Source organism: Bacillus sp. ABR, from assembly GCF_056172715.1.
The window spans coordinates 517,009-574,679 of sequence record NZ_JAOYSL010000003.1 but is presented as its reverse complement, the minus strand read 5'-3'; the positions used below and the strand labels follow the sequence as shown (position 1 = coordinate 574,679).

General features: G+C 41.0%; 59 protein-coding genes and 3 riboswitches (2 of these 62 only partly in view). Of the genes, 42 read left to right on the top strand and 17 right to left on the bottom strand.

Translation table 11 applies throughout. The features are described 5' to 3' along the window. The 3 genes from OIT90_RS13000 to OIT90_RS12990 all read left to right on the top strand — a co-directional run. Positions 1 to 937: the end of a PAS domain-containing sensor histidine kinase gene (locus OIT90_RS13000; RefSeq protein WP_039178058.1), read on the top strand. Its footprint begins 1,274 nt before the window's first position; only the last 937 of its 2,211 coding nucleotides appear in the window; the start codon falls outside the window, past its left edge; it ends in the stop codon at positions 935 to 937. 1 nt (position 938) lies between these two features. Then, a complete protein-coding gene (locus tag OIT90_RS12995; protein WP_126681741.1) occupies positions 939 to 1,430 on the top strand; it encodes a methylated-DNA--[protein]-cysteine S-methyltransferase in 492 nt (163 codons plus the stop codon). Between the two features lie 89 nt (positions 1,431 to 1,519). Beyond that, complete coding sequence (locus tag OIT90_RS12990; protein ID WP_180272401.1) at positions 1,520 to 1,657, top strand: hypothetical protein; 138 nt, start codon at positions 1,520 to 1,522, stop codon at positions 1,655 to 1,657. Positions 1,658 to 1,681: 24 nt separating this feature from the next. On the opposite strand, the gene mtnA is transcribed toward OIT90_RS12990, so the two are convergent. Beyond that, entirely contained in the window at positions 1,682 to 2,743 is a 1,062-nt protein-coding gene (gene mtnA, locus OIT90_RS12985; protein WP_474892604.1) for an S-methyl-5-thioribose-1-phosphate isomerase, read from the bottom strand. A 6-nt stretch (positions 2,744 to 2,749) separates the two neighbouring features. Continuing rightward, the gene (gene mtnK, locus OIT90_RS12980) at positions 2,750 to 3,943 is read right to left on the bottom strand and encodes an S-methyl-5-thioribose kinase (RefSeq protein ID WP_144464777.1); all 1,194 of its coding nucleotides are present in this window, start codon (positions 3,941 to 3,943) and stop codon (positions 2,750 to 2,752) included. Positions 3,944 to 4,023: 80 nt separating this feature from the next. After that, positions 4,024 to 4,181, bottom strand: a riboswitch (SAM riboswitch). A 164-nt stretch (positions 4,182 to 4,345) separates the two neighbouring features. Between mtnK and OIT90_RS12975 the strand changes: the two genes are divergently transcribed. From OIT90_RS12975 to OIT90_RS12950, 6 genes are all read left to right on the top strand, one after another. Beyond that, positions 4,346 to 5,536 carry a pyridoxal phosphate-dependent aminotransferase gene (locus OIT90_RS12975; RefSeq protein WP_039178065.1) on the top strand — a complete coding sequence of 397 codons (1,191 nt, stop codon included), beginning with the start codon at positions 4,346 to 4,348 and terminating at the stop codon, positions 5,534 to 5,536. 44 nt (positions 5,537 to 5,580) lie between these two features. After that, positions 5,581 to 5,682: riboswitch (SAM riboswitch) on the top strand. A gap of 102 nt (positions 5,683 to 5,784) precedes the next feature. Further along, positions 5,785 to 7,005, top strand: a complete 1,221-nt coding sequence (mtnW, locus tag OIT90_RS12970; protein WP_144491163.1) for a 2,3-diketo-5-methylthiopentyl-1-phosphate enolase — start codon at positions 5,785 to 5,787, stop codon at positions 7,003 to 7,005. Further along, complete coding sequence (locus tag OIT90_RS12965) at positions 7,005 to 7,700, top strand: 2-hydroxy-3-keto-5-methylthiopentenyl-1-phosphate phosphatase (protein ID WP_039178068.1); 696 nt, start codon at positions 7,005 to 7,007, stop codon at positions 7,698 to 7,700. The genes mtnW and OIT90_RS12965 overlap by 1 nt, the downstream gene beginning before the upstream one ends. Beyond that, positions 7,664 to 8,302: a methylthioribulose 1-phosphate dehydratase gene (locus tag OIT90_RS12960; RefSeq protein ID WP_474892603.1), complete on the top strand. Its 639-nt coding sequence runs from the start codon at positions 7,664 to 7,666 to the stop codon at positions 8,300 to 8,302. The genes OIT90_RS12965 and OIT90_RS12960 overlap by 37 nt, the downstream gene beginning before the upstream one ends. 16 nt (positions 8,303 to 8,318) lie before the next feature. Next, positions 8,319 to 8,849 carry a 1,2-dihydroxy-3-keto-5-methylthiopentene dioxygenase gene (locus OIT90_RS12955; RefSeq protein ID WP_024426834.1) on the top strand — a complete coding sequence of 177 codons (531 nt, stop codon included), beginning with the start codon at positions 8,319 to 8,321 and terminating at the stop codon, positions 8,847 to 8,849. A 300-nt stretch (positions 8,850 to 9,149) separates the two neighbouring features. Continuing rightward, a complete protein-coding gene (locus OIT90_RS12950; protein WP_039178071.1) occupies positions 9,150 to 9,392 on the top strand; it encodes an aspartyl-phosphate phosphatase Spo0E family protein in 243 nt (80 codons plus the stop codon). A gap of 46 nt (positions 9,393 to 9,438) precedes the next feature. Here the strand turns inward: OIT90_RS12950 and OIT90_RS12945 are convergent, their stop codons facing one another. Then, positions 9,439 to 10,944 carry an ATP-binding protein gene (locus OIT90_RS12945; protein ID WP_212042849.1) on the bottom strand — a complete coding sequence of 502 codons (1,506 nt, stop codon included), beginning with the start codon at positions 10,942 to 10,944 and terminating at the stop codon, positions 9,439 to 9,441. 204 nt (positions 10,945 to 11,148) lie between these two features. Here OIT90_RS12945 and mhqR point away from each other — a divergent pair, with 204 nt between their 5' ends. After that, positions 11,149 to 11,604: a MarR family transcriptional regulator MhqR gene (gene mhqR / locus OIT90_RS12940; RefSeq protein ID WP_034281539.1), complete on the top strand. Its 456-nt coding sequence runs from the start codon at positions 11,149 to 11,151 to the stop codon at positions 11,602 to 11,604. A 28-nt stretch (positions 11,605 to 11,632) separates the two neighbouring features. Here the strand turns inward: mhqR and motB are convergent, their stop codons facing one another. The 3 genes from motB to OIT90_RS12925 all read right to left on the bottom strand — a co-directional run bounded on the left by motB (position 11,633) and on the right by OIT90_RS12925 (position 15,672). Beyond that, entirely contained in the window at positions 11,633 to 12,403 is a 771-nt protein-coding gene (motB, locus tag OIT90_RS12935; RefSeq protein ID WP_039178076.1) for a flagellar motor protein MotB, read from the bottom strand. Next, the gene (gene motA, locus OIT90_RS12930; protein ID WP_024424680.1) at positions 12,396 to 13,190 is read right to left on the bottom strand and encodes a flagellar motor stator protein MotA; all 795 of its coding nucleotides are present in this window, start codon (positions 13,188 to 13,190) and stop codon (positions 12,396 to 12,398) included. Before motA ends, motB begins: the two co-directional genes overlap by 8 nt. A 379-nt stretch (positions 13,191 to 13,569) precedes the next feature. After that, positions 13,570 to 15,672, bottom strand: a complete 2,103-nt coding sequence (locus OIT90_RS12925; RefSeq protein ID WP_058838976.1) for an ATP-dependent Clp protease ATP-binding subunit — start codon at positions 15,670 to 15,672, stop codon at positions 13,570 to 13,572. 244 nt (positions 15,673 to 15,916) lie between these two features. Here OIT90_RS12925 and OIT90_RS12920 point away from each other — a divergent pair, with 244 nt between their 5' ends. From OIT90_RS12920 to OIT90_RS12895, 6 genes are all read left to right on the top strand, one after another. Next, positions 15,917 to 16,960: a YkvI family membrane protein gene (locus OIT90_RS12920; protein ID WP_151284238.1), complete on the top strand. Its 1,044-nt coding sequence runs from the start codon at positions 15,917 to 15,919 to the stop codon at positions 16,958 to 16,960. 71 nt (positions 16,961 to 17,031) lie between these two features. Further along, a riboswitch (PreQ1 riboswitch) is annotated at positions 17,032 to 17,076 on the top strand. Positions 17,077 to 17,235: 159 nt separating this feature from the next. Then, the gene (gene queC, locus OIT90_RS12915) at positions 17,236 to 17,892 is read left to right on the top strand and encodes a 7-cyano-7-deazaguanine synthase QueC (protein WP_126681749.1); all 657 of its coding nucleotides are present in this window, start codon (positions 17,236 to 17,238) and stop codon (positions 17,890 to 17,892) included. After that, positions 17,893 to 18,333, top strand: a complete 441-nt coding sequence (gene queD, locus OIT90_RS12910) for a 6-carboxytetrahydropterin synthase QueD (protein WP_047202222.1) — start codon at positions 17,893 to 17,895, stop codon at positions 18,331 to 18,333. It begins immediately after the preceding gene. Then, on the top strand, positions 18,326 to 19,057 hold the full coding sequence (gene queE / locus OIT90_RS12905) for a 7-carboxy-7-deazaguanine synthase QueE (protein WP_047202223.1): 732 nt from the start codon (positions 18,326 to 18,328) through the stop codon (positions 19,055 to 19,057). Before queD ends, queE begins: the two co-directional genes overlap by 8 nt. Before the next feature lie 15 nt (positions 19,058 to 19,072). After that, a complete protein-coding gene (gene queF, locus OIT90_RS12900; protein WP_003211403.1) occupies positions 19,073 to 19,570 on the top strand; it encodes a preQ(1) synthase in 498 nt (165 codons plus the stop codon). A 260-nt stretch (positions 19,571 to 19,830) separates the two neighbouring features. Then, positions 19,831 to 20,049 (top strand): hypothetical protein, encoded by a 219-nt coding sequence (locus OIT90_RS12895; RefSeq protein WP_268464757.1) that lies wholly within the window; start codon positions 19,831 to 19,833, stop codon positions 20,047 to 20,049. Between the two features lie 123 nt (positions 20,050 to 20,172). Here the strand turns inward: OIT90_RS12895 and OIT90_RS12890 are convergent, their stop codons facing one another. After that, positions 20,173 to 20,361, bottom strand: coding sequence for a YkvS family protein (locus tag OIT90_RS12890; RefSeq protein ID WP_003211747.1), 189 nt, complete (start codon positions 20,359 to 20,361; stop codon positions 20,173 to 20,175). Positions 20,362 to 20,528: 167 nt separating this feature from the next. Between OIT90_RS12890 and OIT90_RS12885 the strand changes: the two genes are divergently transcribed. The 6 genes from OIT90_RS12885 to OIT90_RS12860 all read left to right on the top strand — a co-directional run bounded on the left by OIT90_RS12885 (position 20,529) and on the right by OIT90_RS12860 (position 27,061). Then, the gene (locus tag OIT90_RS12885) at positions 20,529 to 20,723 is read left to right on the top strand and encodes a hypothetical protein (RefSeq protein WP_039178090.1); all 195 of its coding nucleotides are present in this window, start codon (positions 20,529 to 20,531) and stop codon (positions 20,721 to 20,723) included. A 306-nt stretch (positions 20,724 to 21,029) separates the two neighbouring features. Next, positions 21,030 to 21,680 carry a cell wall hydrolase gene (locus tag OIT90_RS12880; RefSeq protein WP_474892602.1) on the top strand — a complete coding sequence of 217 codons (651 nt, stop codon included), beginning with the start codon at positions 21,030 to 21,032 and terminating at the stop codon, positions 21,678 to 21,680. Positions 21,681 to 21,793: 113 nt separating this feature from the next. After that, positions 21,794 to 23,110, top strand: a complete 1,317-nt coding sequence (locus OIT90_RS12875; RefSeq protein ID WP_039178095.1) for a polysaccharide biosynthesis protein — start codon at positions 21,794 to 21,796, stop codon at positions 23,108 to 23,110. A 54-nt stretch (positions 23,111 to 23,164) separates the two neighbouring features. Beyond that, positions 23,165 to 23,653: an endospore biogenesis thiol-disulfide oxidoreductase StoA gene (gene stoA / locus OIT90_RS12870; protein ID WP_039178098.1), complete on the top strand. Its 489-nt coding sequence runs from the start codon at positions 23,165 to 23,167 to the stop codon at positions 23,651 to 23,653. Between the two features lie 290 nt (positions 23,654 to 23,943). After that, on the top strand, positions 23,944 to 25,863 hold the full coding sequence (locus tag OIT90_RS12865) for a heavy metal translocating P-type ATPase (RefSeq protein WP_366206607.1): 1,920 nt from the start codon (positions 23,944 to 23,946) through the stop codon (positions 25,861 to 25,863). Between the two features lie 103 nt (positions 25,864 to 25,966). Beyond that, positions 25,967 to 27,061, top strand: coding sequence for a M24 family metallopeptidase (locus OIT90_RS12860; protein ID WP_474892601.1), 1,095 nt, complete (start codon positions 25,967 to 25,969; stop codon positions 27,059 to 27,061). Between the two features lie 54 nt (positions 27,062 to 27,115). Here OIT90_RS12860 and OIT90_RS12855 read toward each other — a convergent pair whose 3' ends face one another. Beyond that, the gene (locus tag OIT90_RS12855; RefSeq protein ID WP_162842493.1) at positions 27,116 to 27,259 is read right to left on the bottom strand and encodes a hypothetical protein; all 144 of its coding nucleotides are present in this window, start codon (positions 27,257 to 27,259) and stop codon (positions 27,116 to 27,118) included. A 93-nt stretch (positions 27,260 to 27,352) separates the two neighbouring features. On the opposite strand from OIT90_RS12855, the gene OIT90_RS12850 reads away from it, so the two are divergent. The 10 genes from OIT90_RS12850 (at position 27,353) to OIT90_RS12805 (ending at position 38,908) form a co-directional block, all read left to right on the top strand. Continuing rightward, positions 27,353 to 28,342, top strand: a complete 990-nt coding sequence (locus OIT90_RS12850) for a LacI family DNA-binding transcriptional regulator (protein ID WP_058837790.1) — start codon at positions 27,353 to 27,355, stop codon at positions 28,340 to 28,342. A 55-nt stretch (positions 28,343 to 28,397) separates the two neighbouring features. Then, positions 28,398 to 29,252, top strand: coding sequence for a glucose PTS transporter transcription antiterminator GlcT (glcT, locus tag OIT90_RS12845; RefSeq protein WP_039178106.1), 855 nt, complete (start codon positions 28,398 to 28,400; stop codon positions 29,250 to 29,252). Between the two features lie 201 nt (positions 29,253 to 29,453). Then, positions 29,454 to 31,553 carry a glucose-specific PTS transporter subunit IIBC gene (gene ptsG, locus OIT90_RS12840; protein WP_039178107.1) on the top strand — a complete coding sequence of 700 codons (2,100 nt, stop codon included), beginning with the start codon at positions 29,454 to 29,456 and terminating at the stop codon, positions 31,551 to 31,553. A 93-nt stretch (positions 31,554 to 31,646) separates the two neighbouring features. Further along, the gene (locus OIT90_RS12835; RefSeq protein ID WP_003211078.1) at positions 31,647 to 31,913 is read left to right on the top strand and encodes a phosphocarrier protein HPr; all 267 of its coding nucleotides are present in this window, start codon (positions 31,647 to 31,649) and stop codon (positions 31,911 to 31,913) included. After that, a complete protein-coding gene (gene ptsP / locus OIT90_RS12830; protein ID WP_039178109.1) occupies positions 31,913 to 33,631 on the top strand; it encodes a phosphoenolpyruvate--protein phosphotransferase in 1,719 nt (572 codons plus the stop codon). Before OIT90_RS12835 ends, ptsP begins: the two co-directional genes overlap by 1 nt. A gap of 115 nt (positions 33,632 to 33,746) precedes the next feature. Further along, the gene (locus OIT90_RS12825) at positions 33,747 to 33,974 is read left to right on the top strand and encodes a transcriptional regulator SplA domain-containing protein (protein ID WP_003211490.1); all 228 of its coding nucleotides are present in this window, start codon (positions 33,747 to 33,749) and stop codon (positions 33,972 to 33,974) included. 82 nt (positions 33,975 to 34,056) lie between these two features. Next, on the top strand, positions 34,057 to 35,085 hold the full coding sequence (splB, locus tag OIT90_RS12820; RefSeq protein ID WP_047203061.1) for a spore photoproduct lyase: 1,029 nt from the start codon (positions 34,057 to 34,059) through the stop codon (positions 35,083 to 35,085). Between the two features lie 116 nt (positions 35,086 to 35,201). After that, complete coding sequence (locus OIT90_RS12815; protein ID WP_039178114.1) at positions 35,202 to 37,163, top strand: methyl-accepting chemotaxis protein; 1,962 nt, start codon at positions 35,202 to 35,204, stop codon at positions 37,161 to 37,163. Positions 37,164 to 37,236: 73 nt separating this feature from the next. Continuing rightward, the gene (locus tag OIT90_RS12810) at positions 37,237 to 38,022 is read left to right on the top strand and encodes an SDR family oxidoreductase (RefSeq protein WP_059376947.1); all 786 of its coding nucleotides are present in this window, start codon (positions 37,237 to 37,239) and stop codon (positions 38,020 to 38,022) included. Between the two features lie 13 nt (positions 38,023 to 38,035). After that, positions 38,036 to 38,908, top strand: coding sequence for an NAD(P)-dependent oxidoreductase (locus OIT90_RS12805; RefSeq protein WP_144490627.1), 873 nt, complete (start codon positions 38,036 to 38,038; stop codon positions 38,906 to 38,908). Positions 38,909 to 39,014: 106 nt separating this feature from the next. On the opposite strand, the gene OIT90_RS12800 is transcribed toward OIT90_RS12805, so the two are convergent. Further along, entirely contained in the window at positions 39,015 to 39,815 is an 801-nt protein-coding gene (locus OIT90_RS12800; protein ID WP_039178119.1) for a CAP domain-containing protein, read from the bottom strand. A 337-nt stretch (positions 39,816 to 40,152) separates the two neighbouring features. On the opposite strand from OIT90_RS12800, the gene OIT90_RS12795 reads away from it, so the two are divergent. Continuing rightward, a complete protein-coding gene (locus OIT90_RS12795) occupies positions 40,153 to 42,279 on the top strand; it encodes a peptidoglycan D,D-transpeptidase FtsI family protein (protein WP_126681757.1) in 2,127 nt (708 codons plus the stop codon). A gap of 156 nt (positions 42,280 to 42,435) precedes the next feature. Continuing rightward, positions 42,436 to 44,265 (top strand): PAS domain-containing protein, encoded by a 1,830-nt coding sequence (locus OIT90_RS12790; RefSeq protein WP_474892600.1) that lies wholly within the window; start codon positions 42,436 to 42,438, stop codon positions 44,263 to 44,265. A 25-nt stretch (positions 44,266 to 44,290) separates the two neighbouring features. Here the strand turns inward: OIT90_RS12790 and OIT90_RS12785 are convergent, their stop codons facing one another. Beyond that, on the bottom strand, positions 44,291 to 45,460 hold the full coding sequence (locus tag OIT90_RS12785; RefSeq protein ID WP_024426854.1) for an aminotransferase A: 1,170 nt from the start codon (positions 45,458 to 45,460) through the stop codon (positions 44,291 to 44,293). 293 nt (positions 45,461 to 45,753) lie between these two features. Between OIT90_RS12785 and OIT90_RS12780 the strand changes: the two genes are divergently transcribed. Next, a complete protein-coding gene (locus OIT90_RS12780) occupies positions 45,754 to 46,638 on the top strand; it encodes a cation diffusion facilitator family transporter (RefSeq protein WP_106025229.1) in 885 nt (294 codons plus the stop codon). Positions 46,639 to 46,702: 64 nt separating this feature from the next. Here the strand turns inward: OIT90_RS12780 and OIT90_RS12775 are convergent, their stop codons facing one another. After that, positions 46,703 to 46,855, bottom strand: coding sequence for a hypothetical protein (locus OIT90_RS12775; RefSeq protein ID WP_185847125.1), 153 nt, complete (start codon positions 46,853 to 46,855; stop codon positions 46,703 to 46,705). A gap of 301 nt (positions 46,856 to 47,156) precedes the next feature. Here OIT90_RS12775 and OIT90_RS12770 point away from each other — a divergent pair, with 301 nt between their 5' ends. The 3 genes from OIT90_RS12770 (at position 47,157) to OIT90_RS12760 (ending at position 50,112) form a co-directional block, all read left to right on the top strand. Then, the gene (locus OIT90_RS12770) at positions 47,157 to 47,696 is read left to right on the top strand and encodes an RDD family protein (protein WP_039178127.1); all 540 of its coding nucleotides are present in this window, start codon (positions 47,157 to 47,159) and stop codon (positions 47,694 to 47,696) included. 123 nt (positions 47,697 to 47,819) lie between these two features. Continuing rightward, positions 47,820 to 49,130 carry an MFS transporter gene (locus tag OIT90_RS12765; protein ID WP_039178128.1) on the top strand — a complete coding sequence of 437 codons (1,311 nt, stop codon included), beginning with the start codon at positions 47,820 to 47,822 and terminating at the stop codon, positions 49,128 to 49,130. 73 nt (positions 49,131 to 49,203) lie between these two features. After that, entirely contained in the window at positions 49,204 to 50,112 is a 909-nt protein-coding gene (locus OIT90_RS12760; RefSeq protein ID WP_024424709.1) for a chemotaxis protein, read from the top strand. A gap of 36 nt (positions 50,113 to 50,148) precedes the next feature. Here OIT90_RS12760 and OIT90_RS12755 read toward each other — a convergent pair whose 3' ends face one another. Further along, entirely contained in the window at positions 50,149 to 50,610 is a 462-nt protein-coding gene (locus OIT90_RS12755; RefSeq protein ID WP_008356877.1) for a YkyB family protein, read from the bottom strand. A gap of 234 nt (positions 50,611 to 50,844) precedes the next feature. Between OIT90_RS12755 and OIT90_RS12750 the strand changes: the two genes are divergently transcribed. Further along, positions 50,845 to 51,021 (top strand): hypothetical protein, encoded by a 177-nt coding sequence (locus OIT90_RS12750; RefSeq protein WP_180272404.1) that lies wholly within the window; start codon positions 50,845 to 50,847, stop codon positions 51,019 to 51,021. 92 nt (positions 51,022 to 51,113) lie between these two features. Here OIT90_RS12750 and OIT90_RS12745 read toward each other — a convergent pair whose 3' ends face one another. Further along, positions 51,114 to 52,031: an AraC family transcriptional regulator gene (locus OIT90_RS12745; RefSeq protein WP_064498384.1), complete on the bottom strand. Its 918-nt coding sequence runs from the start codon at positions 52,029 to 52,031 to the stop codon at positions 51,114 to 51,116. A 113-nt stretch (positions 52,032 to 52,144) separates the two neighbouring features. On the opposite strand from OIT90_RS12745, the gene OIT90_RS12740 reads away from it, so the two are divergent. After that, entirely contained in the window at positions 52,145 to 53,041 is an 897-nt protein-coding gene (locus tag OIT90_RS12740) for a DMT family transporter (RefSeq protein ID WP_059376968.1), read from the top strand. 182 nt (positions 53,042 to 53,223) lie between these two features. Here the strand turns inward: OIT90_RS12740 and OIT90_RS12735 are convergent, their stop codons facing one another. The 4 genes from OIT90_RS12735 to OIT90_RS12720 all read right to left on the bottom strand — a co-directional run bounded on the left by OIT90_RS12735 (position 53,224) and on the right by OIT90_RS12720 (position 56,497). After that, entirely contained in the window at positions 53,224 to 53,439 is a 216-nt protein-coding gene (locus OIT90_RS12735) for a hypothetical protein (RefSeq protein ID WP_039178134.1), read from the bottom strand. A 195-nt stretch (positions 53,440 to 53,634) separates the two neighbouring features. Further along, a complete protein-coding gene (locus tag OIT90_RS12730) occupies positions 53,635 to 54,912 on the bottom strand; it encodes an MFS transporter (protein ID WP_039178137.1) in 1,278 nt (425 codons plus the stop codon). 73 nt (positions 54,913 to 54,985) lie between these two features. Next, complete coding sequence (locus OIT90_RS12725; RefSeq protein WP_039178139.1) at positions 54,986 to 55,483, bottom strand: L,D-transpeptidase family protein; 498 nt, start codon at positions 55,481 to 55,483, stop codon at positions 54,986 to 54,988. 156 nt (positions 55,484 to 55,639) lie between these two features. Continuing rightward, positions 55,640 to 56,497, bottom strand: a complete 858-nt coding sequence (locus tag OIT90_RS12720) for a metallophosphoesterase (protein ID WP_047203677.1) — start codon at positions 56,495 to 56,497, stop codon at positions 55,640 to 55,642. 138 nt (positions 56,498 to 56,635) lie between these two features. On the opposite strand from OIT90_RS12720, the gene fadH reads away from it, so the two are divergent. Further along, positions 56,636 to 57,400, top strand: a complete 765-nt coding sequence (gene fadH, locus OIT90_RS12715) for a 2,4-dienoyl-CoA reductase (RefSeq protein WP_039178144.1) — start codon at positions 56,636 to 56,638, stop codon at positions 57,398 to 57,400. A 64-nt stretch (positions 57,401 to 57,464) separates the two neighbouring features. Beyond that, positions 57,465 to 57,671, top strand: the start of a protein-coding gene (locus tag OIT90_RS12710) for an EAL domain-containing protein (RefSeq protein WP_024426863.1). It continues 1,014 nt past the right edge of the window; the window shows 207 of its 1,221 coding nt (coding positions 1-207); it begins with the start codon at positions 57,465 to 57,467; its stop codon lies beyond the right edge, outside the window.

The following is a 57,671-nucleotide window of genomic DNA, read 5'->3' as shown; positions in this document are numbered from 1 at the left end:
GCTTCAATTGAAGGACGATCATTTAACAGAAATGAATCTTTTCCACATCCTTGCCCCTTATCAAATTGAAAATTTGGCTCAACCAGCCGAGGCGATGTCATTAGATGAAATGGACAATGAGGTTCCGTTTGTACTGAACCATCCAGATCAGCGTATACTGGAGTTCTCTTTTAAACGTAACATTATCCATAATATGAATTTGGCCATCTTTAGAGATGTGACAGAGCGGAAGGAATTAGAAGAGCGGGTGAGAAAATCAGATACCCTTCATGTGGTCGGAGAGCTTGCTGCTGGAATTGCTCATGAAATTAGAAACCCGATGACAGCATTAAAAGGCTTCATTCAGCTATTAAAAGGAAATATTGAAGGGGAGTATTCGCTCTATTTTAATGTCATCACATCAGAGCTGAAAAGAATAGAATCCATCATCACTGAATTTTTGATTTTAGCGAAACCGCAAGCCATTGTATATGAAGAAAAAAATGTGGTGCAAATTGTGAAAGACACGATGGATCTTCTGCACGCACAGGCGAATCTTGGCAATGTTCAAATGCATCTCAATGTGCTGGATGAGATTCCACTCATTTATTGTGAACAAAACCAATTAAAGCAAGTCTTTATTAACATTTTAAAAAATGCAATTGAAGTCATGCCGCGCAAAGGAAATGTCTATGTGAGCATTCAGCGAAAGGGCGAGGAGCATATTGTCATTTCCTTGCGTGATGAAGGCTGCGGAATGGCGGAGGATAAGCTAAAGCGTCTAGGTGAGCCTTTTTATACAACGAAAGAAAGAGGAACTGGACTTGGGTTAATGGTTAGTTATAAAATTATTGAAGAGCATCAAGGAACCATTGAGGTAGAAAGTGAGGAAGGCGTAGGAACCGTCTTCCATCTCACGCTGCCACTAAGGCAGCAGAAACAAGAAGGAGAGCAGTAACGTGTATTATACCGTCTATCACGCACCCATTGGGGCATTATACATACTAGAAAAGGACGATGCCATCATCGAGGTGATGTTTGATGATGAGCCGTTTTTAGCAAAAAAGCAGGCAGTGAATTTAAAGCAAGCAGATACGCCTGTCTTACAAGAAGCGAAAAAGCAGCTGGATGAATATTTCAAGGGAGAGCGTCAAGTATTCGATCTCCCGCTCAAGCAAACAGGTTCTCCGTTCCAAGAGCAGGTGTGGGGAGCATTGTCGGCCATTCCATATGGTGAATCAAAAAGCTATGCAGACATTGCAGAGGCGATAGGCAATCCCAAGGCTGTAAGAGCCATCGGACAAGCTAACAGACGAAATGCATTACCTATTTTTATTCCGTGTCACAGGGTGATTGGAAAAGACCGGTCTCTGACGGGCTATGCAGGATCGAAGACAGACATGAAAGCGGTCCTCCTTGAATTAGAAGGCATCCCATTTGTTCAAAAATAAATCGATTGACCTGTTCCGAATTTTTCCTGAGCAACATATCCTTTTATTAAGCTAAAAAAGTTGGTTGAGGGAAAAAGGAGGGCGCTGGCATGTTTTGGGGCAAAAAAGGTAAAGTGTATGCAGTTACGTCACTATGTGTCAAAATGAACGTTTTGACGGAAGAACAGAAAGAAGAAATCTTAACAAAAACGAATCAAGAAACAAAAAAGCGCGGTGCTCTTAAATGACAAGAACACGGCGCTTTTTTGCGATCATTGGGAGATGCTTTCGGCGAAAAGAGCATCAATCTCTTCTGCATAGTTCGATGTGATAATTCCCTTTTCTGTAATGATGCCTGAAATGAGATGATGAGGAGTGACATCAAAGGCGGGATTGAATACTTGAACATCGGGCGGTGCAATGGGGACACCGTTTAATTCCTTTACTTCCAGCGGGTCGCGCTCTTCAATTGGGATATCTGACCCGTCATGGGTGGATACATCAAAAGTGGAAAGCGGTGCTGCTACAAAAAACGGAATGTGAAAATGCTTGGCTAGAACGGCAAGACCTAACGTTCCAATCTTATTCGCTGTATCTCCATTACGAGCGATACGGTCAGCTCCAACAATGACAGCAGAAATTTGCTTTTCTTTCATCGTATGGGCGACCATGTTATCTGTAATGAGTGTCACATCCACGCCGCCTTGCATGAGCTCCCATGTTGTCAGACGAGCGCCTTGAAGAACAGGGCGTGTTTCACATGCATAAATGTGAAGGTCAAGATTTTTCTTTTTGGCTAAATAAAAGGGAGCAAGGGCTGTTCCGTACCGGCTCGTTGCAATGGAGCCTGCATTACAAATGGTCATGATACGGTCACCTGATTTAAAGAGCTGAAGTGCATTTTGACCGATTTGTCTGCATATTTCTTCATCTTCAATTTGAATTTGAATGGCTTCATGGACAAGATCTGTTTTAGCTGCATTTACTGATGCTGCACGCTGAATGCGCTGCAGCAGCCGGTCTAATGCCCAGGCGAGGTTCACAGCAGTTGGACGAGCACTGTTTAAATATTCTTTGATTCGAATCACTTCTTGTTTAAAAACATCGATTTCTTCTGTCTCAATGGCTTGCGCACTAAGTGCCAGTCCAAATGCTGCTGTAATGCCAATCGCAGGCGCTCCGCGTACTTTTAATGTCACAATTGCATCATACACATCTTCTTTCGTATATAAATGCTCAAAGACGGTTTCGGCCGGTAATTTTTGCTGATTTAAAATGTGAATACGGTTTTCTTCCCATTCGACAGAACGGGGGGCTTCAAATTCTTTTGACAAAACCCGTCACTCCTTTACAGATGGCTGGAATAATGCGACGAGGTCAGACGCTGTTTCCACTGCATGATATTGTTTGATAAAAGTTTTTCCAAGTGTCAGTGCTGCTTTTTTCTGCTGAATCCGTCTAGTTGGTGATGGAATCGCATCAAGATCAGCGGCATGAGCAAGGCCAATTGTTCGGCGGACAAGCTCACAGCCGGCAAAGCCTGTCGCTTCTTTTAAAATCCGATCAAACGTTGTTTCTAAAAAGCTGTCCGATACACTAAATGCTTCAATGCTGTCCTCTTTCCAAGCTTTTGTGAACACTTCTTTGAATGTTGCCCATACATTGACGACATGGTCAAAAAGGTGCTGCTGCTCGTGTTCATTCTCGCGAGATAAAGCATTCAGGAACAAATTGGCGATAAAGTGGCCGATATCGAATCCAAAGGGACCGTAAAACGCGAATTCTGGATCAATGATTTTCGTTTCAGTCTCATTTGCAAAAATACTGCCTGTATGAAGATCTCCATGAACCAATGTTTCAGCTGATGTGAGGAAGATACGCTTCAATTCTGCTGCTTTGGCTTGCAGCTCAAGATCTGCCCAAAGCGCTTCTGCTGATTCTCTTAATTCTTCTTCGAAGTCATTTGTTTCACTATCAAAGAAAGGGTCTGTGAAGACGAGTTTTTCTGTGATATCACACAGGTCAGGGTTCGTAAATTGCTTCACAAATTGTTTTTTGATTTTAGGATTTGTCGCAAAGTCAGATGTGTAAAAAAGTGTTTTTCCTAAAAATTCTCCAACATGATCAGATAAATGCGGATATTGTTTTCCGGCAATTAGCCCTTTTCTGACGATTTCTAAGTGTGAGAGATCCTCCATGGCTGTCACTGCAAGAGCTGTATCTGAATAATAGACTGCTGGTACGAGATGCGGCGCATATTCTGACTGTTTGATCAGGGCAGCACTTTCAATTCTTGCCCGGTCTAATGTAAGAGGCCAGCTCTCACCAACCACCTTTGCATAAGGCAGCGCCTGCTTGATGATCAATCCTTTTTCTTGTTTGTGATCATAAATATGAAAGACGTAATTTAAATTCCCGTCGCCGATTTCAGTACAAGTCAAATGACTGCTTTCTTGGATTAAGCCAAGTCTAATTGCGAGTGCAACTGCCGAGCTTTCTGTTAGTTCTTCATATGATGCCGTAAGTGTAACCAATTGCTTCCCCTCCAAATCATATAAAAAAGCCTCTTTCTCCTGAGAGAAAGAGGCTTGATGGTGTGTATGCTCAAAGCCTCTCTTATCTCTCAGCACATACGTCTGATGGAATTAGCACCGTGCCCTATAAGACAATTGTCTTGGCGCGTTACTTGCTGCGCCCCACTTCACAGTGGTATTAACGGTCGGTTGCTGTTGGGGTCAAAAGGCCAAATCCCTCGCCCAACTCTCGATAAGAGAAATCAATATGTAATTGTTTCGTGTATGTTTGCATTTCTTAATTCAAGATATTATCAGAGCTGCGCTTTACATGTCAATCTTTTTTCAAAATTGCTTTACAATTCATAAAACAATCCATTACAGTGATTGTATTGTTACGTAACTTGAATAGAAGGTGAAGAAATGGAATTCCAGCAATCAGATGTGTTGAAACAATTACCGAAACAATTTTTTGCGTCCCTTGTCCAAAAGGTGCAGAAAAAAGTGCAGGAAGGGGCAGATATCATTAATTTGGGGCAGGGAAATCCTGATCAGCCAACTCCTCCGCACATTGTAAAAGCCATGCAGGAAGCGGTAGCAAAACCTGAAAATCATCAATACTCCTCATTCCGTGGAACAGCGAAATTAAAAAAGGCGGCTGCCGCTTTTTATGAAAGAGAATATGGCGTTACGCTTGATCCGAAGACGGAAATTGCGATTTTATTTGGCGGGAAAGCAGGGCTTGTTGAGCTGCCTCAATGCCTCCTGAATCCGGGTGATACGCTTCTCGTCCCTGACCCCGGTTATCCTGATTATTGGTCAGGTGCTGTACTTGCTGGAGCTCATATGGTGACCATGCCACTTCTTGAAAAAAATGATTTTTTACCTGACTACGATTTGCTGCCTGAGGATGATAAGAAAAAGGCAAAATTAATGTACTTAAATTACCCCAACAATCCGACGGGGGCTACGGCAAGCCGTTCATTTTTTGAAGAAACCGTGACATTTGCGAAAGATCACAAGCTTTGTGTTGTTCATGATTTTGCATATGGCGGCATTGGGTTTGATGGGGAAAAGCCGATCAGCTTTCTGCAAGTAGATGGAGCGAAAGAGACGGGAATAGAAATTTACACATTGTCTAAAACGTACAATATGGCAGGGTGGAGAGTAGGATTTGCAGCAGGGAATCCGTCTGTTATTGAAGCGATTGAGCTTTATCAGGATCATTTGTTTGTCTCGTTGTTTAAAGCCACGCAGGATGCAGCAGCGGAAGCCCTATTAAGCGATCAAACGTGCGTACGGGTGCAAAATGACCGATATGAGAAAAGACGGAATGTGTGGATAGCTGCCTGCAAAGAAATTGGCTGGGAAGTCAGTGCTCCAAAGGGATCATTTTTTGCTTGGTTAAAGGTGCCAGAAGGATATACATCTGAAGCCTTTTCTGATTTATTATTAGAAAAAGCGCATGTTGTTGTAGCGCCAGGTAATGGCTTTGGTGCTCACGGTGAAGGGTACGTGAGAGTAGGGCTTCTAACAAGCGAGGAGCGGTTACAAGAAGCTGCTCAGCGCATCGCTGCCTTGAAGCTGTTTGAAAAAAAGCCATTGACAACATAAAAAAATGGTGCGATAATTCAGGCAATATTTAAGAAAATTGAATATTCTTATCAAGAGTAGGCAGAGGGACTAGCCCAATGAAGCCCGGCAACCGACTTCCATGAAGCACGGTGCTAATTCTTGCAGCAAGCGCTGAGAGATAAGATTCGGATGAATAACACGAAATAACCTCTTTAAGGCGCTCAAGAAGCACTTGAAGAGGTTTTTTTATTGAACATATGCATGATGCAATCGAAAGGGGATTCCTAGTGAGTGAATTACTGGCAACATACGTATTAACACATCGAGAGGATGAACAAATAAATCGAAAAGCGGAGCAGATCGCGCTTGGTTTAACAGTTGGATCATGGACGGATTTGCCTCAGCTCAAAAAGGAGCAGCTTCAAAAGCATAAAGGCCGAGTTGAAAAAGTATTAGAAAAGGCTGCTCCAGCCGAAAATGGCCTTTATCAATCAGAGGTGACCATTGCTTATCCTGAGGCAAACTTTTCAGCAGATTTACCAGCTGTTTTCACGACGATTTTTGGAAAGCTTTCACTAGACGGAAAAGTGAAGCTAGTCGATATCCAATTTTCTGAAGAATTTAAAAAAAGCCTGCCAGGACCGGCATTTGGAATTGATGGCATACGAAATAAGGTAAATGTATTTGATCGTCCATTATTGATGAGTATTTTTAAAGGTGTTATCGGCCGTGATATGCAGGATTTAAAAGAGCAGCTCCGTTTACAGGCATTAGGCGAGGTTGACCTCATCAAAGACGATGAAATTTTATTTGAAAGTCCATTAGCTCCTTTTGAAGAGCGAATCAAAGAAGGAAAAGAGATTTTAAAAGAAACCTATGAAGAGACAGGACACCGCACGCTGTATGCTGTCAATTTAACGGGCAGAACCTTTGACCTGAGGGATCGAGCGAGAAAGGCCGCTGAACTTGGAGCAGATGCGCTCTTATTCAATGTCTTTGCTTACGGTCTTGATGTCATGCAAAGCTTAGCTGAGGATCCAGATATTCCACTGCCTATTATGGCGCATCCCGCAGTGAGTGGTGCATTGACATCCTCTCCTGAATATGGATTCTCGCATTCTCTTCTTTTAGGCAAATTAAACCGATATGCTGGCGCTGATTTGAGCCTCTTTCCCTCACCTTATGGATCGGTTGCACTTCCGAAAAAGGATGCCCTTGGAATCTATGAAGCTTGCGTGAAAGAGGATACGGTTCAAAAAACATTCCCTGTCCCGTCAGCAGGCATTCATCCAGGAATGGTTCCAGTATTGATCAAAGATTTTGGAATTGATCATGTGATTAACGCAGGTGGAGGCATTCACGGACATCCGCGGGGAGCCATCGGCGGAGGGAAGGCATTTCGTTCGATCATTGATGCCGTTATACAGGAAGAGTCTATCCAAGATAAGGCGGCTTCCTGCCAAGACTTAAAAGCGGCACTTGATCTTTGGGGAAGGGTAGCAGAATAATGAAAAAACCAATTGTGTGTTGTGATTTTGATGGAACAATTACAAAAAATGATAATATCATCCGCATCATGAAACAGTTTGCACCGAGTGAATGGACGAAACTGAAGGATGGTGTCCTGTCAAAGGAAATTACCATTCAAGAAGGCGTCGGGCAGATGTTTCAATTACTGACAAGTGATCAGAAGGAAGCCATTCAATCATTTATTTTAGAGGATACAGAGATTCGAGAAGGATTTAAGGAATTTGTGGATGAGGTAAAAAAAGCAGACATTCCTTTCTATGTACTTAGTGGGGGGATGGACTTTTTTGTCTACCCCATCCTCGAAGGCATTGTCGATCGAGACGATATTTATTGCAATCATGCATCATTTGGGGAAGAGCATATTCAGATTGAATGGCCGCATGCCTGCGATACGCAATGTCAAAATGGATGCGGATGCTGCAAGCCCTCAATCATTCGAAACCTGACTCATGAGGATGATTTCATCATCATGATCGGAGATTCAGTGACTGATGTGGAGGCGGCGAAACATGCAGATCTTACGTTTGCGCGCGACTACTTGCTCAATGAATGTCAAGAGCTCGGGCTTGTACATAAGGAGTTTGACACATTTATTGATCTACACGCGCAATTTGTTCAAATAAAGGAAGTGAAGGAATGGCAGACGCAAAGAGCAAACGCTGGCAGGAGCTAGCAGACGTTAAACGTGAACTGGCCCAAAGAGACTGGTTTTTCGGAACAAGCGGTAATTTATCGATCAAGGTGTCGGATGATCCAATCACGTTTTTGGTGACGGCAAGCGGCAAAGATAAACGAAAAGAAACAAACGAAGATTTTGTGCTAGTAAATGCGGCAGGCCAGCCCCATGATCCGAACGAGACGCTTAGGCCATCAGCTGAAACACTGCTTCACACGTACGTGTATGAACGGACGAAAGCAGGCTGCTGTCTCCATGTCCACACCATTGATAATAATGTGATGTCAGAGCTGTATGGGGATAAGGGAGAGATTTGTTTTAAAGGCAACGAAATCATCAAAGCGCTTGGTTATTGGGAAGAGGATGCAGAAGTGTCGATTCCGATTATTGAAAATCCAGCTCATATTCCGCATCTTGCAGAGCAATTTGCCAAACATCTGACACTAGAGGCGTCATCTGGTGCTGTACTCATTCGCAATCACGGCATCACGGTCTGGGGAAAAACAGCCTTTGAAGCAAAACGAGTATTAGAAGCATATGAGTTTTTATTTAGCTATCACTTAAAATTAGCGCTGTATCAACAGCAGCTTGTAAGATAAAAAGGAGGAAAAGCACATGGCGACGATTTTGATTCACAATGAAGAGAACACATTACTTGAGAACGAGCAAGAGGTTGCATCATATTTAGAAAACCAAGGGGTTATTTATGAGCATTGGGATATTGAAAAGCTGCCAAACCGTTTATCAGAAAAGTATGATTTAACCGATGAGGAAAAGGAAGAGATTTTGACTGTTTTCCAAAAGGAAATCCAAAGTATTTCTGAAAAAAGAGGGTACAAAGCGCAGGATGTGATTTCATTATCTGATGCCACGCCAAATCTTGATGAGCTGCTCCAAAACTTTAAACGTGAGCATCACCATACAGATGATGAAGTACGCTTTATTGTGAGCGGGCACGGAATCTTTGCTATTCAAGGCAAGGATGGCGTCTTTTTTGATGTGAGATTGAACCCAGGTGATTTAATTTCTGTTCCGCCAAACATCCGTCATTACTTTACACTTCAAGAGGATCGCAAAGTGGTCGCAGTTCGCATATTTGTCACAACTGAGGGCTGGGTGCCAATTTACGAGGAAGAAACGGTTTAATGATAGAGCTGATCATTCCGCATGAGGCGGAAGATCAGCTTTTTTTTAGGAAATTAGACATAAAATGTGAAAGAAAATAGTTGATTTTGAACTTCTGTATAGGATAAAATTCTGTTTAATCAATGTGACAGTCCTGTCCAAATTTGAAGTTTACCCCCAAATTTGATTGGGTAAAAGGTCTTTAGGCTGTAAAAAATTAAATAAAATAAGCATATTTAATTTAATTTACAAATAAAGTATAATTTTGGTGTCGGATCATTTTGAGCATAGACAGTCGAAATCATTGCGGGAGCTGAGATCATGAATATTTATGTAAGGAAAGAACAATTGCTGATGTCCATTGATGAGAAGAGAAAACAGATGGTAGAAGCTGCTCAAGTGGAAGGGTACACTGGTGAGATGACAATTAAATATAGTCAAGAACTGGACAACCTGATGAATGAGTATCAGCATCTTCTTTTTCATGAGAAACAATCTGCCCCCTCCTTTCATGATCTTGTGTCTCAAATGAGTCTTTTATCTGTGAACCGCCCCTCTTATTGACATGAAAAACCGGTCTTGCATAAGCAAAACCGGCTGACATCTTCAGCTATGCTGAGTGAGCAGAAGGAAGCATGATCATAACAGTCGTTCCTTTATTCACTTCGCTATGAATATCAATTGTTCCGCCATACATCGAAATGATTCGTTTACACACGACAAGCCCAAGACCCGTGCCTTTTTCCTTCGACGTAATAAAGGGGAGGAAGATGTGCTTTAACATCTCTTCTGGTATGCCTTCACCTGTATCCGCTACTTTAATGATGACATGTTCTTTTTCAGCTTCGATCACAATCTTCAAATGACCGCCGTTTGGCATCGCTTCTAAAGAGTTCTTTGCTACATTTAAAACGACTTGTTTAATATGATCCTTCGTGCAATACACGCCCACATCTTGAATCGTATTGATTTGCAAGTCCACTTCGACATTATAAAGGTTTGCCTCAGAGAAAACGATCGGCATGATCTCACTTACAATTTCTTTAACAGAGTTATTCTGCCATTTTTCTGCCGTTGGTTTTCCTAATACAAGAAATTCACTGACGATTTGGTTGATCCGTTTAATTTCTTCCTCGATGACAGAAAAATAGAGCTGATCTTCTTCTGAATGATACTTCTTTTGCAATAGCTGGATAAAGCCGCTGATCCCTGTTAATGGGTTGCGAATTTCGTGTGCTGTACTTGCTGCGAGTGTTCCGATCAATTCAAGCTTTTGCGCTTCATTTTGATGACGCTCCTGCTGAGTTTGCCGCCTTAACACGATATACTGGACTAGTGTGAATAAAATATTTAATAAAATAAACGCACTGGATAAAGGGATGAGCATCACAGACAGCACTTCACTTGTTGAAGCACGCTGCGGAAAGACCTCCAGCTTCCAGCTGTTTTCATCTAAATATGTAGACACGGTGCTGCCGCCCTCAGGTACTGGCTGTGGACCACTTGTAAACACGACATGTCCATTTTGATTCAGCATTTTAAAATGAAGATCAGGATTCAATACATTCATAATATTTCTTAAATAATCAATTTGAATGGCGGCAATCAGCACATTGGTGACCTCTTCATTTTCATCGAGAACAGGCACACAAATGGAGAGAATCCGCTGTTTTGTAATTCGGCTCACATAGTTGTCTGTGATCACGGTCTGCTTGGTCACTTGAATGCGTTTAAAGTAATCTCTGAATGATAGGTTGATTTTTTCCTTTAACGGGGTGGTGCTTGCTGTTACATTTCCTTTTTTGTCTAGGAGATACAGACCTGAAAAACGAGGTTCTTGTTTATAGATTTTCTCTAGGATGTTTTGTACTTTTTTCGTCTCAAGTGGCTGGTCAAATCCCATGGCAAGGGAAGTTAATCTCGCTTCTGTTTCACTTATTAAATAATTCATTTGGTTTTTGTGAATATTTAACATAAGTGTAGCGGTTTGTTTGTTCTTTAAATCGATTTTTTCAGTTTCTTTTTCGTAGATAAAATAACTAATGATTAGGGTTGGAAGCATGACTAAAATAAGGTAAAGCCTGATCTTCTTCCAAAACCCTTTGAGTATACTCATCATTCATCGCTCCAACGTATTACCTAATAGACTTATTATAGCATTGAACCTATCTTTATTACGATGACTTGTGTGATTTTTAAAAAATTAGGTGATTCGTTCTGGTCTCATTTTCGTGCTAAAGATGGATCAAAATGTTGACATTTTACTTATTGTTTATTAATGTCACATTAGTGGGTTGCATTTCATAAAGGATGATAAAAAATGGAAAATCATAATGTTGAAAAATCATTGAAATTATTTATTGTATTATCACGTGCCTATCGCTCAATTAATCATCACATGAACAAACATATTGTGAAGCACGGGCTGAATCCAACTGAATTTGCTGTGCTAGAATTGCTGTATCATAAAGGTGATCAGCCGCTTCAGCAAATCGGTGATAAGATCTTACTTGCAAGCGGCAGCATCACGTATGTGGTCGATAAATTGGAGAAGAAAGAACTCCTCAGCCGGAAGGCATGTGCAGAAGACCGCAGGGTGACATTTGCGCATATTACAAAGCAGGGACGAGCTTTGCTTGATGACATCTTCCCAGATCATGCGAAAGAAATTCATGAGATGATCAGTGTCCTGAGCGAAGAAGAGAAAGATGCCTGCATCGATATGCTCAAACATGTAGGGCTGCGTGCAAAGCATTTATATGATCATCAAGAATAAATAAAAAGGAAGCCGCTGGCTTCCTTTTTTATTTCGCTTTTTTCTCAATCGGTAAAATGAGTACTTCTACACGCCGGTTTTTACTTCTGCCTTCTGCTGTATCGTTTGAGGCAATCGGTTTGAATTCGCCGTATCCTTTTGTACTAAAATTCTCTTGGTCTAGGTTGCTGTTTTCAAGAAGAATATTTAAAAAGTTCACAGCACGAATGGCGCTTAAATACCAGTTTGATTCAAATTCTGAATTTCTGATCGGTACATTATCTGTATGTCCGCTAATGACGATGTCACGAGCGGGATTAATGACGAGCAGCTTTGAGATTTCTTTTGCTAACGGGACATCCTGAGATCGAATAACTGCCCGCCCGGAATCAAAGAAGATACTATCCTCAATCGTAATGAGAAGTCCTTCATCCGTAAGCTTTGTTTCGAGCTTGGAACCAAGTTTTTTATTTGCAATGAATGAATCGACCTGCTGTTTGACCTTTGTGAGAACCGCTTGGTCTCGAGCCTTTGCTTTGGCTTCTTCATCTTTCTCTTCCTCGGCTGCTTTCTTGACTTGGTTGCTATGTTCAGTTTCTTCCGTGCTTTGCATGCTGGATTGATCCATGACACCAGTACCGCCAGTAAAAACAACATTAAAAGACTTAGCCATCTGTTCATATTTTGCCGCATCAATCGAACTAGATGCAAAAAGCACAATGAAGAGGGCGAGAAGAAGTGTCAGAAGATCGGCATAAGGGATAAGCCAAGATTCATCTACATGGTCTTCATGATCATGGTTTTTACGTTTCCTAGCCATTTTGATTTTCTCCTTCTTCAATGACAAGATTTGCACGTTCTTTTGCTGGTAAGTACATAAGAAGTTTTTGTTCAATGACTTTTGGAGATTGACCTTCAAGAACAGAAAGAATGCCTTCGATCATAATTAGACGAAGCTTTACTTCTTCCTTTGATTTACGCTTCAATTTGTTGGCAAATGGGTGCCATAATACATACCCGGTAAAAATCCCAAGCAGTGTGGCGACGAAGGCAGCACTGATTGCATGTCCAAGTGCTTCAATATCTCCCATGTTGGCAAGTGCTGCAATAAGTCCGACAACGGCGCCAAGTACCCCTAGTGTCGGAGCGTATGTACCAGCTTGTGTAAAGATTAATGCGCCTGACTGATGTCGTTCAGACATGGCATCAACTTCTTCTGTTAAAACGTCTCGAATAAATTCAGCACTTTGGCCGTCAACTGCCATGCTTAACCCGTTCTTTAGAAAATCATCATCGACTTCCTCAAGACTTGCTTCTAATGCCAAAAGACCTTCACGACGCGCAATTTGTGCCCAGTTGGAAAATAGAGGGATCATTTCTTGAATCGTTGGAAGCTGGCTGTCTTTGAAAATTTTGCCGAACAATTTTGGTGTTTTCTTAATTTCACTAGAAGGGAATGCGATGACAACAGCTGCAACCGTCCCAACAATGATGATTAATATAGCCGCCGGGTTGAGAAGAGCAGTTAGACTCACACCTTTCAAAACCATACCGACACCTAGTGCAATAAATGCTAAAATAATACCAATTAACGATGTTTTGTCCATTATCTCACCAAATCCTTTAACTATCTTTTTCTATAGTTAATATCGGTGTGTTCCAGAAGGGTTTTAGTCAGAATATAAAATTAAGACAGTTTCTGTGAAGAATTTTTGACGAAAGCGCTTTCTGTATATGTAAAAAGAAGAAACTCCCTCTCATATAAAGGGAGTCTCCATTTAATCATTTTGTGCTGGTTCATCTAAATGAAGCAGCTCTTTTAATTTTTCTTCATACATGATTTTGACAAGATCGTAGCTCCAATTCATCATGTGATCCACCTCTTTTTCTTTTATCGTAAAGGAAAAGAGGCAGGGGAGCGTCAGCGTTCAGATGGAACTTAGCCGCCGCAACATGATGGAGGTGCATATCATCCTGAAGGTGTAGTTATCCTTTTTTTACGACGATTTCGTCATGTTCAACATCCACAGTAAATCCAGAAAGCTGCTCCTCTTCAAGCAGGATCTCTGTCATTTGATCTTCAACATGCTCTTGGATAGTTCTTCGAAGTGGACGAGCACCAAATGCAGGGTGATATCCAAGCTCTGCGATTTTTTCTTTCGCTTCATTTGTGACATGGACTGTTAAATTCTGCTCTTTTAATTGCTCTGACAGCTCATTAAGCAGAAGATCAACAATCTTCACTAAGTCCTCTCTGTCTAGTGAATCAAATTGAATGATGCTATCAAAACGGTTCAAAAATTCTGGTTTGAAGTAGCTGCTGAGCGAATCAATGAGTGATTGTTCCTCAATCGCTTCGTCCTGATCAGACTGGAAGCCGACCTTGACCGTTTTATCTGCGCTGCCTGCGTTACTTGTCATGATGATGACTGTATCTTTAAAGCTGACCGTTCTACCTTGGCTGTCTGTTAAACGGCCATCTTCCATGATTTGAAGGAACATATGCTGTACATCTGGATGTGCTTTTTCGATTTCATCCAGCAAAATGATGCTGTAAGGTTTTCTGCGCACTTTTTCAGTCAGCTGGCCAGCTTCATCGTGTCCAACGTAACCAGGAGGAGAACCGATGAGTTTGGACACAGAGTGTTTTTCCATGTACTCACTCATATCTAAACGAATGATCGCATCTCTTGAGCCGAATAATTCTTCAGCCAGCGTTTTAGACAATTCGGTTTTCCCGACACCTGTTGGTCCTACGAAAAGGAAGGAGCCTGTCGGTCTATGTTTCGATTTTAATCCAGCTCTGCTTCTTTTCACGGCTTTCGCCACTTTATCAACCGCATGCTCCTGCCCAATTACTCGTGCTTTTAGACGGACATCAATTTCTTTCATTTTGGTTTGTTCGTCTGCTTGCAGTTTGCCGACAGGAATGCCTGTTTTTTGTTCCACAATGGCCTGAATGTCCTCTGCTGTGACGATATGCTCTTTGTCAGTTGTTTTGTTTTGAAGTCTTGCTTCTATCGCTTCTTCTTCGTCGCGAAGCTTCGCTGCTTTTTCATATTGTTCTTCTTTTAGCGCAGCCTGTTTTTCTGCGGCAATTTGCGCAAGTCGGTTTGTCAGTTCATCTTCACTTGCTGCATCAATGGAGAGGTTCGCTTTTGAACCAGCTTCATCCATTAGATCAATGGCTTTATCCGGCAAATGACGGTCTTGAATATACCGGGAAGATAATTGAACGCACGCTTTGATGGCTTCATCTGAATAGGTGACACCATGATAGGCCTCGTACTTCTCTTGAATACCTTTTAAGATGTCGATCGCTTCATCTGGTGTTGGCTCATCCACGATAACGGGCTGGAAGCGTCGTTCGAGTGCAGCATCTTTTTCAATTTGGCGATATTCTTTTAATGTCGTCGCACCTACTAGCTGCAGTTCGCCTCTTGCAAGGGCTGGTTTTAAAATGTTTCCAGCATCCATTGATCCTTCTGCAGATCCTGCGCCCACAAGAAGGTGGATTTCATCTACAAATAAGATGATATTTTTACGGCTCTGCAGTTCTTTAATTAACTGCTTCATTCTTTCCTCAAATTGACCGCGTACACCTGTGTTTGCGACAAGTGAAGAAACATCTAATAAATAGATTTGTTTGTTCTTTAATTTATTTGGTACATCGCCGCTCGCAATTTTCAGTGCGAGTCCTTCTGCGATCGCTGTTTTTCCAACACCTGGTTCACCAATAAGAACAGGGTTATTTTTATTTCTTCTATTTAAAATCTCAATGACTCTTGCGACTTCTTCATCACGGCCAATGACTGGATCAATTAAGCCAGCATTTGCTCCATCTGTTAAGTTACGGCCAAGCTCATCGAGTAAGCCTTTTTGTTTTGGCTGCTCCATGTTTGGGGCATGACCTGCCTGCTGAGAGAAGAATGAACTTCCTCCAAAAAGCTGAGGTCCCATTTTCATTTTTGACTGCTCCATCAAAGAGGTATAGCAGTCTTCACATAAAACCATTTGGCTCCGGGACGAATTTACTTGCATATTCAGGCGAATAGTTGCTTCATTTACTTGACAATGTTGACAACGCATTTGCCATGACCTCCTTAAAATAAAGTTTGACTTTATTTGACCAATGAATGTTAAAGAAAATGGTCTGTTGTTTGACCATCTTTGACTATAGTATACTCTGACCTATTTTGACTTTCAACTGTTTTGCTCAAAGACGGATAAAAATCCTTTTTTGCATTTAATCATGGTTTGTCCTTCTTTTCAAGGAACTTGTCTCATAGGATAAAAAAGAGACAATCGAAAGTGATGGGTGCGGAGGGGTCACATGAAACGTTCAAATGAATCCGCTTTTCAGCTTGCCTTTGTATATGTAGGAACAGTGGTTGGAGCTGGGTTTGCGACAGGAAAAGAAATCGTAGAGTTTTTTGTTCGTTTTGGCTGGATTGGACTATTAGGGATTCTGATTAGCGGTGTTATTTTTACTGGCCTTGGTGCAAAAATGATGCTGATTTCGAAACGAATCAAAGCAGAATCTTATCAAGATATGAACCGGTTTTTATTTGGCGCAGCTGCGAGTCGATATATTAATATTGTGATGTTTTTTATTTTACTCGGTGTTACCTCAGTCATGATTTCAGGTGCAGGGGCTATTTTTGAAGAACAGCTTGGCATATCCAAGGAGTATGGGATCTTTTTGACGATCATTCTGAGCGTCATTGTACTCTTTAAAGGTTCAAAAGGACTATTTGGTGTTAACGTCCTTGTCGTTCCAATGCTGATTTTCTTTTCATTGATTGTGTTTCTTGATTCATTTGTTTTTAGCAGCAGTGAAAGTTATGTTCTTGCGCTGCAAATGGGTGAGGGCGAGTGGATACTATCAGCAGTGTCCTATGGTGCCTTTAATTTAGCACTGTCACAGGCAGTGTTAGTACCCGTTGCAAATGAAATGACCTCTGAAGCAGTCATTAAAAAGGGAGCGGTGCTTGGGGGCGTCATGCTGACACTCATTTTGCTTGCTTGCTTTTTATCTCTTTCTTCATTAAATATGCTGGAGGCGTTTGATATTCCAATGGCCCAGGTGGTGTATCAAGTTGCAAACTCCATTCATCTCATTTATTTATTTGTCATCTTCGGTGAAGTTTTTACATCCGTCATAGGCAATTTATACGGGCTGGAGAGACAAGTAAGGGCATATATCCGAATGAACAGCATCTTTACGATATCCCTTATTCTCATATGCTGCTATGTGATTAGTAAAATTGGTTACGGTACACTGATTTCAACAGTTTACCCGGTTTTTGGCTATGTCAGCATCTTTTTTATTCTCTTTCTTTGTCTAAAAAAAGTGCCTGAACCGCTAGGTAAGTAAAGAAAGGATAGCCTGCATGAAAAATATGTGGTACACTATCATCTGTGAAAATTGAACAAAAATCCGTGAAGACGGGAGAGGTTCTAGCAAAACCCTCTATAAAAAACTAAGGACTTGCCGTATCCTTGGATGTGGCATTTTTTATTTTTTATGGCTGGGACACCTCATACACATGTAAAGGTGTCTTTTCTTTTGAGAAAAATAGGGGTTTTCAGGAGCCTTTCAGATGCAGTGTTGTACGGTTGTACGCATCTGCAAAAGGAGGAGAACAGAAAATGAAAAATGAAAAAGCAGTCGTTGTCTTCAGCGGGGGACAGGACAGTACGACATGTTTATTATGGGCACTTCAACAATTTGAAGAGGTAGAAACAGTGACCTTTCATTATAATCAGCGTCATCAAGAAGAAATTGATGTCGCCAAAGGAATTGCTGACAAGTTAGGTGTGAAGAATCATCTATTAGATATGTCTCTTTTGAATCAGCTGGCACCTAATGCTTTAACAAGAGATGACATTGACATTGAGGAAAAAGAAGGAGAGCTTCCTTCCACATTTGTGCCAGGAAGAAACTTAGTGTTCTTATCCTTTGCCTCTATTTTGGCGTATCAAATTGGAGCAAGACATATTATCACAGGTGTTTGTGAGACAGACTTTAGCGGCTATCCAGATTGCCGTGACGAGTTTGTGAAATCTTGCAACGTCACAGTGAACTTAGCAATGGAAAAACCATTTGTGATTCATACACCACTGATGTGGCTGAATAAAGCAGAAACATGGAAGCTGGCAGATGAGCTCAATGCACTGGAATTTGTGAAAAATGAAACGCTCACTTGCTATAACGGCATTATTTCTGATGGCTGCGGGGAATGTCCTGCGTGTAAGCTGCGGAAAAACGGCTATGACACTTATATGGAAATGAAGGAGGCAAAATAAATGCTTTCTCAAATCTATCCACAAACCGATCATCCATTTTCATTTGAATTGAATAAAGACATGCATGTATCGGCTGCCCATTTCATCCCACGAGAAGATGCGGGCGCATGCAGCCGTGTTCATGGTCATACGTACACCATCAACATCACAATTGCGGGCGACGACCTAGATGAATCGGGTTTCCTTGTCAATTTTAGTACATTGAAGAAGCTCATTCATGGGCAGTACGATCACACGCTACTCAATGATCACGAGGAATTCTCATCAAACGATCGATACGCGATGCCAACCACTGAGGTGGTGGCAAAGACCGTATATGACAAAGTCGCAGCGTATTTATCGACTTTAGCGAACAAGCCAACATGTGTTCAAGTCTTTGTCAGAGAAACACCAACAAGCTACTGCATTTACCGTCCGAAACGAGTTGAGATCAATGGCTAAAGCGATTCCTGTATTAGAAATCTTTGGTCCAACCATTCAAGGAGAAGGAATGGTGATTGGACAAAAAACGATGTTTGTCAGAACGGCTGGCTGTGACTACTCTTGCAGCTGGTGTGATTCCTCCTTTACATGGGACGGCTCAGCGAAGCATGATATTCAGTGGCTTGAGGCAGAAGACATTGTCAAAGAATTAAAAAGAATAGGCGGACAGGCTTTTTCTCATGTCACCATTTCAGGAGGAAACCCGGCGCTTTTAAAACAAATGGAATCCCTCATTGATTTACTGCATGAAGAGGGGATTGATACAGCGCTTGAAACTCAAGGGACGATGTATCAGGAATGGTTTTTGAAAATTGATGATTTAACCATTTCCCCTAAGCCGCCAAGCTCGAATATGAAAACAGATTTTACGAAACTAACACGTATCATAGATGAGCTGAAAAACGGAAATAGATTGCAGCATGCAAGCCTGAAGGTCGTGATCTTTGATGATCGTGATCTAGCCTATGCGAAGGATGTTCATGCGAAATACCCTGAGCTTCCTTTTTATTTGCAGGTAGGAAATGACGACACGACGACAGGTGATGATGCGTACTTATTGACGCATTTATTAAAGAAATATGAAGCGCTTGTAGATCAAGTCGCACAAGATCCAGACTTAAACCGCGTAAGAGTGCTGCCGCAGCTGCACACGTTATTGTGGGGAAATAAACGAGGCGTATAGAAAGGAAGAGATGTCATGACGACAAGAAAACCTGAAGAATTAGAAGGTGTCACGTTACTAGGAAACCAAGGAACCAATTATTTGTTTGATTACGCACCACAAGTGCTTGAAACGTTCCCAAATAAACATACAAATAGAGATTACTTTGTGAAATTCAACTGCCCAGAATTTACATCACTATGTCCGCAAACAGGACAACCGGATTTTGCAACAGTTTATATCAGCTATATCCCAAATGAAATCATGGTCGAAAGTAAATCCCTAAAATTATATTTGTTCAGCTTCCGTAACCATGGTGACTTCCATGAGGATTGTATGAACATTATTATGAACGACCTAATTGAATTGATGGATCCAAGGTATATTGAAGTTTGGGGCAAATTTACGCCAAGAGGCGGTATTTCAATTGATCCGTATACGAACTATGGGAAACCTGGGACAAAGTATGAAGAAATGGCATCGTATCGTATGATGAACCATGATATGTATCCAGAAACGATTGATAATCGCTAATAAATAGGAAAAGACATGCCGGATGCATGTCTTTTTTTTATGGGATTGTAGCGATTCAATCATAAAAAAAGAGAAGAGTCATGTCACTCTTCTCATACGAATGGGAATAGAACTTGCTAGGACGGCTGGGGGCTACCAGCTCGTAAATATATTATACATGACAGAACGTATGTTTGTAAAGGTGAATCATGCTTTTTTTGCTTATCTCATTTGATTTAAGATAAAATAGGGGTATTGAATGGTAAATGGAGGCGTTGGATTTGGCAAACAAAGAAGAGCGGGCAGAGCAGCTGCTAATGGAGCTTAGAGAAGAGCTTCAAATGCTTGAACATCAAAACAAAGAACGGTATAAATGGAGTGCCTCCACATTGCTTGGAGTGATTGCCCTCTTGATTGATAAAGGAGTGATTACTCCTGAGGAAGTCGAGATGTACAAGTCGAAGGCGGAAATGCAAACCTTTCATACGCAAAAAGACTGACCCCTCTTTAAGTGGTATCAGTCTTTTTCATATGTGATTGTTCAAATAGAGCAAAGTTGTCAAACGAGCCAAATTTTCTTTATATATACGTATGTACCGAGCGTCTGTTTTGAGGATTGCAAATTAATGTACGGAGTCTTTGATGATTTTATAGTTTTTATGATTAACGACTGTTAGTGAATCCAGTTCTAAATCTCTATAGTTGTCCATAATGGTGACATCCACAATGACAGAGTTTTCATTCACTTTTTCAACTACACCTGTTAAACCATTTCTAAATTCGATCACATTTCCAATTTTTGCAATCTTCAACCGATCCCTCTCCTTTAAAAACAGATTTCATTCCCTATTAAAAAGTATTTTGCAATATTTTCATACCAATGTAAAGGATAAAGACGTTTTTGTTTTGTTTTCGTTGTATGCTCTTCTAACGAATGGTATATTTAATATTTGATCATGGCTGAAAAGGAGCGGTTTTTTTGACTGAAGAACAAATCCTCACAATCATCGAATCTTTACGGAATGGGACGGAAAAACAGGTGACCATCCAAAAAGATGACTTTTTAACGTTTCGTTCTGTATTGGTGAATCAAGATGATTTTAAACATTTTCGCGGAATCGCCAAACATGGTGGAGATGTTATTTTTGAATATCTTACAGAAGCAAGAAGCTAAAGCTTTTTCTCATTGATGAGAGAAAGCTTTTTTATTTTCGTTCTTTTGTCACACTTCAAACCACTTTGATACATATGAAAAGAAAATGTAATAACCCATAAACAGGAGCATAAGGATGATGATAGGTGAAAAAGGGATCTTTTTAAGCGCTAACAATTCCATTTTATGTGCGCAAAACTAGGACATGCCATTTAATGACGGAATTTGGACAGGCATGTAAATCTTTGTGCGTGAAAATAGAATGAGGTCTTGTTAGAGTGGACAAGTATCTTACAGCCTACTTTGATTAAAGGAGGAAAAAGGCGAATGATTAAAATTCATACAGCTCTTTTTGTTATCCTTATGCTGGTTGCAGCAATGAAGATGGACAATATACAAGAGCAGCAAGGCACATTAAGTCACGAACTTTCACAAGCACCTGTTAAACATCAGCTTTCATATATAGATCAAGGTCACGATCAAGTCATCCCAGCATTTTCTGAAGAGAAGCGTCAGCCAAAAGTGAAAATGCTAAGTACGTCAACAGAAGAAAAGTCTTCAAAACCGAAGCAAAAGAAAAAAGTAAAATCTGAAACGACGAATAAGGCAAGCGGTAATCAGTATTCTAATGAAGAAATGGACTTGCTTTCTCGATTGGTTCACGCTGAAGCGAAAGGTGAATCTTACGAAGGGAAAAAAGCGGTGGCAAGCGTTGTTTTAAACAGAGTAGAGCATCGTTCTTTTCCTGACAGCGTAAAAGGTGTGATCTATCAGCGAAATGCTTTCCAGCCAGTATCGAATGGAAGTATTCATGATAAGGCAGATCAAGATTCCATTAAAGCTGTGAAGCAGGTAGTAAAAGAGCATGACAGAACAACAAAGGCTATCTATTTTTATAATCCAAAAACGGCAACAGATCATTGGATTCGTTCCCGCAAAATTGTAGAACGCATCGGACGTCACGTATTTGCCGTATAAAGAAAAAGAGCGATCAATGAGATTGCTCTTTTTTTGTCTTCAATTATTAAAATATTTTTTGGACTTGTCTCATAGAATGTGAAAAGAATTTGCTTTAGACAAGGGGAGGCTACATGAATCGATTTGTAAAAGGGGTCATTCTGCTATCTGTCGCAGCTTTTATTGCGGAGTGTATCGAGTTTTTAGTCAATATGATTTTAGCGAGAGAGCTTGGAGAACATGGAATGGGTTTATATATGAGTATCCTTCCAATCATCATGCTTGTCCTTGTGATCGCCAGCTTAGAGCTGCCAGTCTCCATTTCTAAATTCATTGCAGAATCACATGAGCGTCTCCACAAAAGTATGCTCCGTCATGCCTTTAAAATGACGCTTGTGGTGACAAGTACAACAACAGGTATAGCCGCCATTGTACTGCCTTTCATTCCAGTGTTTCAGTCGTATCATCCGCTTATGAAGGGCCTAGTGCTGTCACTTATCCCGATTATTGCGTTTACCTCCATTGCCCGCGGCTACTTTATGGGAAAGCAGCAAATGGGCAGAATCGCTCTAGCCAATATGATGAAGAAAACAATCCAGCTGATCTGCTTATTTTTGTTTTTTCATTGGTATTCGTTTGATATTGAAACAGCAGTACTCATCGCCATCGGTGTCATTGTTGCGAGTGATCTTGTCGTCTTTATTTATTTATACTCCCAATACGTCATGGCGAAAAATGCTGTGAATGTCAGGTCTGTTGAATTAAGAGGGATTGATGTGCGAAAGCGCCTATTAGCCGTTTCTATACCGACAACGGGCATGCGCATCTTTCATGCGATCGCTAATGCGGTTGAACCATTTTTAATCAAAGGAGCGCTCGTTGCAGCAGGCATCTCTGGAACACTTGCTGTTGATCATTACGGCATGCTGGCTGGTGTCGCGATGTCGATCGGTTTTTTCCCAGCGTTTATCGCTCATTCGATCATGATTGTGATGATTCCGAGTGTCTCTGAAGCCTATGCTTTAGGTCAGTATGATCTTGTGAAAAAACGGGTCAGACAGGCGATTCTCATAACGTTTGGATACGGGGTGCCGGCAGTGATGGTCATGTATTATTTTGCTTACCCGCTCACACAGCTTTTTTTTGATTCACCGCAAGCTGCTGTCTATTTACAGCTGCTTTGGCCATACTTTTTATGCCACCTGTTTGTGATGCCGTTTCAAGCGTGTTTAATCGGTATGGGGCTCATCAAAGATGTGTTCCTACATAATATATGGGTGCATGTTGTCTCTTTTTCTATGGTGTATTTCCTCGGTTCAATGGAAAGCTTGAATATGATGGGGGTTATTTTAGGGATGAACACAGGCATGCTGCTTTTGACTGCCCTGCATTATGCGACGATTTGTAAGGAGCTCGGCGTTTCAATGTTTCTTACATTGAAAAAAGCTTGAATGTCATCGCCATCGAGAGGGCAAGCTATAAGAAAACTGGGAAGGAAGATCCTGATGAATCGTAAACATCTACCCGCCAGTCTTCTAATGATGACCATGCTGCTATTTCTAATGAGCGCAGCAGCGGAAGCAAAAGAGCCTGTGATGGCGCCAAGAATAGAGGCACCGACATTAACTGGTGAAATGCAGATGGTTCCCGCAAAAGGGAAAAAGACCATTTTGCATTTTTGGACAACATGGTGTCCGTCCTGCAAAATGGAGCTGCCCGAATTTGAACAGATTGTGAAAGAAAATCAGAGTGATGTTGACATATTGACCGTGAATTTACTAGGTGCTGAACAAAGTAAACATGCTGTTGCCCAATTTGTGAAAGACAGAAGGTTTACATTTCCGATCATACTAGATGAACACGGAGAAATGATGAAGAAATATCAAATTATCACCATTCCAACGACCTTTTTGATTAATGAAAAAGGAGAAGTGGTGAAAAATCATGTAGGTCCACTGACGAAAAAACAAATCAAAGAGTGGACGAATTCGTAGAACCAATCCTTTCTGTGAAAGAACCAATTCTGTTGGTTCTTTTTTTGTGTTCATTTGCTTTTCATCTGAATACACTGTGCTCAGAAGAAGAAGGAACGGTCTATATCAATAATGATAATTATTATCAAAAAGAAATTATAATAATTATTAATTGAAAATTGTTCAGAACCTGTTATAATGAGTTACAGACCAATAAAAAGCTTGAAATAGCAGAAAATATAGATGGAATAAGAAACGGGCAATGATTGATAATGTGAAAACGATTATCAATTAGAGAGGAGAAAACAATCATGAATGAGAATACAGCACTTTACCAAACGACAAATCAAAAGGAATCGAAATGGTCCTTACATAAATGGGCACAGCACGGAGAATTAATTGCAGCAGGGATATCGGGGATTCTCATTTTAATTGGATGGTTTCTAAAAGATGAGAGCATGTGGAGCATTCCTCTTTTCATCCTGGCATTTGTCATTGGTGGTTTTGCAAAGGCGAAAGAAGGAATTGAAGAAACGATTTCGTCTAAGACCTTGAATGTAGAACTTTTAATGATTTTCGCAGCAATAGGCTCAGCTCTGATCGGCTATTGGGCAGAAGGCGCTATTTTAATTTTTATTTTCTCACTGAGTGGTGCGCTAGAAACGTATACGTCAAATAAAAGCAAGAAAGATTTAACAGCATTAATGAGCATTGCACCAGATGAAGCAACTTTAATTGAAGAAGATGGTACGACCATTCAAATCGCCGCTTCATCATTAACACCTGGTGACCGTATTATGATCAAAGCTGGGGAACGCATTGCAGCAGATGGTGTGATTTTAAGCGGGAGAACAAGTGTGGACGAATCTGCACTTACAGGCGAATCTGTTCCACAGGAAAAGGGGCAGGGGGAAGACGTATTTGCAGGAACAGTGAACTTAAATGGTTCCTTAACAGTGGAAGTCACTAAACATAATGAAGAAACGCTTTTCCATAAAATTATTAAACTTGTCGAATCTGCTCAAGAAAGTGTTTCGCCAAGCCAAGCATTTATCGAAAAATTCGAGGGTGCCTATGTAAAAGGTGTGCTGATTACCGTTGCGATTTTAATGGTTCTGCCTCATTTTGTACTCGGCTGGAGCATGAGTGAAACCTTCTACCGGGCAATGGTGTTTATGGTCGTTGCTTCACCTTGTGCTCTAGTTGCATCCATAATGCCAGCAGCACTCTCATTGATCTCAAATGGCGCGAGAAATGGAATGCTTGTCAAAGGAAGTGTCTTTTTAGAAAAATTAGGCACAAGCAGCATGATTGCTTTTGATAAAACGGGGACGATTACAAACGGGAAGCCAGCCGTAGAGCAAGTCGTCATCGCTAAAGGACAGGATGAATCTGCTTTTTATCAGGCGCTCTATCAAATTGAGAGTCAATCAAATCATCCATTAGCGAAAGCAATTTCTGATATGGCAAAAGAGCACCAAACAGAAAGATCAGTCCATGTTACCATTGAAGAAACCTCTGGATTTGGTGTGAAAGCACAATTAAATGGGGAAACGTGGCGGATTGGGAAGAAAGACTTCGCTGGTAAGGCGTCAATCGACCGCGAGATGGAAGAGACAGGTGATGACCTTTCGGCGCAAGGATACACAGTGGTCTACGTTCAGAAGGGTGAAGAAGTTGTTGGCTGTCTTGGCCTTAAGGATCAAATCAGACCTGAAGCTAAAAAAATGATTCAAGAACTAAATGATTTAGGCATCCAAACCGTCATGCTGACAGGAGATCAGCAAAAAACGGCTGAAGCGATTGCGCAGGAAGCCGGTATCCAAACTGTCGTGGCTGAATGTCTTCCAGATGAAAAGGTACATGAGGTCAATCAATTAAAAAAACAAGGTAATTCAATCATCATGGTAGGAGACGGAATCAATGATGCGCCAGCACTCGCCACAGCAGATGTTGGGGTTGCGATGGGGGGAGGCACAGACGTTGCTTTAGAGACTGCGGATCTCATCTTAATGAAGAACAATTTAAATAACCTAACAAAGATGATCCGTCTTTCAAGAAAAATGAATCGAATCATTAAGCAAAACATTATTTTCTCATTAACGGTGATCTGTCTGTTAATTTGTGCGAATTTCTTACAAGTGCTTGATTTGCCTTTTGGCGTCATCGGGCATGAAGGAAGTACGATTTTGGTCATTTTAAATGGTCTGCGTCTGCTTCGCGCATCTTAATTAATCATCAAGGCGCACTGGATCTATGCCAGTGCGCTTTTGTGCGAAATGCAGCAAAAACTGATACAATAGACCAGTAGCAAAACGTGTGAGGAGGATCATGATGAACCGAATGAAGAGCTTGTCTTCTTGGCTTAAGAAAGAAGACATTCAAGGTGCATTTATACATACAAAGGAAAATGTGTTTTATCTATCTGGATACTTCACAGAGCCGCATGAAAGAGTGATGGGGCTGTTTGTGTTTCAAGATGCAGAACCATTTTTTATTTTGCCTAAAATGGAAGTCGAGCAGGCAAAAAATGCAGGGTGGTCCGGCGATATCATTGGATATGAAGATCATGAGAATCCATTTGATTTCATTCAATCAGCGATAGAAAAACGAGGTGTTCATGCCGCGCGTCTTGCGATTGAAAAAGAATCGATACCGCTTCAAAGAGCAGAGCAGCTCCAAGCTGTCACCGGGGCAGAAATGTTCGTCCGGGCTGAAGATGAGCTCAATCAGCTCAGACTGATTAAAGATGAATCTGAAATTGCTACACTCAAAAAAGCGGCTCAATTGGCAGATGAAGGTGTAAAGATTGGGGTTAACGCCTTAAAAGAAGGAATCACGGAAACAGAAGTTCTAGCTGTCATTGAATATGAATTAAAGAAAAAAGGCATTCAAGGCATGTCCTTTTCAACCATGGTTCTCTTTGGTGAAAAATCAGGCGAGCCTCATGGAAATCCTGGGCAGGCAGCCTTAAAAAAAGGCGATTTTGTGTTATTTGATCTTGGCGTTATTGTCGATGGATATTGCTCAGACATCACAAGAACATTCATCTATCAGGAAGCTTCTGAAAAACAAAAGGACATTTATCAAACCGTCTTAAATGCAGAAATGGCAGCACTTGAAATGAGTAAGCCTGGCGTTAGAATCGGTGATCTTGACTTAAAAGCCCGCGGGCTGATCACAGAAGCGGGATATGGTGAATATTTCCCGCATCGCCTCGGACATGGGTTAGGGGTTTCTGTTCATGAGTTTCCTTCTATGAGTCAGGCAAATGACGACCTTCTGCAAGAAGGTATGGTGTATACGATTGAACCAGGAATTTATGTCCCGGGAGTCGGCGGCGTAAGAATTGAAGATGATGTTCTCATTACGGCAGATGGTCCAGTCACTTTAACCAATTATCCGAAAGAGCTGACAATCATTAAGTAATGAAAAAAATCACGATGAACGTCCAGGTCTTGGAAGCGTCATCGTGATTTTTTATCACTCTTCGCGATCCTTATCAACAAAAAAATCATCAATTGATTGAAACGGTTTGATTTTATGTTCTTTTCCTAAAGGATGTAATGCAAAACGAGCAGAAAACAAAACAGTCATACATAATATAATCCATATGATGAAACCCATCTTGAATTCCCCTTTCCATCCAGTGATTTGTTCAGCTCACATACATCTTAAAGTATGAAACGCTTACCATATCAAGAGAAAGTAGGAGAAAAAATGGCAAACATAAGGGAGATTGCGAAAAGAGCGGGCGTATCTGTGACAACCGTATCACGTGTGTTGAATGAGCATCCTTATGTTAAAGAAGAAAAAAGGGAACGTGTTCTACAAGCGATGGAGGAGCTCAAGTATACGAGAAACATCCAGGCGGTCCATTTAGCGAAGGGCTATTCGAATATGCTTGGCATCGTCCTTCCAAACATTGAACACTCTTATTTCAGCGCACTCGTCACAGGTATTGCAGAAAAAGCACAGGCGCGCGGCATGCATTTTGCTTTATTTCAAACAGGATACGATCCATTAAAAGAAAAAGAAGCGTTAATGAGTTTAAAAGAGCGCCGTGTGGATGGTTTAATATTTTGTTCAAATGCGTTAAGTGATAGGCACATTTTAAAGTGGCAGGAATCAGGACCGATTATATTTTGTCATCCTGCGCCACACGATCAATGCTCAACCGTGTCGATTGCGCATGACCAAGCATTTAAGGAGGGCCTGCATCATTTGGCGGCATGCGGACATCAACGAATTGCGATCGTTCTTGCGAGAACAGAAGGAGCGAATAGCGAGTCGCGCCTTCAAGCTTATCAAGACATGATGCAATCCCTCGGGCAGACCATTGATGAGGAATGGATCATCGAAGGGAAGCTATCCCTGCTTGATGGGAAGCACTTATTTGCAGAATGGCAGAAAATGAAAAATCGTCCTACAGCTTTATTCATTACAAATGACGAAGTCTCTGCAGGCTTTTTATTAGAGGCGCAGCGTCATGACATAAAAGTAGGAGAATCACCAGCCATACTCAGCTTTCAAAATAACCAATTGAGTGAGGCGCTAGGGATTTCCAGCATTCATATTCCCCTCAAACAAATGGGGCAGGAAGCGTTTGACTTGTTTGACCGTGCATTAAAGGGAGAGAAATCAGAGAAAAGAATGCTGCCATTTCGTCTGATTGAGCGAACAACTACCGTTTTGAAAAACAATCGTTGACGCACGTTTCATCTGTTTTGTACGATAAGAGGGATTGAAAAAGAAGGAGGTGGGGATGTTCATGGAATCCTTCACCGTTGATAAAGCGTTAAATAATAATGTCATCATCGCAAGGCACCCTTCTTTGGGCGAAGTAGTTCTGATTGGGAAAGGGATTGGCTTCGGTAAAAAATCGGGGGATGTTCTCGATCAAGACGTGTTTGAAAAAATGTTTGTGTTAAAAAACACGAAAGAACAAACAGAATATAAACAACTGCTTCATCATATTGATGAGAACATGATTGAGCTTGCCAATGACGTCATTTATCATATACGAGAAAAAATGGGACAACGCTTGAATGAGCATATTCATGTTGCACTGACCGACCATATTGCGTTTAGTTTTAAGCGGGTGCAGCAAGGCTATGATATCACGAACCCTTTTATGCTTGAGACGCAATCGCTATACCCGAAAGAATACGAGGTCGCAAAGGAAGTCGTTGAACTGATTAACGAGCGGCCAGATGTTAAAACGAAGCTGCCAGAAGGAGAAATTGGCTTTATAGCGCTTCATATCCATTCAGCTTTGACGAATCGTCCTTTATCTGAGGTGAACCGTCATTCGCAGCTGATTACACAAATGGTCCAAGTTATAGAAGATTCATTTCATATGAAAGTAGACAGAGAAAGTATTCATTATTTACGCTTATTACGCCATATTACGTTTTCAATTGAGCGTATTAAACGGGGAGAATCTTTAGAGGAGCCAGAAAAATTGCTTCATCTATTGAAAAATGAATATCCTTTATGCTACAATACTGCTTGGAAAATGATCAAAATTTTGCAGCATGCATTGAAAAAGCCTGTACAGGATGCTGAGGCTGTCTACCTGACACTTCATCTGTACAGATTGACAAATAAAATTTCATAGTTTCCTTGAAACGTGTAACTGATTCGATCAGGCATGAGTGACTTAAGGTAAATACAGGATAAGATCCTGTTATTTGCGCAACCTTATATCACCATGCCTTTTTTGCATTTGAAAGTGAAATGTAAACGGTTAATTATGAAATGTACGTCAGGGAGCAGCCCAAATGTATGTTGTAAGCGAAAACAAAAGGAGGTTCAACCAGTGTTTAAATCACTTTTTGGTGTGTTGCAAAAAATTGGACGAGCTCTTATGCTTCCAGTTGCGATCCTTCCTGCTGCCGGTATTTTACTAGCACTTGGGAATGCGATGCAAAATCCGCAGCTGATTGATGTAGCTCAATTTTTAAGCAATGATACAATTCAGCTTGTTGCAAGTGTCATGGAGAATGCGGGGAACATCGTCTTCTCGAATCTTCCGCTATTATTTGCTGTAGGGGTTGCCATCGGTCTTGCAAATGGAGACGGAGTGGCAGGGATTGCCGCTATCATCGGTTACCTTGTCATGAACGTAACGATGAGTGCCGTATTAATGGCTAACGGATCTATTCCATCCGATTCAATCAAATTGGCTAAGTTCTTTAAGGAAAGCCATCCAGCATATGTGAATATGCTCGGTATACCGACCTTGTCTACCGGCGTTTTTGGCGGGATTATCGTCGGGGTATTAGCCGCTTATATGTTTAATAAATTTTACAAGATTGAGCTTCCGCAATACCTTGGCTTCTTTGCAGGTAAGCGTTTTGTTCCAATCGTCACTTCTATTTCAGCACTTATTTTAGGGCTTTTGATGCTAGTCATTTGGCCGCCAATCCAAGGTGCATTGAACTCATTTTCAACAGGACTGCTTGCAGCAAATGAGCCGCTGGCTGCCTTTGTATTCGGAGTCATTGAACGCTCATTAATTCCGTTTGGTCTGCACCACATATTCTACGCACCATTCTGGTATGAATTTTTTAGCTATAAGAGCTTATCAGGAGATATTATCCGTGGTGACCAGCGTATTTTCATGGCGCAAATCAAAGATGGTGTTCAGCTGACAGCTGGTACATTCATGACAGGGAAATATCCATTCATGATGTTCGGTCTTCCAGCAGCAGCTCTTGCGATTTACCATGAAGCAAAACCAAAGAATAAAAAGCTTGTAGCAGGAATTATGGGATCAGCAGCCCTTACTTCTTTCCTAACAGGGATCACTGAACCGCTTGAATTCTCATTCTTGTTTGTAGCACCGATATTATTTGCGATTCACTGTGTGTTTGCTGGATTATCCTTTATGATAATGGATATTCTAAACGTGAAAATCGGGATGACCTTCTCAGGAGGGTTAATCGACTTCTTCCTATTTGGTATCCTGCCGAATAGAACCGCTTGGTGGCTTGTCATTCCAGTAGGTCTCGTACTTGCTGTCATTTACTACTTCGGATTTAGATTCGCCATTCGCAAATTTAATCTGAAAACGCCAGGCCGCGAGGATGAAGCAGCAGACGGAGCAAGTGAAGCGAAGTCTGAAAAAGGGAATGACTTGCCTTATGAAATCCTTGAAGCAATGGGTGATCAAGAAAACATTAAGCACCTTGATGCTTGTATCACGCGTTTACGTGTTACTGTCAATGATCAGAAGAAAGTGGACAAAGACCGCTTGAAAAAGCTTGGCGCTTCTGGTGTTCTCGAAGTAGGGAACAACATCCAGGCAATTTTCGGCCCGCGTTCTGATAATTTAAAAACACAAATGCAGGACATCATTGCAGGCCGCACGCCTCGTCCAGCGAAAGACCCTTCTGCAAAAGAAGAAGTCAGCCAGCAGGTCGAAGAAGTCATTGCAAAGCCGCTTCAAAATGAACAAGGGGAAGAAATTTTTGCTTCACCAATTACAGGGGAGCTTCATCCAATTACAGATGTACCAGATCAAGTATTCTCAGGGAAAATGATGGGTGACGGTTTCGCTATCTTGCCAACAGATGGAACGGTTGTTTCACCGGTAAGAGGGAAGATCTTAAATGTGTTTCCGACGAAACACGCCATTGGCCTGCAATCTGACGGTGGACTTGAAATTTTAATCCACTTCGGAATTGATACGGTCGGCCTCAAAGGAGAAGGATTTGAAGCATTTGTACAAGAGGGAGATCAAGTAGAAATCGGTCAAAAACTTTTAGAGGTTGATATTGATAAAATTAAGTCTGAAGTACCATCTTTGATGACACCAATTGTATTTACCAACTTAAGTGAAGGACAATTTATTGACCTTCAAGAATCCGGTGAAATCAAAGCTGGACAAGAAAACATCATGAAAATTTCAAAATAATTTTCATAACTGCCGTTCTTGTTAGATGACAAGCTCGGCAGTATGATATAATATTGTGGATGTATTAATTGTATAAAAAGGAGATTGATAAAAATGGCTCAACAAACATTCAAAGTAACTGCAGATTCTGGAATTCACGCACGTCCTGCAACAGTTCTTGTACAAACTGCAAGTAAATATGATGCTGATATCAACTTAGAATATAATGGTAAAACAGTGAACCTGAAATCTATTATGGGTGTAATGTCTCTAGGAATTGCGAAAGGTGCTACAATCACAATCTCTGCTTCTGGTTCTGATGAAAATGATGCACTTGCTGCGCTTAAAGACACAATGAAAAGTGAAGGCCTAGGCGAGTAATGCAACAACTGAAAGGAATCGGTGCTTCAGCAGGCGTTGCAATTGCAAAAGCATATCGTCTGGAAGAACCAGATTTAACAGTTCACCAAAAAGACATCAACGATCCAGAGACAGAAGTGAAGCGTTTTGAAGAAGCAATTCATGTTTCTAAACAAGAACTTGAAGCAATTAAAGAACATGCGCTAAAAGAACTTGGCCAAGACAAAGCAGATATCTTTTCTGCCCACCTTCTTGTGTTAAGTGATCCTGAACTGCTTAACCCAGTAAAGGATAAAATTAGTGCTGACAAAGTAAATGCTGAATTTGCTTTAAAAGAAACAGCGACGATGTTTGTCACAATGTTCGAAGCAATGGACAACGAATACATGAAGGAACGTGCAGCGGATATTCGCGACGTCACAAAACGTGTTATTGGACATTTGCTAGGCGTTGACATTCCAAATCCAAGCATGATTTCTGAAGAAGTCATCATCATAGCTGAAGATTTAACACCTTCTGATACTGCTCAGCTGAACAGACAATTTGTTAAAGGCTTTGCGACAGATATCGGCGGTCGTACTTCTCACTCAGCGATCATGGCGAGATCTATGGAGATTCCAGCAGTTGTTGGGACAAAAGAAGCAACAAAAACGGTGAAAAACGATGATCTGATCATTGTGGATGGTATTACTGGAGACGTCATCATTCAGCCTTCTGAAGATGAAGTGAAAGCGTATCAAAAAAAGCATGAAGACTACTTAGCTCAAAAAGCGGAATGGGCGAAACTTGTTGACCAGCCAACGGTTACAAAAGACGGCGTTCACGTAGAGCTAGCTGCAAATATCGGAACACCTGAAGATGTAAAAGGTGTACTTGAAAATGGCGGCGAAGCAGTCGGATTGTACCGTACTGAATTTTTATACATGGGCAGAGACCAGCTTCCTACAGAAGAAGAGCAGTTCGATGCGTATAAAACCGTTTTAGAGAAGATGGAAGGGAAAGCAGTGGTTGTTCGCACACTAGATATTGGTGGCGATAAAGAACTTCCTTACTTGCAGCTTCCAAAAGAAATGAACCCGTTCCTTGGCTATAGAGCTATTCGCCTTTGCCTGGAAGAGCAGGAGATTTTCAGAACTCAACTACGCGCCTTACTTCGTGCAAGTACATATGGAAACTTGAAAATCATGTTCCCTATGATCGCGACATTATCAGAATTTAGAGAAGCAAAAGCCATTTTACTTGAAGAAAAAGAAGCATTGGTTGCCGCCGGTACAGACGTTTCTGATTCCATTGAAATCGGAATGATGGTAGAAATTCCATCAACGGCTGTCATCGCAGACCAATTTGCAAAAGAAGTAGATTTCTTCAGTATTGGAACGAATGATTTGATTCAATACACAATGGCTGCTGATCGAATGAACGAACGAGTGTCTTATCTTTACCAGCCTTACAACCCAGCGATTTTACGTCTCATTACGCTTGTGATTGAAGCAGCGCATAAAGAGGGTAAATGGGTCGGCATGTGCGGTGAGATGGCTGGAGATGAAATCGCAATCCCGCTTCTACTTGGATTAGGATTAGATGAATTCTCAATGAGTGCAACATCCATTCTTCCAGCTAGAACACAGCTAAGCAAGCTATCTAAGGAAGAAGCTGCATCATTTAAAGAGCATATTTTATCACTTAGCACAACAGAAGAAGTGGTTGATTTCGTCAAGAAAACATTTCAACAGAACTAAGTGAATGAAAACCAGACAGGTGAAACTGTCTGGTTTTTTTGTCGAATTTTATCATATTGAGTCATATTGGGCAGTGAGAAGGGCATCCTATTATTAAAAAATGGAGGTGACCAGATTGCCTTTCTCAGACTATAAACCAGGTGATCAAGTATATGTCATTTATCGAAATCCACATGCTGCAAACGTAGCACAAATTAAAGAAGCTGAAATTGTTTCACATCCTTACAACGAAGAAGAACTTGCCCTCTTTTTACTTGAAACGTATCATCCACTAGCACCTGATGATGCTGTTTTTCCAACATATGAAGAAGCAGAAGCACTTTATCAAGACTTATTTGAATAAGGGAGATTTTAGAAAGGATAAAAGCCATCCTGTGCGGTTAAAGTAACGGTATAAAAACGTTAAAGGTAAGGATGTGCTTAATATGATCAAACCTTTCGTCCCCCAGCTAGTTTACATTGAACCCCGGGCGTTAGAGTACCCGTTAGGACGAGAGCTGAAGGAAAAGTTCGAGGGTATGGGAATCGAAATAAGAGAAACGACTTCACACAACCAGGTAAGAAATATTCCGGGGAAAAATGACCTGCAAAAGTATCGTAACGCGAAGTCAACGCTTGTCATTGGTGTGAGAAAGACATTGAAGTTTGACTCGTCTAAACCATCTGCAGAGTATGCGATCCCATTTGCAACAGGATGTATGGGACATTGTCATTATTGCTATTTGCAAACAACAATGGGAAGTAAGCCCTACATTCGAACGTACGTCAATGTAGAAGAAATATTAGATCAAGCTGAGCAGTACATGAACGAGCGAGCGCCAGATATCACGAGATTTGAAGCATCATGTACTTCAGACATCGTAGGAATTGACCATTTGACACATACACTCAAACGAGCGATTGAATACTTCGGGCAAACCGACTTAGGAAAGCTTCGATTTGTCACGAAATTCCATCATGTTGATCATCTGTTAGATGCAAAGCATAATGGTCGGACAAGATTCCGTTTTAGTATTAATGCCGATTATGTCATTAAATATTTCGAGCCTGGCACATCACCGCTTGATCAGCGGATTGAAGCGGCTGTTAAGGTCGCAAAGGCAGGCTATCCTCTTGGCTTTATTATTGCTCCCATCTACATCCATGAAGGCTGGCAGGAAGGATATAAAGTTTTATTTGAAAAGCTCGATGCAGCTCTTCCTGATGATGTGAGAGATGATATTACTTTTGAGATGATTCAGCATCGCTTTACAAAACCAGCAAAGCGTGTGATTCAAAAAAACTACCCGAAATCTAAATTAGAATTAGATGAAGAAAAAAGACGATACAAGTGGGGGAGATATGGGATTGGGAAATATATCTACCAAAAAGATGAGGAACAAGAACTAAGAGAGACGTTAGAATCATATATTGATCAGTACTTTCCGTCTGCAAAGATTGAATATTTTACTTAAAGCAAGCCTATAGGGCTTGTTTTTTCTATTTAAATTTTCTTACAACTATTGAATGCTTTACCCATTTTGCCGATATATAAAATAAGGTGTGAAAGTAGATGTAGGGGTGTGAGGAGATGTTTAAGAAACTTCAAGTGAGAATAGCTGTTTTCATCTCAGTTATTTTAATTTTAACCGTCGTGGCTGTTCAAGTGGGTTCTAACTTAGTGTTAAGACCACTTATTGAACGAGATGCAAAAACCACCGCAGCAGCAACGGCAGAAAGCCTGAAAGACATTATTACAGAAAAGCTTGATAATTACGGCAATACCATTAACAAAGTGGCAACAAGTACAATGACTGAAGAATTTGCGCAAAAACAAACAAAACAAACATTAGCTTATGAAACAGATGCACTAAAAAAATTGCAGGAACAGGATAAACTCATTTCGTTTACCTATATTGGAACAATTGATGGCAAAATGCTCGGCTTCCCAGAGTTCGATCTTGGCGAAGGCTATGATCCATCTAAACAAGGCTGGTTTAAACAAGCAGCCGAAAAGCCTGATCAGGTCGTTTGGACAGATCCATATGTAGATGAAGCAACGAAAAAAGTGATTGTCTCAGCCACGAAGGCGATTGTCAAAGATGGAAAGGTCATTGGGGTCGCTGGACTTGATTTGAAGCTGTCCTCGATTCAGTCCTATATCAATGAACAAGAGATTCCTTATAAGGGGACCGCTTTCTTAGTTGATGGCACAGGCACCCTTTTGGCGCATCCAACAGAGCAAGGAAAAAATATATCAAAGGTCGCTTCTGTGAAAAAAGCGATCGACAACTCAGGTATTGATGACAGTAAAGAACTGACGGTCACATCTAAAATCAAAGAAGCCGATTGGACGGTTGGTGTCAGCTTTGAGAAAAAGCAACTGCTTTGGATTACAGAAAAAATGAATCAGACAAGCATCATTATATCCGTCATTGCCATTATTCTTGCGATGATCCTCAGCTTCTTATTGGCAAGAAGCATAACTACGCCAATCAAGCGTCTAATAGAGCACGCTCGTAAGGTGTCAGAAGGCGATTTAACAAGCACGCTTGAAACGAAGTCTCAAGATGAAATTGGTTTCCTTACGAAAAGCTTTAATCAAATGACCGAGGACATCAGGGAGTTAATTGAAAAAGTGAAAGGGGCTTCAGATCAAGTTGTGGAATCAGCGGATGAAGTGACCCAAATTTCAAATGAGACCTTGCTGTCTAGCGAACAGATTGCAACCGCGATTCAAGAGGTGGCAACAGGGGCGACTAAGCAGGCGTCGGATGCAGAAACGATTAATGAGAAATCAGAGCAATTGTATGAGAAAGTGCGCCATATGGGTGAACTCGCCACACAAATGCAAACCAACTCAAAATCATCTGAAGATGCAAGCTATAAAGGGCTTGATGCACTTGGTGTGCTCGTCCAAAAATCAACACAAGCGAGCGATGAATCGAAAAAGGTTGAGCAAATGCTGCTAGATCTTGAGCATAAAACGAAAAATATTGAAAACGTCGTGACTGCTATCTCTGAAATCTCTGATCAAACGAATTTACTTGCACTGAATGCAAGTATTGAAGCGGCGAGAGCAGGAGAAAGTGGACGAGGATTTGCTGTAGTTGCAGAAGAAGTCAGAAAGCTTGCTGAACAATCTGCGCAGTCAACAAAACACATTAGTGAAACCGTCAAACTCATTCAAGATGAATCGAAGAAAGCGGCGGAAGCGATGACAGCAGCAAGTAGAATGAATGAGGAACAAGGTGATGCCATTAATGCAACAGGTGAGGCACTCAGCAGCATCACAATGGAAATGCAGGCACTTGTCGGTTCAATCGACAGCATTCATACACAGATCAATGAAATGACAGAAGAACAGCAGAAGATGAGTGAATCCATTCAAAGTATTGCTGCTATTTCAGAAGAATCTGCTGCCTCAGCTGAGGAAGTGCATGCGTCTACAGATGAACAAGTTCAAGCGTTAGAAAGAACGAAAACCTCAACTGAAATGCTAAACGAATCAAGCCAGGCACTGCGTCAGGCGGTTGACCGATTTAAGGTGTGATTCGCGGAAAGGAACCTTGCGACGTGAGCAAGGTTCTTTTTGTATGATAAAATGAACGAGAGGAGGTGCTTACATGGATGTCAAACTAACTGGAAAAAAAGCATTGGTCGCTGCAAGCAGTCAAGGTATCGGAAAAGCGATTGCCTTTGCTCTAGCAAAAGAGGGAGCGGATGTAATGCTCTCGGGAAGACATGAACAAACGCTGAAAGAAACAGTCAACGAGCTGTCTCCATTTGCCAAAGGACAGCTGACTTATCAAGTATGTGACGTATCTGACGCCAGGCAAATTAAGGCGCTTGTTCAAGCGGCGGCTGGCGATGAGCAACGTCTAGACATTCTTGTGAACAATACAGGCGGACCTAAAACAGGAACGCTTGACACCTTAACAGATGAAGATTGGATCGAATCATTTCAGCTTCATTTACTCAGCTATATTCGGTTATTAAAAGAGGCATTACCTTATTTGAAAAAACGTGGTGCACGTGTGTTAAACATTGCGTCAATGTCAGTGAAAGAACCGATCCCAGGCTTGATGCTGTCGAATACATTTAGACCAGCTATAGCCGGCTGGACAAAAACAGTCGCTCAGGAGCTGGCAAAGGATGGTGTTTTGATCAATACGTTAGCACCCGGAAAAATTGAAACAGACCGCGTCAAACAGCTGGAAAAGCACCGCGCACAAAGAGAGAATCGAACGGTTGAAGAAATCAAAGCACAGGCTGAACAAGCGATCCCGCTTGGCCGCTATGGACAGCCAGAGGAATTTGCAGCATATGCAGCTTTTCTTTTATCTGAAGCCAATACATATATGACAGGTCAAACACTGATCATCGATGGTGGCTTGACAAAGTCTCTTTAAGGAGGAACAAGTGATGGCACAAATCAAAACAGTTGGTTTTATAGGAATCGGTGTAATGGGGCGCAGTATGGCAGGACATTTAATGGATGCAGGCTATGAAGTGATCGTTTATACAAGAACGAAAGCAAAAGCAGACGCATTGATTCAAAAAGGAGCATCATGGAAGCCGGCAGTAAAGGACATTGCAGAAAGTGCAGATGCCGTCATCACAATGGTGGGATATCCATCGGATGTAGAAGAGATCTATTTAGGTGAAGATGGGCTTGTGGCACATGCCGCGCCTGGAACATATCTCATTGATATGACGACCTCGAAGCCTCAGCTTGCAAAAGAAATTGAGTTGAAAGCGAAGGAAAGAGGTGTATTTGCATTAGATGCACCTGTATCAGGGGGAGACATAGGAGCTCAAAATGGCACGCTCGCCATTATGATCGGCGGAGAAAGGTCTGCCTATGAAGCCTGCCTGCCGGTATTTGAGCAAATGGGTGAAAACATTCAATATCAAGGACCGGCAGGAAGCGGTCAGCATACAAAAATGTGTAACCAAATTGCCATCGCAGCGGGGATGGTCGGTGTCGCAGAGGCAATGGCTTATGCCGAAAAATCAGGGCTTGATCCAAAGCAGGTGCTCAAAAGCATCACAACAGGTGCAGCAGGCAGCTGGTCATTGTCAAACCTTGCACCAAGAATGCTGAAAGGCGATTTCGAGCCAGGGTTTTATGTGAAGCATTTTATCAAGGATATGGGCATTGCACTTGAAGAAGCAGAGCTGATGGGAGAAGAAATGCCAGGGCTCTCACTTGCGAAATCACTATATGAAAAGCTGAGTGAACAGGGCGAAGAAAACAGCGGGACACAGAGCATCTATAAATTATGGGTCAAATAAAAAACTGCCCCGCCTATGTGGATTGCAGCGTGTAAACAAGCCCTCGCATTGCTGAAAAAGTAGAAAATTAAAAACCTGTCCCAAATAAGGACAGGTTTTTTTGATATTATTTTCCGATGAATTGCTGCGTCCAGTAGTTTCCAGATTTCACATAACCAACACCGATATGTGTATAGCTTTTGTTTAAGATGTTCGCTCTGTGGCCTTCACTGTTCATCCATGCTGTCACAACTTCTTGAGGAGATCTTTGACCTTGGGCAATGTTTTCACCTGCTGATTTGTAAGTGATACCGAATTGCTTCATTTGATCAAATGGAGATCCATAAGTTGGGCTTGTATGAGAGAAATAGTTTTTATCTTTCATATCTTGAGATTTTGCGCGAGCAGATTTGCTTAATTTAGAATCCACAGAAAGTGCCTTTAAGCCTTGCTTTGCACGCTCTTTATTTGTAAGCTCAACCACTTCTTTTTCAAATGCATTTAAGCTGCTGTCTGCTTTTGATGCATTTGTGTCTTTTTGGTCAGCTTTTGTGTTGCTATTGCTGTTTGTGTTTTCTTTTGCTGGAGTGCTTGGTTTAGAAGCAGTTGGTTTTTTCACTGATTCTTGTTTTTGTTCTTGTTTTGCTTTGTTTACTTCTTTCACTACTTTTGTTCCAGTAACAGGTTGACCGCTCTTGATCAGCTTGTTTAATAGAGCTTCGATCTCTTTTTGATTTGACTTGCTTAGCTTGTTTACATCTGAAGAGATATGTAATTTTGCTGCTAATGTATGAAGATCAATGGCTTGATGCTGTACGTTTATCACTTGTTTCAGGTTAAGCTCCTTCGCATCAGCCGAATGTCCCCCAGTGAATGTGATGAGTGCAGCAGCTGTCAGCGCTGAAAAAAAGAATGATTTCTTCTTCATATTGTAACTCCTCCTAAAATCTTTGTTTTGTTTTCTCACAAAAAATCATACCATGGACTTTTTGTTATAAACGTACCAGCATCCTCCATTGACAATACCAGTTTGTCATTTTTGTTAAAGTCATAGTAAGAGCCGCTTCATATCAAAGGATGGGGCATCCTTCCATTTAAAGAAAACGACATAAACATACCAATATTTTAAAGTGTTAGTATATTTTTTTGCAGATTAGGGATTGACAGCTTTTTTTCACTCGTTTCGCTGTAACAACTATTACAAAAGTGTTACAATAATGAGTGGTAATTGTAAAAGATTGAAAAGGATGAGAGGAGCTACATAAGTGGGAGAGAAACAGCATCAAGGTGCTGCCGAGCAGAAAAAAATGAAGCGCCGGAACGCCTGGAGGATTAATCTCTTTTTCTTCGCTGTATTTAGTTTATTTGCTGGACTTGTGATCAAGCTTGGTGTGCTGCAAATCGTCAATGGTGAAGATTATAAAAAGCAAGCCAACCGAACAGAGGTCAAAACGGCATCATACCCGTCTCCAAGAGGAAAAATGTATGACGCGAGAGGAAGAGTCGTCGTTGATAACGAAAGTGTACCTGCCATCGTTTATACATCAGAAAGCGGTGTGAAAGCGAAGGATAAGATTAAGGTAGCAAGAAAGCTTGCGACTTATATAAAAATGGATACTGATTTTTTGAGAGAGCGTGACATTCGGGATTTTTGGCTGGCGAGCCATCCAAAAGAAGCGGATAAGCTCATTTCAAAAACGGAGAAAAAGGATATCGATGCAAAGGATGTCTATCCGCTTCAAGTAGAGCGTGTCCCAAAGAAAGAAGTCAAAGCGATTGAAAAGGATGCGGAGGAAAAAGCTGTTGCAGCGATCTACCGTAGATTTACAGGTGGATATGCCTTTGAGCCTCAAATCGTGAAGGCAATGGACCCAAACGAAGAGAAAAAAGGTGACGAAAAAGTTGCTTTACTCGATGAAACGAAAGAATCAAAACAGACTTCATCCGTGAGCTTGACATATGAAGAGATTTCACTTGTCTCAGAGCATCTTGATGAACTGCCAGGTGTGAACGTCATCAACGACTGGACAAGAAAATATCCGTATGAAAAGACCCTTTATAATGTACTTGGCGGTGTGACCACACCAGAGCAAGGAATCATTAAAGAGCGCGAAGATTACTATATGGCAAGAGGCTACTCGCGAAATGACCGTGTAGGGAAGAGCTATTTAGAATATCAATACGAGGATTTTCTAAACCCAGAGAAAGCGACCGTTCAATATACACAGGTTGGCGGGAAGCTGCTTGATGAGATCAAGCGGACAGAAGGACGAAGAGGACTTGATCTTGCGCTGACATTTGATATGGAGCTGCAAAAGGAAGTCGACAAAATCGTCGAATCAGAGCTTAGATCGGCCAGTGCGAGAAACTATATGATGGATCGTGCCTTTGTCGTCATGATGGATCCTCACACAGGGGATGTTCTCGCCATGTCGGGCAAGAAAATGGACGGCAGAGACGTCACAGATTATGCGATCGGAACATTTACCACCCAGTACGAAATGGGCTCTGTTGTCAAAGGAGCCACAGTACTTGGCGGTTATCAGGACGGGATGTCACACAATCAGGCCTATATGGATACACCGCTCTTTTTTGCAGGAAGTAATGGAAAGCCGAAACAGTCTTACAAAGTTCTTGGATGGGTTAACGACATTCAGGCACTCCAAAAAAGTTCCAACGTCTACATGTTCCAAGTAGCGATGAGAATGGCGGGCATCACCTATCAAAAGGATGGTCCGTTACCTGCAAGGCCTGAGCACTTACAAAAAATGAGAAACTACTATGCGCAATTCGGTCTTGGCGTAAAAACAGGGATCGACCTGCCGCAGGAATCAAGCGGGATGCAGACGCATCCTAAGACGGTCGGCGGACTTTTGCTTGATGAAGCAATTGGTCAGTATGACACGTATACACCGCTCCAAGTGGCACAATACATGTCGACAATTGCCAATGGAGGCAGCCGTATTCAGCCAAGAGTAGTGAAAAGTGTTCATCTTCCAACGAAGAAGGATGAAGTAGGCCCAGTCGTAAAAAAATATGAGCCGAAGGTGCTGAATACGATTAACAACTCGAAAGCAGATATTGACCGCGTAAAAACGGGACTGAAAATGGTCACATCAACAGGCGGAACTGCCGCTGGCCGATTTGGTCAGCATGATGTCGCGGGAAAAACGGGTACAGCGCAAACCTTCTACTATGGCGCCAACCGCAGCTGGTGGGGAAATGCCACGTACAATTTAACCTTTGGAGGATATTATCCTTCTTCTAATCCAGAGGTAGCGTTTAGTGTCGTGACACCTTATGTCTCAGATAAAGATCCTGTCATTAAAAATATCCCAAGTAAAATTGTGGATAAGTACGTTGAATTACAAAAGAAATATGAAAAACAATAAACCGCAGGGAGCACAGCAGCAGAAAGTGCTCCCTTTTTGCTGAAAATATGGACGTTTCCCTCGATGACAGAAGGAAAATACGGGTTTTCTAGCGAATCTTTTTTATACATCAATCTAAGGACAACCCTAAAAAATGAAAAGGAGGGTCGGACGACGATGGAACAACAAATGAAAGATTCGAATCAATTGTATTCGAACATCGATTTACATGCCGTTCTTTCTTCTAATGGCCGCTTTCTCTACATTTCTTCCAACTGTAAGCAGCTTTTGCTCTATGAACAAAAGGATTTACTAGGGTGTTTTTTGAAAGACTTTGTTCATACCGAAGATCAATTTCTCGTCGAAAGTTATTTTTACAATCAGCACATGCTAGAGGTTTGCCACTTTAGACTGCTAAGAAGTGATCTGACAGCTGTATGGGTCGAAGCAAGCATTGATTTTGTTGCTTGTGATGGGTTAGACAACGAAGTAAGTAGAGAAATGATCCTGAAAATGAGGGTGCTGGATTCTAAGCCCCAAAAAGCAGCATTTCAAGAAGCATCAAAAGTAGCAGAACAGTCGCTAGGCAGTCTGCCGGCTTTCCAAAATGTCGGTGAAGCTGAACAATTGATTGCCATGCTGCCAAATCCGTTATGTATTACGACTTTAGGGAAAATTGTGTATGCGAATGATGCGATGCTGCAATTAATGGGGGTAAGTGCAAGAGATGACATGATCGGCAAGTCCGCGTTTGATTTTATTGCTGAAGAGTACCATGATATTGTCAGAAGCCGCATAACAAGGCTGCAGCAAGGCCTTCCAGTCGGAATGATTGAACAGATATGGAAGCGTCAGGATGGGAGCAGTATTCATATTGAGGTAAAGTCATCACCGACGATTTATCAAAATCAGCGGGCAGAGCTTTTGCTGCTAGTGGACATCTCATCCCGTAAAAAATTCCAAACTGTTCTTCAAAAAAGCCGGGAAAGGTATCAGCTGCTCATTCAAAACTCCATTGACACGATTGCGGTCATCCATGATCACAAATGGGTGTTTATGAATGAATCAGGCATTAAATTATTTGAAGCCGAGCATTACGATAAATTAATAGGAAAGGATATCTTTCATCAAATTCATTCCTGTGATCAGCAGAAGGTCAAAAAGAGTTTATCTCGTATTATTGAAAGAGCATCAGATTCCGAGATTGTCACGATGAGCTGTCATACGTTTAAGCATAAGCTGATTTATACAGAAATGGTATGTATCCCAACTACATTCTTTGGAGAAACAGCGGTTCAAATTATTTTAAGAGATATATCCGAACGTAAGCAGACAGAAGAGCTCATGCTCCGCTCAGAAAAATTATCGATCGCAGGTCAATTGGCGGCTGGCATTGCACATGAAATCAGAAACCCATTAACCGCCATCAAAGGCTTTTTACAGCTCATTAAACCGAAAACAAAAGATCGCGATCAATACTTCGAGATTGTTTTCTCTGAACTGAGCCGAATAGAAATTATTTTGAGTGAGCTGCTAATGCTGGCGAAACCGCAGCAAACATCCTCAATGCAGACGCTTGATTTGAAAAAAATCATCAGCGAAGTTACGGCTTTGTTAGAAACACAAGCGAACTTAAATGGCATTTTAATGAACACAAGTGAGATAGAGGAAGGTCTCCTGATGAACGGGGATCAAAATCAGCTCAAGCAAGTGTTTATCAATTTAATCAAAAATGCCGTAGAATCCATGCCGGACGGAGGAAAGGTAGACATCACGGCCAAAGCAGAAAGTGATGGAATACTTGTCACCATTCGTGATGAAGGGGTCGGCATTCCAGAAGCGGTGATGAAACGGATTGGAGAGCCCTTTTTAACCACAAAGGAAAAAGGAACTGGGCTTGGCCTTATGGTCACATTTAATATTTTAGAAAATCATAATGGGACGATCCGTGTGGATAGTCAGCCTGAAAAGGGCACCGTATTTCACATCATGTTTCCTGCAAAATAAAAACAACGGCAAGAGAGCCGTTGTTTCAATCTAGCGAATGAATGGAACGTTTTTCAAGTACAAATTGTTCTAGCCGGTCAAGTCCTTCTTTCAGCGTTTCAAGTGAATAAGCATAAGACAGGCGCACATACCCTTCGCCGAGTGGAGAGAAAGCAGAGCCTGGAACGACCGCAAGTCTTGTACTTTCTAACAGCTCCATGCAAAAATCAAAGGAACTCATCCCAAACGATTCAATGGATGGAAAAATATAAAAAGCGCCAGAAGGTTTAATCACCGGAAGCCCCATAGAAATGAGCCGATCATATACATAATCGAGTCTTTTCTTATATTGCTCTCTCATGATCAGTGCATCATCCACACCATTTGTCACAGCTTCAAGTGCCGCCTTTTGTGAGACAGCCGAGGCACAAGACACGTTATATTGATGTACTTTTAATACATGTTTAGCAATTGGAGCTGAAGCAAATAAAAAGCCAATTCTCCATCCAGTCATGCTATGAGATTTAGACAGTCCATTGATGACAATGGTCTGTTCTTTTAAGAAAGAGGCAATTGAATGATGCGGCCGGTCAAATGTCAGCTCACTGTAAATTTCATCGGATAAAATAAAGATGTCTTTTCCTTCAAGGAGCTGGGCAATTTCTTTCAATTCTTCTTCTGAAAGCGTGACACCAGTCGGGTTTGAAGGGTAAGGAAGAACCACACACTTTGTCTTTTCCGTTAACGCATCCTCAATCAGCTTGGCATTCAATTTAAAGCCGGCATTCGTTGTGTCGATATGTACGGGCATGGCACCGCACATTCGAATGATCGGTTCATATCCGGGGTATACAGGTCCAGGTAAAATGACCTCGTCGCCTTCTGTTAAAATGGTTCGAAACGCAGCATCAATTGCTTGACTTGCACCTGTTGTCACAATGATTTCTGACTCTGCATCATAATCAAGATTCACTTTCTTCTTGATATAATGCTGGATCGCTTGTCTTAGCTCTAAGAAACCAGCATTGTGAGTGTATGAGGTGAAATTCTCGTCAATGGCTGCTTTGGCAGCTGTTTTGACATGATGCGGCGTATAAAAATCGGGCTGGCCTATCGTCAATGAAACGACATCCTCATATGACGATACGAGATTTGAAAATGTTCGAATGCCTGAAATTTCAATATCCTTTACTCTTGGATTCAGCAAATGCTCCATTTCTCATCACCTTAAAAATTTATGTTTTTATCCTATTTTACCATTCACTGCATAAATGTCACCTGCGAAAGGCACTGGATAGCGTTATATGTAGTCTATTCTCCTATCCATCACCGCATGAGTGATATATTGAAGAAAGAGCAACATTTATTATAGCGTAACCTCAAGAGAAAATACAGGCTGTGATGAGAATGATTAGAAAACGGCAAAACTGCGTAAACTGAAAGAACGTGAGAATCATGGTCATGGGAATGGCTTTCATAGACATACGATCTCCTAAAGGAGGACGATAGATGGAACAATCAGCGAAGACATCGAAAATCGCGTTTCTATCCGTGCTGAGCAACACATTTGTTGTCATCTTAAAAATCATTGTAGGTCTCTTAACCGGATCTGTTGCGGTTTTATCAGAAGCCATTCATTCGTTTCTCGATTTAATGGCGTCGTTTATTGCATTTATTTCTGTTCGTATTTCAAGAAAGCCAGCAGATTCTAAACATCCTTATGGACATGGAAAAGTCGAAAATATTTCTGGAACGATTGAGACCCTGCTGATATTCGTTGCTGGCATTTGGATTATATACGAATGTGTTCACAAATTAATGCATCCAGAGCCAGTTAAGCTACCCGTGCTTGGCATTGTGGTCATGCTGCTAGGCGCGCTCATCAATTTTGTTGTATCGAGGATTGTGAACAAAGAGGCTGAGCGAGTACATTCAGTCGCCATGAAATCAAATGCATTGCACCTTTTAACGGATGTGTATACGTCACTAGGGGTGGCATTCAGTTTATTGCTTGTGGCATTAACCGACTGGTATTTCCTAGATCCGATCATTGGAATGATTCTGGCCCTCTTTATTATGCGTGAAGCGTTTAAACTCATGAAGGAAGCCTTCCCGCCGCTTGTTGATGCTCGTTTAACACCAGAGGAAGAACAATCAATTGAAGCGATCATTCAAGGATTCAGTCAAGAATTCATTGAATATCATGACTTTCGAACAAGGCGGTCTGGTGCAGAGGAATATATTGATTTCCATTTGATTGTAGATGGAAAGACAACCATTGAAGATGTTCACCAATTATGTGATCGAATTGAAGAGAAGATTCAGCTCGAATTTACGCATGCGCAAATCTTTATTCATGTGGAACCTGAAAGTGAAAGAAGCTCACAAACGTAAAAAAGGCGATCAACCTATTCTCAGGTTGTATCGCCTTTTTTTACGCTTCATCTATGAAATGAAATCAATATCCATAAGCAGTATCGTAGTCTTCGTACCAAGAGATATAAGCTGTGTCATCTTTTGACAAACCATGCTTCATATCTAAATAATCAGCTTCGCAAATATCTTCAATTACAGTCATTTCGTTGTTCTTTAATAATACGACAGTTCCCATCATGAACACCTTTCTTTAAAAAATCCTTGACTATTGTACCATTTGAAGAATCATTGTCAACAGAAGAATGGAAACAAGACGAAAATATCACAAAATGTTAAAAAATCAGGAGGTAAAAGAACTAGAAGTGCCATGATTTTCACAAATTTTCAGTATTTATTCACATAAATCATTTAGATCAAACTGATCTAAAATGTATGTAAAAGTGTAAAGCTGCATTGATCTTGCTATATTCATAGGATATAATAACGAATGATTATAAGAAATTTATAGAAAACATACATAATAAAGGAGAAATAGGATGGAAACCAACATAACAGAACCACACATTCAAGAAAAGAAGCATCCTGAGCTAGCAGGCGTAGGCTATCGTTTTCTTGCACATCTTTTGGACGGTATCATTATTAGTGTACCATTTTCATTCATTGTATTTATTCTGGCAACACTCTTTTTTGTCTCAAGCCCTGAGGCGGCATTTTTAATGTATGATGATAGCTATTACTATTCTTCAACGGTGATTACGGATGAAGAATGGGCAGTCATTATGGGCCTTATCTTTTTCTATGGCGTAACGATCTTAGTCGGTATCGCGGTGACTTGGCTGTATTATGCGATCATGGAATCATCAAAGTTGCAAGGAACTCTTGGCAAGATGGCTCTTGGAATTAAAGTGACAAAAGTAACGGGTGAAAAAATAACATTCGGGCGCGCGACAGGCCGATTTTTTGCAAAAGGCTTTTTGTCTCCAATCTTATGTATTGGCTACATCATTGCGTTTTTCACAGAAAAAAAACAAGCACTTCACGATTTGATTGCAAGTACCATTGTTGTAAAGAAATAATGAAAAGAAGCACCTCTGCTATATAGTAAGGGGTGCTTTTTGTATAGATGCTTGTATGGAAGAGGGAAACGTCACATAAAGTAGAATGATAGTGAAAATAAAGCAGAGAAGGGAGTCAATCTATTGAAAAGAGGGAAAATGACTGTTCAGAAAAAAGGGGCAGGCTTCGGGCTGTTTTTGACAGCACCTGTGCTGGCCTGGGCTTTGTATGATTTTGCAAATACGATCTTTTCATCAAATATGATCACCATTTTCTTCCCGTTTTACTTGCAGGAAACGATCGGGGACAGTGCGAGAATGGACCAGATCGCAAGTACCTTTATTTCTTATGCAAACGCATTAGCCAGCTTTTTTCTCGTCATTTTTACACCTTTATACGGAGTGCTGATTGATCGTACAGGAAAAAAGAAACGCTACATTACGGTGTTTACGTTCATATGTATTGCTTGTACGGTGTTGATGGGGATTTTTGCTGGGATTGATTTCTCAAGTGAATGGTTTGGGCTGCCTGTTTCTTTATTGGTCGTGGTTACCTTGTTTGTGATCGCAAAGTTTTTCTATCATTCTAGTCTTGTTTTCTATGACACCATTTTGCCCGATCTTGGGACAAAGGATGAAATCCCGCTTATTTCTGGATTTGGTATCGCCGTTGGCTATTTAGGAACACTTGTGGGTCTCTCTGTTTATTTACTTGTCGGCAATGACCAGTTTCATGAAGCATTTATCCCAACAGCCCTTTTATTCCTTCTCTTTTTCCTACCTTTTCTCTTTTTTGTAAAAGATCCTCATCCGCTGCCTCAGCAAGAGAAAAAGGCATCTTTTTTCAGCGGGTATAAAGAGATTGTTCACACGTTTAAAGAGATGAAAAGGTACAAGCCAGCTTTTATTTTTATGATCGCCTTCTTTTTTATGAATGATGCCTTACAAACAGCAATTGCGATGATGGCTGTTTATGCCAAAATCATTATTGGCTTTACAGCTGGGCAATTTATTTTACTCTATCTTGTGTCGACCATTTCAAGTATCATTGGCTCCTTTCTGTTTGGTTATATCACAAAAGCGATAGGGGCAAAACGCTCGATTACCGTCGTGTATGTCATTTTAATTGTGGCGCTCATTCTAGCTGTGACAGCGACAACCGAATGGGTCTTCTGGGTAGCTGGCAGTTTATTTGGGATTTCACTTGGCGCAAGCTGGGGGGCATCACGAATCTTGATTATTGAACTAACCCCGAAGGAAAAGCGAGGACAGTTTTTTGGCCTCTTTGCCTTCTCAGGAAAGGTGTCTTCCATTATTGGGCCCATTATTTATGGCTCAGTTACCCTGCTGTTTGCAGAGCACGGAAATCTCGCAAGCCGCCTTGCACTAGGGTCTTTGCTCATCCTTGCATCGATAGGACTTGTGATTCATCAATTCGTTCGAGAGAAAGCGTAAAGAAACGTCAACTTTTTACCTATGCTGCCGATATAAAAAGTACAATCTAATATTGAAGAATAGAGGGATTTCCGTGGCTTTAAATAAACAAGAAATTTTACTTGACTCTGGTACCAATGAATTGGAAATTGTGAAGTTTGAAATTGGTGCAAATCAATTCGGCATTAACGTCATGAAAGTAAGAGAAATCATTCAGCCGGTTGAGGTGACGGTTGTACCGCACTCTCACCAAGATGTAGAAGGGATGATTAGTTTACGAGGCGAGATTTTACCAGTCATCAATCTATTTTCCTTTTTTAATGTCGAGTCAGATCAGTCGGAACAAGAGAAATATATTGTGACTGAATTCAACCAACGGAAATTTGTGTTCCACACAGGAACAGTATCACAAATTCACCGCGTCAGCTGGGAAGAGATTGAGAAGCCGACTGCACTGAATCAAGGGATGGACCGTCATTTAACTGGCATCATTAAGCTTGATGAAAAAATGATTTTCCTTCCAGATTACGAAAAAATCATTTATGATATTGAATCCGCTTCAGGTGTTGATACGTATCATATGTTTGACGGTGAGAAAGACGAGAGAAGAACAGGGAAGAAGCTGTATGTCGTTGAAGATTCTCCGCTTCTCATGCGTTTATTAACAAATGAATTAACCGAAGCAGGCTATAAAAACATTGTGACCTTTGAAGATGGCAAACAGGCATATGATCATGTCATGGATCTTGTCAGCAAAGGAATCAGTGTGACAGAAGAAATTGATATGATTATTACGGATATTGAAATGCCTAAAATGGATGGCCACCGGCTAACAAAATTGCTCAAGGACAATCCTTTAACAAATTCCATCCCGATTCTTATCTTCTCTTCATTAATCACTGAAGATTTGCGTCATAAAGGGGAAACGATCGGTGCAGATGATCAAATCAGTAAACCAGAAATTCATCAGCTGATTGAAAAAGTCGATCATTTTATTATCTAAACAAAAAACCACTCGGCATGAGTGGTTTTTTTCTGTTTAAAAATAACTTTCCCCGAGTCGTTTGAAGACGGGCTTTGTGTAATGTGATTTTTGTTTTGTGGCGGCAGGTTTTTCTTTTAAACCGACATACGTTTGAAGTATTTGCTTTGCTCGGTTTAATGACATATTCGCTTTCGGATTGCGATATGATTGATTTAAATTTCCTAAGTGTGGCAAAAATTCGAAGTCTTCTTTCGTTGGTGGCAGGTGAAAATAATAATCTCCAATTTCAATCAGCACGTCGGACTGTTGTTGACTATACTTGGGATTGTTAGAGAAATGTAGGCCCACTTTTCTTCCTTTACCTTCTTGCAATAGTTTTTGCAGCGCGCGTTTTTTCAAAAGATAAAGAAACTTGGGGTTTGGTGCGGTTTTAGCATGGCGGTTAACAGTATAAATGGCTTTTGCGATGTTTTCTGCTGTAGGTTCTATGTCTTTAGTATGAGCATAATCGTCCATTTTTTCTCTCCTTTGTCTTTCGTCTTCCTGTGCTTAGTATAAATTATACGTTTTTATTAGTAAATTGCAAATAGAGATATTGTAAAAAGAAAACCTTTGGTATAAAGGGATTATGGAGGGTTAAAAATTTTGTGTGTTCGAATCCCCCAATCTCCCCCAAAAAAACTTCAACTGATTCTATTTCTGTTGATTATATAGTATGTATATAAGCTATTAATGAAAGGAGGTAATATCATGACATTCAAAAAAGCATTCAATATAGGTTATCTTGTGTTGCTTTTATCTTTTGTTGTCGTATATTTCTTGCTTCCAGCCGATCAATTATTTACAGCAATTATGATCCTCACCGTACTATTCGGAGTATATCAATTTGTGATTTTTAAGAAACTAAAAGAACAAAAACAGCAATAAAAAACGCCCTTGTCTGCATTAGGCGAGGGCGATTGAAATGTAGCCATTCTCATCGTTTGTATTTACAAAAGCCATTTAAGACGCCTTCTGCATTATTTTTCTTCTATCCATTTTATCTGGAGAGAATCCAGCTGTTTTAATTTTCTATATGCTAAAGGTGTCGTATTTTTTATTCTTTTAAACAAATTGATAAAATAACTTGTGCTGTTAAAGCCTACTTGGTAGGCGATTTCTGTAATATTGAAATCTGTTTCTTGGAGCAGGACGAGGCTTTGCTGAATTCTATATTCATTTACATAATGCATGGGTGATTTCTTTAAAATGTCTTTGAAGGATCTGCAGCATTCTGAGCGACTTAACTGTCCTGCACGAGCAATATCTTCGAGAAGGATCTTTTCATAATAATGCTGGTGAATCCAATTCAGCATAAGTTTCATCCGTTCATTTTTATCGTGTTTACGCGCATCATGTTTCATTTGGAAGCCGTTTTGTAATAAGCATTTCCAAATGGTGATAAGCTGAATATTGAGTTCAAGTTCATAATATACCGGAGTTTCATCAATTAATTGTTGAATGATTTGAATGCATTGATAGATCTGCTTTGGCCAATGATCTTTTCGGTTGAATAAAATATAAGGTGTCTGGCTCGCACGCATATATGGATGGACAAATGTGGTGAATAATTCATTCGCTGTGATGAAATAGGGAGAGACATTTAAACAAACATAAGTACATGCCGTCCCATTCGCATCTTTTGCCATGTGCAGGCAGCCACTATTGATGAAAATGCCATCTCCTTGCTTTAAACATAATGTTTCTTCATTGATATGAAATTCAGCTTCACCCTCTAAAATAAAGACAAATTGAAACTCGTCATGCCAGTGAAGAGGGATATAGCCGCTTCTATGATGACGAATTTTTGTATGATAAATAGCAATAGGCCATGTTGTCGTAGAATGCTCCGTTAATTCTTTCAGGTTGTAGTCAATCAGAAAATGATGGTTGTGCATAATTCTCCTCAATATTCTTTTATTTTTATGTTCAATTGATATATCAATATGTAACAAAGTGAACTACTATCAACTATATTATCATGATTTGTTGAGAATTGAGGAGAATGAAAATGAATAGGAGAAAGGGAATTTTACTTGTACTCATAGGCGCTATCTGCTGGGGAGTAGGAGGAACAATTTCACAAAAATTGTTTCAGCAATATGGGATTGATGTCAATTGGCTTGTGACGGTCCGGCTGCTCATTTCAGGGGGATTGCTTTTATTTGTTCATGTGATGACAAAAGAAAAAACACATCTGTTCGGTGTGTGGCAAAAGAAGAGGACAGCGATGCAAGTCCTTCTATTTGGGCTAATGGGTATGCTGGCTGTTCAATATACTTATATGGCATCCATTCAACATGGAAATGCTGCTGTGGCAACGCTGCTGCAGTATACAGCCCCTGTCATGATTATCGTGTATTTGGTCATTCGCAGGCAATCAACCTTCACTAGAAGAGATTTGATTACAGTGGTATTGGCTTTGGCGGGTATGTTTTTCTTATTGACGAATGGTTCTATTTCAACATTAACCGTTCCATTTGTGGCAGTAATTTGGGGAATACTATCGGCTGTGGCTCTCTCGTTTTATACGTTATATCCGATCAGCCTGTTAAAACAATTCGACTCTCTAGTGGTTGTCGGCTGGGCGATGCTTATAGGAGGAGGCGCCCTTAGCTTGATCCATCCTCCATGGAAGGTCAATCTCACTCATTTACCTTTTGAAGCGTATGTCTATTTATTGTTTGTGGTCATATTTGGAACGATGATCGCTTTTTGGTTTTACATAGAAAGTTTGCAATACTTATCACCAAAAGAGTCGAGCTTAATTGGAAGTGTTGAGCCCCTTGCAGCAGTCGTCACGACTGTTTTCTGGTTAAAAGAGCCATTCGGACTTTTCCAATGGATAGGGACAGCTTGTATTGTCTATATGATTTTATTCTTGGCATTGTATCAGCCGAAAAAATGAGCGGGATGGGTGATGAACAATAGAAGGAATGATAAGAAGAATTGACTGTATGAAATATAAACAAAGTGAACTATTAGTTCATGATAACTACCTATTTATCAAAATGGGTAGTTTCTCAAATGATATCTTTTTTATATATGCAGCCCACCATATGCGCGTATATGTGATGCATATAGGATGAATTATTTTGTATGAATAGAATAAGCGCAATAAAAACAACCATTAAAGTCAGTTTCATTCGTCATTTGTTTGGCTTCATCCATGGCGCTTTCACCATTCATGTGCAGGCCAATCAACGTACGGCTTGCAGCATCGCCTAAAAATGCACAATCTTCTGTATGTACAACAAACTGTCCCTGTTCATTTTTAGTATGAATAAAATAGTAACTTTTTAGCATTTCTTTCACCTCCAACCTGACTATCCTACTATAAAACGTTTAAAGATGTAAAGGAATTTTATTGTGAAAAACAAGAAAAAATGGATCAATAAAGCAAGCCTTCAAGCAGATTCTCTCAACAGAGGAAATGCATGAAGGACGTTTCAGCCATGCAAAAAGGACTTTCCTGAAAAGAAAGTCCTTTTTGCTATTTACTTATTGAACTCCCTGCCCTTTTAGTTCACGCTGTACGTCTAAGTCGTCAGCTTCTCTGCTGAACTTTGGCAGTGTAATGAAGTAAAAAAGGAAGACAAGTAAAATAATAAAGCCCATTCCGTAATAAATATAAGAAACATTTGTGATGAGTTTTGGAAATAATACAGCAATCAGACCTAATGTCATCGATTGAGCAAACATAGTGAGCGGATCAACCCATCCTGACACACGGCCCATCAGTCGAGGATGGACGATTCTAGGCAGCCAGCCGCCAATGACAATGTTGACTGGGCCAATGCATGTACCAATGACAAATGACGTGACGTAAAACAACCATAATGTATGGGTAGAACCAAGGACAAAAATCAAAATACCTGCGACCAAAATTGGAATCGACATGAGATATTGCATCTTTACCTTTTTAGCGAGGACAGAGCCCATTAAGCTTCCAACGAGCAAGCCTGCACCGATCGCAATGGTAAAGAAGGATGTATGCAGTTCAAAATGGTCTGGTGAAAGTCCATATTTCATTGTAAACATCGGAAGAACGGCAAATGCGCCATTGACTAGACCGAAAACAAAAAAGCCAAAAATTAAAGAAGCCAATAATTTATTTTTTAAAATATATAGGATGCCTTCTTTAAAATCTTTCAGAGACGTTTTGATGGTCATGCCTCTCCAGCCAGCTTGTCCATTTGGCTGACGCGCTTCAATTGGAATGTTACATGAACGAATCAGGATGCCTGAAATAATAAAGCTGACCAAATCAATTGTAATGGCACCGTGAAGTCCAATCGTCTTATACATAATGGCACCGAGCCCAACGCCAAATACCATAAATAAACTAAACAGCATTTGATTTAAGCCAGCGGCTTTTGCATATTGATCTTTATTTAAAATCGCCTGAACGAGAGAAGCTTCAGCTGGATAGAAGAACTTCGTAATAGCACTTCGAATAAACAAGATCAAGAAAATAAGTGGCAGTGAATTAAAATAAATAACGATGAATAATACAATCGTCAGCCCAGCTCGTATCCAATCACAATTCTCTGCGACTTTTTTACGATCAAAACGGTCTGCGACCACACCGACCATAAAAAAGACAAAGACGGTAGGAAGAGAATACATAAGTTCAGCCAATGTGGCGTATGCGGGCTGATGACTAAAATGGTCGAGCAAATAAAAGGCAAACGCCATATTGCCTACTGTTGTCCCCATTTGCGAAGCAAGTGCCGCAAAAAAGAGACGAACAAAATTTCTGTTTTTAAAAATATCCATAAATACGCTCCTTAACCTGAAGATCCCACTTTATATCATATAAAATTTTAACCATTCGTACAATTGATTTCATCTACTGGCTAATGGTCACAGGTGTTCCGTTTGGAACGAGTGAAGCAAGCTCGATGACATTCTGATTATACATGCGAATGCATCCTCTAGAAACAGCTTTACCAATTGAAGACGGGTTATTCGTACCGTGAATGCCGTAATGAATTTTTGAGAGGCTCAGCCAATAAGCGCCAAAGGGACCTCCTGGGTTTGGCTGTCTGTTGACAATATAATAAGAACCTGTCGGTGTCATATTTAAAATTTTCCCTGTTGCAATCGGATACGAACGAATAAGTTGTGATCCAGAAAACAAAACGAGGCGTTTCGTTGAAATCGAAACAAAGATGCGGTATGGGATCGTATTAGGATCTGGCAAACCAGGTATGATGATGACCTCATTTTGTTCGGGCTCGCGAGCTTGAAGTGACGGATTTGCAGCCTTTAAGGCATCTGTTGTTGTTCGAAAATCAAGCGCTATAGAAGCAAGAGTTTCTCCTCTTTTCACCGTATATCGCAGCACCAAAGTACACTCCTTTTACTCAAATAAAAGAAGCCATGATGCCGTCACTTGACATACTATATGGACGGAATCAGGCCCAGTAAGGTTTCTCCTAACATTTGTCATGAGAAAGAACTTTGATTATACATATGCAGGAGAGGGCGGTTTGGCTTCTATTTATACACGAGATGTAAAGGTAAAAAAGGTTAACTCTGGCTTGGCTAAAAACCGAAGCGGGAGCCGTGTTGTCCCAAGTCCACGGTTGACATAGATGCGTTGCTGATCGCTTTCGTATAAACCTTCTACATATTTACGGCCGTAAGGTGCTGTGAGAATCGGTCCATAGAAAGGCAGCTGCACTTGACCGCCATGCGTATGCCCGGAAAGCTGCAAGTTAATAGGTGTTGTTTTCAGCTCTAATGCTGCATCAGGCTCATGGACGAGCAGCAACGTAAATAAATCAGATGATACTTCCCGTTTGATCAAATCGTAATCAGGCACGCTCATCATAAGATCATCCAGTGCAGCAATCTGAATATGTGCATGATCTTTTTCTAATAGAAACACATCATTTTTACATAATGTAAATCCACAAGCCTCCATTGTTTTCTCATAAAGCTCCACGCCAAATGGTCCGTAGTCATGATTTCCGTAGATGGCGAGTTTACCGAACGGAGCATGAAGCTTATTCAAATAAGTCTTCGCTTTTTCATGCTCTTGGGTGGATGCTTGAAAATCAACGAGATCACCTGTGAACACAATGAGATCTGGAGATGCAGCATTGATTTTCTGAACGATGGCTTCTAGGTCCTTCGCAGGAAATGTATCACTCAAATGAACGTCACTAAATTGAGCTATTTTAAACTGGTCAAATGAAGCTGGAAGCTGAGCATCTTGAATCGTCAGTGACACGGTATCGATCATGCGCGGCTCAATGTACCTGGCATATCCATATCCACAACTTGTAGCCAAAAACCCGAGAATACTCGCACCAGCTGCTCCTTTTAAAAATTGTCTGCGGGAAAGCTGCTTCATATAAGACTCCTTTATAAATAAAATTAAGTATAGCATCATATTTGGATAATCTCCCATATGGTGCACCGAGGGTCAATCATGATATGATAGACAATAATGAATGAATAGTCATTCAAATCATACAAAGGGGGAGAACAAATGACGAAGCAAACAGTGATTGTGACAGGGGGATCAAGCGGTATGGGGAAGGCAATGGCTGCCCATTTGGCAGCTGAAGGCTGGAATGTTGTGATTACTGGTAGAACGGAAGAGACGCTGGAAAAGACGGCAAAAGAAATGAAGCAGAAGGGCGGAGCAGTCGCTTACTTCCAAATGGATGTGCGAAACCCAGAGGATGCTGACCAAATGGTCAAGTTTGCGGTGGATACATTTGGTGATGTCGATGCCCTCATTAACAACGCAGCAGGAAATTTTTTAGTGCCAGCAGAAAAGCTGTCTCCTAACGGCTGGAAAGCTGTGATTGATATTGTGTTAAATGGTACATTCTTTTGCAGCCATGCAGTGGGCAATTACTGGATTCGGCAAAAGAAAAGGGGAAGTATCCTTAACATGGTGGCTACCTATGCATGGGGTGCTGGTGTAGGCGTGGCGCATTCGGCGGCAGCAAAGGCCGGCGTGTTGTCCCTGACTCGAACGCTTGCTGTTGAATGGGGGAGGCAATATCGAATTCGCGTCAATGCCATCGCACCAGGCCCAATCGAGAGAACAGGCGGAGCAGATAAACTATGGGAATCAGAAGAAGCAGCGCAAAGAACATTAGATAGCGTTCCTCTTGGCAGACTGGGCACACCTGAGGAAATTGCAGCGCTTGCGAGCTTTTTATTATCGGAGCATGCGTCTTATATAAATGGAGATTGTATTACGATGGATGGGGGACAATGGCTCAACCAATCACCATTTTGATTGACGATGTAAGACCTGCTTTTGATGTGGTATAATCACACAAAGAGAGAAGCAGGTGATGAAAATGGTCGATCCATTGGATATTTTAACGAATATTGAAGATGTTTTCCCGCACTATCAAGCAATATTCAGTGCGGAAGAGCAAAAAGTGATAGGCTATGAGATTCTAGGAAGAATGAAGCTTGAGTCAGAAACGGTTAGCCTAGGCTCCTTCTTTACGGATTCATCTATTCCTGACGAATATAAATTGGAAGTAGATCACAAAGTACTG

Excerpts from the sequence above, each read along its gene's own strand:
- OIT90_RS12990 (WP_180272401.1), top strand. The coding sequence starts at position 1,520 with ATGTTTTGGGGCAAAAAAGGTAAAGTGTATGCAGTTACGTCACTATGT.
- OIT90_RS12975 (WP_039178065.1), top strand. The coding sequence starts at position 4,346 with ATGGAATTCCAGCAATCAGATGTGTTGAAACAATTACCGAAACAATTT.
- OIT90_RS12965 (WP_039178068.1), top strand. The coding sequence starts at position 7,005 with ATGAAAAAACCAATTGTGTGTTGTGATTTTGATGGAACAATTACAAAA.
- OIT90_RS12960 (WP_474892603.1), top strand. The coding sequence starts at position 7,664 with ATGGCAGACGCAAAGAGCAAACGCTGGCAGGAGCTAGCAGACGTTAAA.
- OIT90_RS12955 (WP_024426834.1), top strand. The coding sequence starts at position 8,319 with ATGGCGACGATTTTGATTCACAATGAAGAGAACACATTACTTGAGAAC.
- OIT90_RS12950 (WP_039178071.1), top strand. The coding sequence starts at position 9,150 with ATGAATATTTATGTAAGGAAAGAACAATTGCTGATGTCCATTGATGAG.
- OIT90_RS12945 (WP_212042849.1), bottom strand. The coding sequence starts at position 10,944 with ATGAGTATACTCAAAGGGTTTTGGAAGAAGATCAGGCTTTACCTTATT.
- mhqR (WP_034281539.1), top strand. The coding sequence starts at position 11,149 with ATGGAAAATCATAATGTTGAAAAATCATTGAAATTATTTATTGTATTA.
- motB (WP_039178076.1), bottom strand. The coding sequence starts at position 12,403 with ATGGCTAGGAAACGTAAAAACCATGATCATGAAGACCATGTAGATGAA.
- motA (WP_024424680.1), bottom strand. The coding sequence starts at position 13,190 with ATGGACAAAACATCGTTAATTGGTATTATTTTAGCATTTATTGCACTA.
- OIT90_RS12925 (WP_058838976.1), bottom strand. The coding sequence starts at position 15,672 with ATGCGTTGTCAACATTGTCAAGTAAATGAAGCAACTATTCGCCTGAAT.
- OIT90_RS12920 (WP_151284238.1), top strand. The coding sequence starts at position 15,917 with ATGAAACGTTCAAATGAATCCGCTTTTCAGCTTGCCTTTGTATATGTA.
- queC (WP_126681749.1), top strand. The coding sequence starts at position 17,236 with ATGAAAAATGAAAAAGCAGTCGTTGTCTTCAGCGGGGGACAGGACAGT.
- queD (WP_047202222.1), top strand. The coding sequence starts at position 17,893 with ATGCTTTCTCAAATCTATCCACAAACCGATCATCCATTTTCATTTGAA.
- queE (WP_047202223.1), top strand. The coding sequence starts at position 18,326 with ATGGCTAAAGCGATTCCTGTATTAGAAATCTTTGGTCCAACCATTCAA.
- queF (WP_003211403.1), top strand. The coding sequence starts at position 19,073 with ATGACGACAAGAAAACCTGAAGAATTAGAAGGTGTCACGTTACTAGGA.
- OIT90_RS12880 (WP_474892602.1), top strand. The coding sequence starts at position 21,030 with ATGATTAAAATTCATACAGCTCTTTTTGTTATCCTTATGCTGGTTGCA.
- OIT90_RS12875 (WP_039178095.1), top strand. The coding sequence starts at position 21,794 with ATGAATCGATTTGTAAAAGGGGTCATTCTGCTATCTGTCGCAGCTTTT.
- stoA (WP_039178098.1), top strand. The coding sequence starts at position 23,165 with ATGAATCGTAAACATCTACCCGCCAGTCTTCTAATGATGACCATGCTG.
- OIT90_RS12865 (WP_366206607.1), top strand. The coding sequence starts at position 23,944 with ATGAATGAGAATACAGCACTTTACCAAACGACAAATCAAAAGGAATCG.
- OIT90_RS12860 (WP_474892601.1), top strand. The coding sequence starts at position 25,967 with ATGAACCGAATGAAGAGCTTGTCTTCTTGGCTTAAGAAAGAAGACATT.
- OIT90_RS12855 (WP_162842493.1), bottom strand. The coding sequence starts at position 27,259 with ATGGGTTTCATCATATGGATTATATTATGTATGACTGTTTTGTTTTCT.
- OIT90_RS12850 (WP_058837790.1), top strand. The coding sequence starts at position 27,353 with ATGGCAAACATAAGGGAGATTGCGAAAAGAGCGGGCGTATCTGTGACA.
- glcT (WP_039178106.1), top strand. The coding sequence starts at position 28,398 with ATGTTCATGGAATCCTTCACCGTTGATAAAGCGTTAAATAATAATGTC.
- OIT90_RS12835 (WP_003211078.1), top strand. The coding sequence starts at position 31,647 with ATGGCTCAACAAACATTCAAAGTAACTGCAGATTCTGGAATTCACGCA.
- ptsP (WP_039178109.1), top strand. The coding sequence starts at position 31,913 with ATGCAACAACTGAAAGGAATCGGTGCTTCAGCAGGCGTTGCAATTGCA.
- splB (WP_047203061.1), top strand. The coding sequence starts at position 34,057 with ATGATCAAACCTTTCGTCCCCCAGCTAGTTTACATTGAACCCCGGGCG.
- OIT90_RS12815 (WP_039178114.1), top strand. The coding sequence starts at position 35,202 with ATGTTTAAGAAACTTCAAGTGAGAATAGCTGTTTTCATCTCAGTTATT.
- OIT90_RS12810 (WP_059376947.1), top strand. The coding sequence starts at position 37,237 with ATGGATGTCAAACTAACTGGAAAAAAAGCATTGGTCGCTGCAAGCAGT.
- OIT90_RS12805 (WP_144490627.1), top strand. The coding sequence starts at position 38,036 with ATGGCACAAATCAAAACAGTTGGTTTTATAGGAATCGGTGTAATGGGG.
- OIT90_RS12800 (WP_039178119.1), bottom strand. The coding sequence starts at position 39,815 with ATGAAGAAGAAATCATTCTTTTTTTCAGCGCTGACAGCTGCTGCACTC.
- OIT90_RS12790 (WP_474892600.1), top strand. The coding sequence starts at position 42,436 with ATGGAACAACAAATGAAAGATTCGAATCAATTGTATTCGAACATCGAT.
- OIT90_RS12785 (WP_024426854.1), bottom strand. The coding sequence starts at position 45,460 with ATGGAGCATTTGCTGAATCCAAGAGTAAAGGATATTGAAATTTCAGGC.
- OIT90_RS12780 (WP_106025229.1), top strand. The coding sequence starts at position 45,754 with ATGGAACAATCAGCGAAGACATCGAAAATCGCGTTTCTATCCGTGCTG.
- OIT90_RS12775 (WP_185847125.1), bottom strand. The coding sequence starts at position 46,855 with ATGGGAACTGTCGTATTATTAAAGAACAACGAAATGACTGTAATTGAA.
- OIT90_RS12770 (WP_039178127.1), top strand. The coding sequence starts at position 47,157 with ATGGAAACCAACATAACAGAACCACACATTCAAGAAAAGAAGCATCCT.
- OIT90_RS12755 (WP_008356877.1), bottom strand. The coding sequence starts at position 50,610 with ATGGACGATTATGCTCATACTAAAGACATAGAACCTACAGCAGAAAAC.
- OIT90_RS12750 (WP_180272404.1), top strand. The coding sequence starts at position 50,845 with ATGACATTCAAAAAAGCATTCAATATAGGTTATCTTGTGTTGCTTTTA.
- OIT90_RS12745 (WP_064498384.1), bottom strand. The coding sequence starts at position 52,031 with ATGCACAACCATCATTTTCTGATTGACTACAACCTGAAAGAATTAACG.
- OIT90_RS12740 (WP_059376968.1), top strand. The coding sequence starts at position 52,145 with ATGAATAGGAGAAAGGGAATTTTACTTGTACTCATAGGCGCTATCTGC.
- OIT90_RS12735 (WP_039178134.1), bottom strand. The coding sequence starts at position 53,439 with ATGCTAAAAAGTTACTATTTTATTCATACTAAAAATGAACAGGGACAG.
- OIT90_RS12730 (WP_039178137.1), bottom strand. The coding sequence starts at position 54,912 with ATGGATATTTTTAAAAACAGAAATTTTGTTCGTCTCTTTTTTGCGGCA.
- OIT90_RS12720 (WP_047203677.1), bottom strand. The coding sequence starts at position 56,497 with ATGAAGCAGCTTTCCCGCAGACAATTTTTAAAAGGAGCAGCTGGTGCG.
- fadH (WP_039178144.1), top strand. The coding sequence starts at position 56,636 with ATGACGAAGCAAACAGTGATTGTGACAGGGGGATCAAGCGGTATGGGG.